This window comes from Shewanella vaxholmensis (assembly GCF_031932135.1).
GTDB lineage: Bacteria > Pseudomonadota > Gammaproteobacteria > Enterobacterales > Shewanellaceae > Shewanella > Shewanella hafniensis.
The window spans coordinates 57,672-104,018 of sequence record NZ_JAUOEV010000020.1; the positions used below are offsets into that span (position 1 = coordinate 57,672).

Sequence of the window (46,347 nt, forward strand, 5' to 3'; positions counted from 1 at the left end):
GCTAAAATAAAAATGCCAGTCAGCGCAACTAACTGGCATTTTAGCTGTGACCAGTGACATCACTTACCCAATAACATTAACGCAATAGACCCATCACTAAGCCAGTATTTTGGTTAGCTGAAGAAAGTACTGTTGTACCCGCCTGAACTAATAATTGGTTGCGCGTCATATTGGCAGATTCAACCGCGAAATCGGCATCCATAATACGGCCGGCAGCGGCTTTGGTATTTTCAGTTACGCTGGCAAGGTTAGCCGCAGTATGGCCAAGACGGTTAATGTTGGCGCCTAAGGTTGAACGTTTAGTGCCAACTGCAGAAATAAAATCATCCACTAACTTAATTGCATCATTCGGGGTGCCTTCTAAATCGCCAGCTTTAAGAGCCGTAATGTCTGCCGTAAGCGCTGTAAGTTTAACGTTCAGAATTTCATCTTTACCTGCACCTATCTGGAAAGTTACATCTGTAAGCTTGGTAAAAAGGTCATTACCTGCATAAGTCGTTTTGGTAGCAATACGCTCGATCTCATCATTTAGCTCTTTAAACTCATCATTCAATGCTTTCAAATCATCAGTTGAGTTAACACCGTTTGATGCTTGAGTAGCCAATTCTTTCTGGCGATTGGCAATGGTCGTTAATTCTTCTAACGCACCATCAGCGGTTTGCAGCATAGAGGTCGCATCAGAAATATTGCGTGATGCTGTTTCCATACCTTTTACGTTAGCGCTCATGCGGTTTGCAATTTGCAACCCCGCAGCATCATCAGATGCGCTATTGATACGTAAACCCGTAGACAAACGCTCCATAGCATTAGTCAATAAGTTATTGCTTTTGTTAACAGCACCTTGAGCAACAATTGAAGCGTAATTAGTATGAACACCTAACATATCAGTTCTCCTGAAAAATAACGGTTATCTTGGCGATGCCTGAATCTCAGCATCGATCCATAACTAATTAAGGCGACAGCAACAGCACACAACTAAAACTTATTTAAAAATAGATGGGATCACCTCTATAAAAACAGACTGAAATGGCATGCTCAAAACGCCATAAAAAATGCCAGCAAGCTAAGCTCACTGGCATTAAAACTAACACTGACTAATTTAATAAAATTAGCGCAGTAACCCCATGACTAAACCTGTATTTTGGTTAGCTGAAGACAGTACTGTTGTACCCGCTTGAACTAATAATTGGTTACGGGTCATATTGGCAGATTCAACCGCGAAATCGGCATCCATAATACGGCCTGCAGCGGCTTTGGTATTTTCAGTTACGCTGGCAAGGTTAGCCGCAGTATGGCCAAGACGGTTAATGTTGGCGCCTAGTGTAGAACGTTCTGTACCCACTTTGGCTAAGAAAGTATCAACAGCGGTAATTGCAGCAGTAGCACCAGTGGTTAAGTCACCTGTTACAGTTGTTGAAATAGCGCCTAACTTCACATTCAGTGTTTCTGCTATTCCAGCACCAATCTGGAAGTCAACACCTTTAATAAGTACGCCATCAGTCGCATCTTTAAACAGGTTATTACCCGCATAGGTTGTGTTTTCAACAATGCGTGTAATTTCATCGTTTAACTGTACAAATTCATCATTCAGCGCAGTTAAATCATCAGCAGAATTCACACCGTTCGCCGCTTGAGTGGCCAATTCTTTTTGGCGGTTAGCAATGGTCGTTAATTCTTCTAATGCACCATCGGCGGTTTGCAGCATAGAGGTTGCATCAGAAATATTGCGTGAAGCCGTTTCCATGCCTTTTACGTTAGCACTCATGCGGTTAGCAATTTGCAAACCCGCAGCATCATCAGATGCGCTATTGATACGTAAACCCGTCGACAAACGCTCCATGGCGTTAGTTAGTAAGTTATTGCTTTTGTTAACAGCACCTTGTGCAACGATTGAAGCGTAATTAGTGTGAACACCTAACATATCAGTTCTCCTGAAAAATAACGGTTATCTTGGCGATGCCTGAATCTCAGCATCGCTCCATAACTAACTAAGGCGACAGCAACAGCACACAACTAAAATCGATTTTAAAATGAGTGCATTAGCACTGTAAAAATCAGACTGAAATGGCATGCACCAAACACCATAAAAAATGCCAGTAAGCTAAGCTCACTGGCATTAAAACTAAACTGACTGGCTTAACTGTAATTAGCGCAGTAGACCCATGACTAAGCCTGTATTTTGGTTAGCTGAAGACAGTACCGTTGTACCCGCCTGAACTAATAATTGGTTGCGCGTCATATTAGCTGATTCAACCGCGAAATCGGCATCCATAATACGGCCGGCAGCGGCTTTGGTATTTTCAGTTACGCTGGCAAGGTTAGCCGCAGTATGGCCAAGACGGTTAATGTTGGCACCTAAGGTTGAACGGGCAGTACCAACTTTAGATAAGAAAGTATCTACAGCACCAATAGCGGTATTTGCTGCAGTAGTTAAGTCACCGGTAACAGTTTTATCAATCGCGGCTAATTTAACATCCATTGTTTCTGATGTCCCAGCACCAATTTGAAATTTAACTCCAGTACCCTTTACTAGCACACCATCTGTAGCTTCAAATAGTTTATTACCCGCATACGTTGTATTGTCAATAATACGGGTGATTTCTGAGTTCAACTCTTTAAACTCATCATTCAATGCTTTCAAATCATCAGTTGAGTTAACACCGTTAGATGCTTGAGTAGCCAATTCTTTCTGGCGATTAGCAATGGTCGTTAATTCTTCTAACGCACCATCAGCGGTTTGCAGCATAGAGGTTGCATCAGAAATATTGCGTGAAGCCGTTTCCATGCCTTTTACGTTAGCACTCATGCGGTTAGCAATTTGCAAACCCGCAGCATCATCAGATGCGCTATTGATACGTAAACCCGTCGACAAACGCTCCATGGCGTTAGTTAGTAGGTTATTGCTTTTGTTAACAGCACCTTGTGCAACAATTGAAGCGTAATTAGTATGAACACCTAACATATGTAGTTCTCCAGAAAATAACGAGCATTTGGGGTAGACCTGAACTCAGGGATAACTAACTAAGGCGACAGTAAAAACAAATAACTAAAACCTATGTTCAAAAACACCTGCATTTACAATAAAAATCAGGATTAGATGAAATACACCAAACACCATAAAAAATGCCAGCAAGCTGGCATTAAAACTAACACTGACTAGCGGACTAATTAATTGTAATTAGCGCAGTAGACCCATCACTAAACCCGTATTTTGGTTAGCTGAAGACAGAACCGTTGTACCCGCTTGAACTAATAATTGGTTGCGCGTCATATTGGCAGATTCAACCGCAAAATCGGCATCCATAATACGACCTGCTGCGGCTTTAGTGTTTTCAGTCACACTGGCGAGGTTAGCCGCAGTATGGCCAAGACGATTAATGTTGGCACCTAAGGTAGAGCGGGCCGTGCCCACTTCTTTAATATAAGTATCAACGGCTGTTATTGCCGTTGTCGCATTCGCCCCTGAAGTTAAATCACCACCAACATCCGTAGGTTTTGCAATTAAAACATCTAAGGTTTCAGTAGTACCAGCACCAATTTGGAATTTAACACCAGTTCCAGTACTTAATGTGGCGAATAAATCATTACCCGCATAGGTAGTCTTGCCCATGATACGAGTTGACTCTTTAATCAACGCTTGAAACTCATCATCCAATGCTTTCAAATCAGCTGTCGAGTTCACACCGTTGGCGGCTTGGGTTGCCAATTCTTTCTGGCGGTTGGCAATAGTCGTCAACTCTTCTAACGCGCCATCAGCAGTTTGTAGCATAGAGGTCGCATCAGAAATATTACGTGAAGCTGTTTCCATACCTTTCACGTTAGCGCTCATGCGGTTAGCAATTTGCAGACCCGCTGCATCATCAGATGCGCTATTGATACGTAAACCAGTAGACAAACGCTCCATAGCATTAGTCAATAGGTTATTACTTTTGTTAACAGCACCTTGTGCAACAATTGAAGCGTAATTAGTATGAACACCTAACATATGTAGTTCTCCAGAAAATAACGAGCATTTGGGGTAGACCTGAACTCAGGGATAACTAACTAAGGCGACAGCAACAGCACACAACTAAAATCGATATTTAAAAATAGAGCGCATTGGTACTGTAAAAATCAGACTTAAATGGCATGCGCCAAACACCATAAAAAATGCCAGCAAGCTAAGCTCACTGGCATTGAAAAGAAAACTAACTGGCTTAACTAGAATTAGCGCAGTAACCCCATGACTAAACCCGTATTTTGGTTAGCAGAAGACAGAACCGTTGTACCCGCTTGAACTAATAATTGGTTGCGCGTCATATTGGCAGATTCAACCGCAAAATCGGCATCCATAATACGGCCAGCAGCGGCTTTAGTATTTTCAGTCACGCTAGCTAAGTTAGCTGAGGTATGACCAAGACGGTTAATGTTAGCACCTAAGGTAGAACGGGCAGTACCTACTGCCTTAATATACGCATCAACATCGGTTATTGCTTGAGTTGATTTAGCCGTATCTTTTAAATCGCCAGCAACTGCAGTAGGCTTAGCACTGGTTACAGTTAACGTTTCTGTAGTGCCTGCACCAATTTGAAACTGGACTCCCCCCTCCAACTTAGTAAATAAATCATTACCTGCATAAGTTGTATTGGTCATGATACGAGCCGACTCTTTAATCAACTCTTGGAATTCAGCATCAAGTGCTAACCTATCAGCATCAGAGTTCACACCGTTCGCCGCTTGGGTCGCCAATTCTTTCTGACGGTTGGCAATAATAGTTAATTCTTCTAATGCACCGTCAGCAGTTTGCAGCATAGACGTCGCATCAGAAATATTGCGTGAAGCTGTTTCCATACCTTTCACGTTAGCGCTCATGCGGTTAGCAATTTGCAGACCCGCTGCATCATCAGATGCGCTGTTGATACGTAAACCCGTCGACAAACGCTCCATAGCATTAGTTAATAGGTTATTACTTTTATTTACAGCACCCTGCGCAACGATTGAAGCGTAATTAGTATGAACACCTAACATAGTAGTTCTCCAGAAAATAACGATTTTTTTGGTTAGGCCTGAATCCAGGCATAACTCATTAAAGCGACATAAATAACGCATCACTAAAACGCTATCGGTTATTTTTATGATCTAAATTAGGTGAGGTTCAAAAACTAGATTAACAGTGCACTAACCTGCTCACGGTTAGTATTTCCCTGCGCCATCAGTGAAGTCACTTGATAGGCAAAAGGATGAGGTTGCATAAATTTATGCAAATGCTGTAATTCAATTGTAGGCTGACTCGAGGCAGTTAATTGCTTTACCTTCACCAACAGTAAGCGGTGTGATGCTTTGATGTCATCAATTTGTACTGTGACTTTTTTTTCAACTTTTAACACTTTTGCTAACGTCATTTTCAGCTTTTCAACTTCGGAAAAATTCCATTCACGGGGATCCTGCCAACTAAACTTCTCTTCTAGTTGTATATTTCTCGGCTCTCCCGCAGGCAATCTTTGCCCTTCGCCAACCATTAAAATCCCACCACTGAGCCTCATCCAAGTCTCATGCGGTGCTGTAAACACAGTGTCATTGGTCGATAAGCGGTCAATACTGATCCCAATCGAAGCTAAAACAGGCTCTATAATATCTTGAAGTTCTGTTCGGTTTTTATTCGCCGGTAAGAACAAATGCAATGTTTGCTTTTCAGTAAAAAGCGTAATCCGCTCATCGCGGTTCTTAGGTGAAGTGAGATCGACTCGTCGGAACCTAAAAAAATGTAATGCCGCAGGCTGGGATGCTGAAATCAAATTCAAGTGATGATCGAGTAAACGCTTTCCTTGGTAATAAGGCTTAATTTCGATTAATTGCCTACGACATTCTTCTGCTTTATGTAATGCGTCTTCAACAACCGAACTTTTACTGAACAAGCACGTTTGCAACTGTTTGTTTAGCTGACCTAGGATACTTTTAGCCGAGCTCAAGCTCTGCAGCACCACTTGTGATGCACTAATATTATGTTGCTCTTGAGTCACTTTGGCCCAACGTCCATAAGCTTCCAATCTATGTTTAGGTATGGGCCTCGCTTTCGGTGCGCTGCGGGGTGCACCTGATATCGGAGCAACATAATGGGACGTTACCGTCTGACTTTGACGTAACTGACTAAGTGACTCACCTATCCCTTTGATCATTTAACTCATTACCTACATATGATTGAAAAGGGACAGTTGGCTTATCTGTACAAAAGTTTGCTGGGTAATTTTTAATGCGGTTAATTTGACATTGAACTCGGCAGTGGCAGCGGCATAATCGAGCTCCTGCGTTTCACCTATCACTTGTTTACTAAACAACACCATTTCTTCATGGGAGCTTTTAACTAAAGCGAGATTATTTTGCTTGCCACCGAAATCGGTAATCGCCGCACCTATGCTATCTAAGGTTTCGTTTAACGCTGTTTGTATTCCGCTAGCAGCCGCACTGAAAGCGGCATCGCTTGGTGATAAGCTTGGGTCCTTTAGTACGTTAATATAGTCCATTGTTTGATTTAAAATATCTTGGCCAGCATTGGAGAATAAAACCTTTTCGGCGGTGACATTAGCTGTAGTCCATGACGAGTTAGAGGTTTGCACCGTTCTCTCGCTAGCATCGCCTTGATAGACATATCGCCCAGTTGCATCCTTCACTACCGCAGCTTTCTCAATCGCGTTACCCGAAAACAGGTAATTACCCGACTCATCGGTAGCATTAATATTGTCCACTAATCCCTTTAAGAGTTCTTCCATTTCAGAAGCATAGGATGCTCTATCCTCTTTCGAGAGATTCGAGCTATTAGTAGCGATACTGATTTCCTTCATCCGCTGCTGTGTCTCAACCATGCTAGATAAATAAGTTTCGGCGCGGCTCATGCTGGTACTTAAGGAATCAATATTTTTAACGTATTGCTGCACTAACGCGAGATCGCGCTGATTATCCATCACCCGAACGACACCAATTGGATCATCTGAAGGCGACAGTATTGAAACACCTTTAGAGAGCATTTGATTCAAACGTGCCACATCATACGTAGTGTTCTGCAAACTGTTTAAATTGTTAGTGTATAAATTTTGCATTGTTACACGCATGAATAAAGTCCTTAAAAGCTACTGAGCATGGTTTGAAACAGTTGATCTGCGGTGGAAATCACCTTCGCATTTGCCATATATGACTGCTGATAGATGATCAAATTGATCCCTTCTTCGTCGGGATTCACACCACTGGTACTCGCCCATTGGGACTGCGCATCTTTCTGTAAATCAACACTGGTTTTAGCAAATGAAATCGCTTGGCGAGAAGCTGAACCTAACTGGCCGACCTTGCTAGAGAAGGATTCCGCTAAGCTTGTATTACTGCCAAGACTAGTAAAACTCAGCTCTTTATTCGCTAGCTGCACTAAGGCTTTTAAATTTGTGTTATCGCCTTGGGTACCATCTTTACCAAAGGCAAGTTTATCAGGCGTAAAGCCAGCCGTTAGAGATAAGCTTCCCCCTGGGTTATTGGCTTGATAAGTAAATAAATCCTGTGAAGGTGTCGCACCATTTAAGTCAGTGCCTGAAGCAAGAATAGAATTAAACTCGGTCGCTAACATTACCGCTAATTCATCTATGTACTCTTGCGAGTCCGCGAGCTGAACATCACGGTAAGTAAGCAAGGCACCTAAACTGCCACCAGCGGTTTCATCAACATTAAACTGGCTGGAACCAAACTGGATAGTCACCAGATCATTTTTAGGATTGGCAGGATCGGGAGCGCTCGCTAATTTAGCCGCCGTATTCCCAGTCAATAATGGCTCACCTCGGGCCAGCGAGATATTGACCATGCCTTGGCTATCTTCAACAACCCGAATATCTAAAATCGCCGCTAAGTCATCAATCGCAGCATCTCGACTATCTTGCAGTGCTGGCGGAATCGTTCCTGTCACACTCGCCGCCTGAATGTCACGGTTGAAACTGGCGATAATATTAAGTTGTGAGTTGATCTCTTTAACGGATGAACCAAGCTGTCCATTGATCTGATTACGTTGCGAATCAATATTGTCGTTGATTGCATTCACTCTTTGGGCAACGGCCTTAGCCTCATTAAGTACACCTTGTCGGTAGGCGATGAGATTAGGCTGTTCCATTGATGAATTTAGGGCGGCAAATAATTGATCTAGGCCCTTGGAAACATTGTTCCCTTCGGCACCAAATACTTGTTCAGCCTGACGCAAATAGCTGCTTTGTACTTTAGAAAAGCCAACTGCACTCGTGGTTTGCCATAACTGCGCGACTTCGTACTGATCAGAGATCCGCCTTACACCATCCACAAAAACGCCTGCGCCGGAACCATAAGCACCGCCGCCAACCGAACTTAACATCACCTGCTGACGTGAATAGCCTGCAACCATAGAATTAGTAACGTTATTTGAAGTTGCATTCAATGCCGCCATGCTTGCCAATAAGCCAGACTTACCAATGTTCAACATGCTCATTTAAAATCCTTCACAACGGGCCGCATAATAAGTGCAGGCTGCATCGCTGTTGTTGTCATCTGTTGAGGATCAAAGGCGACCGGATCTTTCTCGGACTGAAATGAACGTGATAGCTGCTTAGTCATCACTTCAGCTAAACCCATACCATTAACTTGGCTTAAACGACTCGCCAATTCCGCATCATGTAAATCTTGATAAATTCCATTATTGCTTTTGGAGGTTAAAGGACTATCTTCATCGGCCATAGCGTCAGTGGCTGAGCGCATTTGTTTAAGTACCGTTTGCAGGAACTGCGCCTCAAACTGCTGGCTGACTAATTTCAGTGCACCTTGCTCGCCATTCGCCTTGATCAAATCATCGGCATTGAGCTTATTTAAATAACCGCCCGTATTTTCAACTTTCATTAGATCACCACCAAATCAGCTTCTAAGGAACCAGCTTCTGACAAGGCTTCAAGAATTGCCATCAAGTCCATTGGGGTCGCACCTAAACTATTAACCGCACGGACAATCTCTTCTATTGATGTTCCCTCAGGCCAAACGAACATACGTTTGTTACCTTGCTCAACCAATACCTGACTATCATTTGTCACCACGGTTTCGCCAGCGGCATTACCAAGATAAGCCCCATTGGGTTGACTCACGTTTTCACGTTCAACAATAGTGACGGTCAGATTGCCATGACTCACCGCAGCCTTACGGACAACAACATCGCCCCCTAATACCACAGTGCCAGTTCGACTATTGAACACAATTCGAGGTGAACGTCGGCCTTGGTCAATCTTAAGCTCTTCAAGCATTGACATGAAAGTCACACGCTCTCGATTCGATTTAGGCGCATGTACCAAGACCTTGGCATGATCCTGCGCACGCGCAATATCAGGGCCAAATAGTTCATTAACAGCCCGTTCAATATTGCGGGCAGTTTTAAAGTTGGGATCCTTAAGATTTAAAATGATGTCTTCATTATCACTAAAGTTACTTTTGATGGATGCCTCAAGTAAGGCGCCATTGGGAATGGTGCCAACGGTAGGTACATTGACTGTCACAGAGGAGCCATTTCGACCCGCAGCAGAAATCCCACCAACAACCAAGTTGCCCTGTGCTACCGCGTAAACTTCACCATCGACAGCTCTAAGCGGTGTCATTAACAAGGTTCCGCCCTGCAGACTCTTTGCATCACCGAGGGACGAAACCGTCACATCTAAAGATTGGCCCGGGCTGGCTAAGGACGTAATCGTCGCATGCACAGCAACGGCGGCGACGTTCTTTAATTTGGGATCGGTTTTATCATCAATTTGCACGCCAAACTGTTTGAGCATGTTGACGACGGACTGGCTGGTAAATTTGACTTGAGAGCGGTCGCCAGTCCCATTTAAGCCGACGACTAAACCATAACCGACGAGTTGGTTATCACGTAGACCTTGTACATCAACAACATCCATCAAGTAGCGGCTTTGCTCTTCTGCTTGCAGCGTACCTGTAGCCAAAAGTAACAATAATAAACAACGTAGCATCAAAACATCCTTGGCTAAAGCGGGAACCATGGGCTATTGAAATAGCGAGAAGCCCATCCCATAGCATTACTGTCGGCAATTGCGCCTTGTCCACCATAAATAATTCGAGCATCGGCAATGCGTTGCGATGATATTGTATTGTTATTACCTATATCATCGGTACGTATAATGCCAAGCAGACGTAAATACTCGTCTCCCTGATTTAAGCGCAACCATTTTTCACCGCGGATCAACAAGGTACCATTAGGTAAAACCTTAGAGACGGTTACAGTGATCGAACCAGATAGCTGATTTTGTTGAGTACTGGAGCCAGCGCCATTAAACCCCCTTGAAAAAGAGGTTTTACCGTCGGCATTAGCACTTTTTTCACCGATATTTCCCGTCAGCCCCATACCCATATCTTGTTCTTTGTTGGTCTTGGTATCCGCTTTCTTACTCGAATAGGTTTTTTCATCTAATGCGACGGTTAAAATATCGCCCTCACGGAAAGCACGTTTATCCTTAAAAAGTGTCAACATGAAACCGGGACGATAAAGACTGCCATCCTTTGCATCTGGCAGGCTGTAGTCAATCTCAGGCGGTGCCCACTCTTTAGTTCCAGGTTTCGTTTCCTGATCTGGAATATGCGACATACAACCCGACAGCAGTGCAAACCATAAAAACCATAACCAACGCATGACTGCCTCTCTAAACCGATTGATTGAGGAACTTGAGCATATCGTCAGAAGCTGACACAACCTTGGCATTCATCTCATAAGCTCTCTGCGTGGAAATCATTTCGACCATTTCTTCCACCACGTTGACGTTTGCGCCCTCTAGCGCACCCTGTCTTAAAGCACCTAAAGCTTGATCGCCCGCCACACCTTCAACCGCCACACCCGATGCAGCCGTTTCACGGTAAAGGTTGTCACCACGAGCTTCTAACCCTGCTGGATTAGTAAAGTTAACGAGCGTGATTTGACCTAAATCTTGAGGTTCGGCTTCACCCGCCATTTGTGCTGTAACTACACCGTCGTTGGCAATAGTAACGGTTAGCGCATCTTCGGGGATCACTATGTTCGGCACTAAAGGTAAACCTTGTGACGTGACCATCATGCCTTCACTGCTGCGATAAAACTGACCGTCACGGGTATAAGCAAGATCGCCATTTGGCTCTTCTACTTGGAAAAAACCATGACCTTCGATCGCTAAATCCAACTGCTGACTGGTATTTTGCATATCCCCAGTAGTGAATATTTTTTGAGTACCAACGACTCTCGTTCCTGCACCTAATTGCAGACCCGATGGCAGATTATTCAGTGCATCAACCTGTCCACCTGGCTGACGTTGAACCTGATAAAACAGATCATTAAACGCAACACGGTCACGCTTAAAACCTGTGGTATTCACGTTTGCCAAGTTGTTGGCAATCGCAGTCATTTTCGTATCTTGTGCTGTTAGGCCGGTTTTACTTACCCATAACGCTGATTGCATACCAATAATCCTTAAACATTGCCCAGCAGACGATTACCAGCCTCGGCCAGCTTTTCTGCACTTTTCATTAACTTAACTTGAATCTCAAATTGACGACTCAAATCCATAGATGCAATAAGCTCTGACACGGCCTGCACGTTACTCGACTCAAGGAAGCCACTATCCACTAACACACCTTCATCTTGTGGCACTGCTTGGCCATCACGACGATAGAGCAACCCATCTTGCCCCTTTTGCATTAAGGCAAAGTCAGGATTCACTAGCTTTAATCGGCCCACTTCCTCAATGATCCCGCCTTCAGAGGGTAAAACACTGACTGTGCCGTCTTCACCCACAAAGACATCTTTATGCTCAGGCAACGCTATCGGCCCATCAACGCCTAATACAGGTCGGCCATCGATAGTCAGTTGCCCCTCGGCATTGGTCTCAATTGCACCTGAACGGGTGTATGCTTCAACACCGTCAACAGCCACACTGAACAAGCCACGATCGCGGATCGCTAAATCCAATGAACGGCCCGTAGGATTGATCACCCCACTTTGCTGGCTAAAACCACTACTCTCAGTCTGTGCCATGACCCTTGTGTTCAAACTATTACCTTGAATAGCTAAAGGCACGGCATTAACGCGCTCAAGGTCGGCTTTAAATCCTGCAGTTTCAGCGTTAGCCAAGTTATTCGCGCGAATACTTTGCGCCTCAAGAATACGAACTGCACCACTGGCGGCGGTATAAAGCATCTTCTCCATGTCAGTGTCTCTTCTTAAATGGCATTAAGTAATGCTTGCTGCATAGTCGAGTTCACATCGAGAACTTTGGCGTTGGACTGATAGTTACGCTGTGCCGACATGAGGTTAACCATTTCAGCAGTGGTATCCACATTCGAGCCCTCTAAATACCCACCCGTTACCGTACCCATGGTGCCTGTCGAGGGTGAGCCAATAATGGCTTGCCCCGCGGTATTCGTAGCCACCCAAGCATTGTTACTCACGGCTGACAAACCATTGGGATTACTGAAGTTTGCGAGGACGACCTGCCCCTGTAGTTGATCTTGGCCGTTGGTATAAGTGCCATACAACATGCCATTGTCATCTAGACGCACACCTTTTAATTCACCCGAGGTGTAACCGTCTTGAGATAAGCTGGAGTTGTTGTATTTGGCTGCATATTGAGTGCTTTTATCGAAGTTGATATCAAATTTGAGCGGTGATGCTCCGTTGCTCAATGTAAGGTCGAAGGTATCTTTTGTCGTGGTCGGATCTAAAATCCCTTTCGAATCGAATTTTAATGTTGTTTGGTCTGGCAGCAGAGTCCCATCGAGAGTGTAATTAACCGTCCACTCATTAGGTGCTGTTTTCACATAATATTGCGTAACAACATGCTCAGTTCCTAGAGAATCGTAAACACTCGTGGTTCCAATGGAGTGATAGCTATCGATATTTTTAGGATCAAATGGAACCGCTGGTACGGCTGGAGGAATAACATCAACTCGTGCATCAAGATTTGAAACCATGCTGACATTCGTTGTGGCTTTCGCCGCCAAAGATGCGGTTTGTACCTGTAAATCACCTGCATTACCGGTTTGTAATCTTCCTGTCGCATTGACAGAATACCCCTGTAAACGGCTCCCCACAGGATCGGTAATAAATCCTTCGCTATCCTTATGGAACATCCCGGCTCTGGCATACATAGCACCGCCGTCGTTTCCCTTGAGCACAAAAAAGCCTTCGCCTTGGATCCCCATATCAAGCTGGCGACCGGTATAAGTTAAGCTGCCACCTTTAGAGAAGTTTTGGCTCGTTGACATCACGCCAACGCCACCCGCCTGACCACCATTATAAATAGATGCGAATTCACTACGGCCACCACGAAAACCACTCGTAGAAGCGTTAGCAATATTGTTACTGATGGTATTGAGGTCTTGGGTTGTCGCCTGTAAACCACTTAAAGCTATGTTAAATGACATCTTAATATCCTATAAAAATAATTTACGAAACTTCAGAAATATTGAGCACAGAAACGACACCGACACCATGGCCCATTTCAGCCATCATCATGCCGGATGCACTAGAGAAATGGACTCTCTCAATCGGTGCCTTAATATACGTTGGCGCGACTAAACTATTTTCACCTAGTGTCGCCTTAGCTTTGATTTCATATTGGCCAGCAGACAATCCCAACTCAGCAGGATCGATAGAGAAGCGAACGTCACCAACATCCTGAGCACCGAGTTGAATGGTGCTAACGACTTGACCTTGCGCATCGATAATTTCAAGGTCTAAGCCTTCAGCGGCATTTTCTAAATACACTTTGCCTTCAACTGCTTCACCATCGAGTTGAAACTCAGAGGCTGGCACCATGGCATTCTTACCAATTAAAGATGCCGACTGCACTATGCCCAAATTTTCCATCATGACCATTTGGTTTGACTGATTTTTCCGCATGCCCTCTAAGCTTTCGACCTGCGAAAACTGCGCTAATTGAGAGATATACTCAGCACTGTTAAGCGGTTTGGTGGGATCTTGGTTCTTGATTTGCGCGATCATTAAGGTCATGAATTCATTTTTTAATGATGCAGCATCATTCCCAGGTGCCGCTAATGCACCAGCAGGATTCTGAACTGAGTTGTTACCAGAGCGGGCCAATTCCATTGTTATTTATTCCCTAGCTGCAATAAACCTTGCTGCATAGAGCGCGCACGATTCATGATTTCAACACTGGTTTCAAATGAACGACTTGCCGCCATCATGTCGGCCATTTCTTCAATCGTGTTCACGTTGGAGTAGGCGACATATCCTTGTTCATTGGCAAAGGGATGATTAGGCTCATAGCGCATATCTAATGGTGCATCCGCCTGCACTATATCGCTCACCTCAATCGAGGCACCGATTGCGCCTTGTTGAGTAGAATCATAAATAGTCGCAAATACAGGCTTTAAGGCTCGATATGCCGACTCAGGGTTTTCAGCGGCTGTACCTGCGTTAGCAAGATTACTCGCAACCGTATTCAAACGTATGGTTTGGGCATTCATGCCAGCACCAGCAATTTGATAAATATCACCAAATGACATATAGGCTCCTAACGACCTTCAATGGCAGACTTTAAACCTGCTATTTTCATGTTTAAAAATGTCAAACTCGTTTGATAATCCATCGCATTCTGTGAATATCTCGCCTGTTCCTTACCGAGTTCAACGGTATTATCATCGGCAGAATTTTGGTAAGGCATGCGATAAGCGAGGTTATACTGTTGATTCATCTGCATACCCGCTTCAACTTGCTTCATAGCAGCTTTGAAATCCAAGTCTCTCGCTTTGTACCCTGGAGTTTCGGCATTGATTAAATTGCTCGCTAATACCTTGCTTCTCTCCACTCTAAAATCGAGTGTTTGAGGATGTATTCCTAATGCTTTATCAAGGTTGATAGCCATCTCAACTCCTAGTACTGTATGCCTAATTAATATAGATGGCCGAGAAGCTTACAATTAGCATGCCAATATAATTTTCAATATAAAACAGTTGGTTAAATGAAATCGCTATTGATATACGGAAAGTTCTTTTCCCTCACTTTCTTACTGAGCATAGGGTTACTTCCGCTCAATGTGCACGCGAAAGGGAAGATCACGGCGACAGAACAAATATCTCAGCAAATGACAAACTCCGTAGCCGCAGAGATAGCTAAGTGGCAACAATCGCAAGAGATAAAAAAAGTCAGCAAAAAAATCACACTGCACATTCCTTCCAGCACAGCCAAGCTAAAAACGTGTAGCACAGCGCTCCAAGTCGAGGCTGCTAAAGGGCTCCCATTCGGTCGAATCCAACGAAAAATAAGCTGTACCTCTGAAGGCTGGTCACTCTATGTTCGGGCCAAGGTTGCTCTCAGCGCCTACATTCCTGTTGCCAACAAAACGCTTAAGAGAGATGAGGTTGTCACATCAGAAAATCTACAATGGCAAATGTTGCCCTTAACTGCGTCAGATCAAGACATTATTACTGATGAAAAACACATTTTAGGGCAAGCGGTGGCCAGAAAAATAAGAAAAAACAAACCCATAAGAGCAAGCAATTTAAGTGCACCAGAACTCGTGAGCATAGGAGATGAAGTGATTATTGAAGCAGTCAGTGCCACCTTTTATGCCAATATGATTGGGATTGCTATGGATGCGGGTAAACAAGGTGATGCCATTAGAGTGAGGAATAGTAGTTCAGGGAAAATCATTACCGCCTACCCCATAGCTAAGGGGAGAGTTGAAACCCGTTTTTAACATTCAGGTCACCTGAGGATAAATTTAAAAATTTATTTTAGATTTATCCTATTTAGGTCGCCTATATCTAATATCTAGCCATTTATGACGATGAACATCTATGGAAATTAATAAAATTAGCAGTGCCTTGAGCACTGAGTTCAGCACGAGTAAGAGCGCTAATACGCCCAGAAAGCCCGTTGAATCAGAAAATCTATCAACGCCAACACGACAAGATATTAGTCACGACTGGCAATTGTTAGAACAAACCCAGAAAGAGTTACATACCATCTCCGACGTTGACACAGATAAAGTTGCTGCTATACGTCAGGCTTTAAGTAATGGAAGCTTTGAGCTGAGCTTAGATAAAATTGCAGATAAGATATTGATACAGCATGGATAATAGTCAAGTAAATAAGCGCGAACTTGTTCAAAGTTTAATTCGCGATATTCGTCAAGATCTTGAGGGATATAGTCAATTAAAATCAATGCTTAAGCACCAACGTGAATTAATGCAACGCAGGGATAATGATGCGCTCTTAGCCCATAACGAGCGTCAAACTGCACTGTGTAACAAGTTGGCTTTGAGAGCCAAACAGCGAAGCGAAAATCTAGCGACACTAGGTTTTAATAGTGACAATAGTGGCATGAGACGCTTAATCACGGCGCTACCTGATCACCTAAGACCGCAAATAAAAATGTCATGGGACAACTTGCAGCTGTTAGTTAAAGATAGCCAAACAGCCAATGAAACCAACGGCAGATTGCTCGTAATACAGCAAGAAACGATTAACCGTATCCTGAATCAAGATGGCCAACACCATGAAATTGATTACGGTGCCAAACGCTAGTCAAACTGAATTATTGAGAGTTACCAAAGCCCTCGCTAATGGGACATAGTTTAAAAGGTGGCTCTCAGCTGTAATGACACAGCGCTTATTGGCCTTTATTCTTGTAATAGAAACCCGCCATATCATCAACAACAGCCTGTTCACGGCGCGCCACTTGTGCTTGCTCTTGTATATGTGTTTGTTTTTCAAGCCACTTCAAACCTTGCTGACGCCCTAATTGCTTACGCCATAGGCGATCAATACGCAGCTGTTCCTGTTGTAGAAAGACCTCCTTTTGAGCTAACTTCACCCGCATAGGCTCTAACACTTGCGCCATACTTGCGGAATTTTGCCAGAGCAAAACATTTGAGCCCTCTTTCGCACCACGATAAGTCAATATCATTTGGGCTAAGGCTTGATGTTGTTGTTGATTTAGTTGGACGCTTAGGCTGGAATCATCGCGTTTTTGCCCTAGCTGCGCTAATTTCTTTTCAGCTTGAACACGTAACTTAGAGAGATGACGCTGGCTCATATCCCATAACTCCCATCAACTGTTCCAATTGCACTAAACTTTCAGCCAGATTGACTTTACTGTGTGTGGTCTGGCGTAAAAATCGTGCCATTTCTGGATACACTCGCACAGCAAGATCCATTTCAGGATCTTGGCCAGCTTGGTACCCACCTAAAGGTAATAAGTCTCTGACCTCATTGTAACGACTCAAAAGATGTCTAAAGATCTGACTCTGTTCAATACTGCTAGAGGTCGCTATGTGCATGGCTAAGCGGCTCACTGACGCATTAAGATCAATCGCAGGGAAATGTCCTTGCTCGGCCAATTTACGACTTAGCACTATATGGCCATCTAAAATAGCTCTCGCTGCATCTGCAACAGGATCCTGCTGATCATCACCCTCGGCCAATACGGTATAAAACGCGGTTAGCGTTCCCGTCGGATGTTCACCATTGCCCGCCATTTCCACCAGTCTAGGTAACTGTGCAAATGCCGATGGCGGATAGCCTTTGGTTGCTGGAGGCTCACCTAAACTCAAGGCGATTTCACGCTGTGCCTGAGCATAACGAGTCAATGAGTCGACTAATAGCAACACTTGCTTACCTTGATCTCTAAAAGCACAGGCAATGGAGTGGGATAACCGCATTGCACGTAATCGCATGAGCGGTGTGGTATCGGCAGGTGCTGCAATAATCACAGCCCGTTTACGCCCTTCTTCACCGAGTGTTTCTTCAATAAACTCCCTGACCTCACGGCCACGCTCCCCAATTAAGCCAACCACCACGACATCTGCTTCAGTAAAACGAGTCATCATGCCTAATAACACACTCTTACCCACACCCGAGCCCGCAAAGAGCCCGAGTCGCTGGCCTCTACCGATGGGCAACAAACTATTGATGGCGCGAATACCGACATCTAGCGACTGCCGAATAGGCTGGCGCAGCAAAGGATTGTAACTCGTGTGAGATTGCGGGACTTGTGAAACACCGATTAAATCGCCCAGTAAGTCGAGTGGCTGTCCAAGTCCATCAAGCACCCTGCCAAGCAAACCATCACCAATAGCAATTGTTTGCTCATCCGTAATAGGCAGCACTCTGGCACCTGGCATCAAGCCCTGTGTAGGCTCAATCGGCATAAGGCACAATACGTCCCGATGAAAGCCAACGACTTCAGCCTCAATTAAACGACCATTTCGCCCTTCAATCTGGCAACGATCCCCCATGCCAAGCTGACAGCCAACAGCCTCAAGCAATAGACCATTGACTCGAATGAGACGTCCATAAACCCTTGCAACTGGAACCTGAGGCCAATCGTCATGAAATACATCAGACTCCAATCTCAGCCTCATTCAACTTGGTTTCAACCTGCTTCATGCAAGCATCGAGTCGTGTCTCGACTGAAGCATCTGCATCGGATTTATCACTCACAATTCGACAACTGCCCGCAGAAATACTGCTATCTGCGATGAGGTTCCAGCCACGGATTTTATCTTCCGAGAGCTCTTTTAATTTCACAACCGCACTTGGTTCTAAATGAATTTTGACATCCGCTTGATCATCGGGCAACGCGCTCAAAGTTTCTTCAACAAGCTTGAGAATCTGTTGCGGCTGCAGTGTTAATTCGCAGCGGATCACTTGTTGTGACACTCGGCGCACTAAATCCAAGATCAAATTCTGCTGCTCACGCACCTGCTTTGCATGGCCGTCTTCAAGTAACTCTCTCAAGGCACCAAGTGGCACAAGTAAACTGTTGAGCTGCTCATCGATGGATGATCTACCCGCTGACTGCCCATCTAACTTGCCTTGATGAAAACCAGCAGCATGTCCAGCAATACGACCCTCTTCAAGACCAGCCTCATAACCCGCACTCTTACCTTGGATGACACCTTCGTCATAACCCTCGTCAAATGCTTGTTGATAACTTTGAAAATCACCGCCCGCATCTGAGTTCGATTCAACCGCGTCGTGCAACGCAGGAAAACGATAACGACGTGCGAGATTGGTATTTAGGCGCCAACGAGAATGCTTGTTTTCCATTAGACAACAACCTGTTCTTCAAATAACTGCAATTCAATTTCGCCTTCTTGCATCAATTGCTTTGCCAGTTCCATGATTTCTTTACGCGCACCACTGGCTCGGCTTACAGGCACACCACCTAAGGCTTCAATTTGCGTTTCAATAGCCGACGACATACGTTTTGGTAGCGCATTGAGCAAGGAATCTTTTAGCTCAAAATCAATCCCTTTCAATGCCAAAGACAAGGTTTCGGAAGGTACTTGCCCTAAGAGGGTCTGCAATGTTTCTTGCTTTTGTCGCCCAAGAATAATGAAATCAAACATATTATCGGTTACATCAATCGCCATCTGCTTATCATGGAGCTTAATCATTTCCATCAGCTGCTCTCTATCGCCTTCGAAGCGATTGAGTATATCTGCCACCTGTTTGACACCCGCCACTTGCGTGTGACTTTTCTCCATTGCCATCAACATGCAGCGCTCAACCAGCTCCCGCAGTTCTTCAACAACGTTGCGGTCTAATTCGCCAAGTTGCGCGATACGAACGAGCACCTCATCTTGGCTATCACTGGGCAACATTTTCAGAATTTTAGCGGCACTTTCCGGTGGTAATAATCCCAATAATACCGCTTGTAACTGACAATGCTCATGGGTAATTTCACGGGCAAGTAATTGAGGGTCAACCCATTCGAGGCGCTTAACGAGCACTTTAATCTCATCGCCATAAATACTATCGATGAGACTTTTAGAGACCCTGTCTCCCAACGCGATATCGAGAGTCTTCTGCAAATAGGAGCGCGATGCTCTGGCGATCCCCGACTGTTCTTTGTAACGTTGAAAGAATCGACTTAATACTGCTTCGGCTTCTTGCTGGGTAATACTGGATAACCGCGCCATTTTATGGCTTAAGTGTTGCACATCGTTACGATCCAAATGCGCCATCACCATGGCAGCACCTTCTTCTCCCATACTCAGCAATAACATGGCCGCTTGGGCATAATTGTCCATCTTGATTTCGATTGAATTATTCACCGTCTTTATCGCCTATCCAATGAGCTATCACTTCTGCAACACGCGCGGGTTCTTTATTTGCGAGCAAGGCCAAATGCTCCATTTTAACGGTCAAAGGTGAGCCAGGTTCGGGTAAACCTTGACTACCTAGCCACTCGGCACTCGGTAACTGATGTGGCTGATTTGATGTAGCATCGGCAACAGGTCCATCTAACGCGCCAGCAGGAGCAGCACTTAATGCTACAGGCTCAATCCTAGGAGCCGTTATTTGCGCTGTACGAGTCAAGTGCTTAACCAGCGGCCTTAATACGAACAAAATCAGTCCGAAACCGAGAATGCCGCCAATGATGTAGCGTAAATAAGCTTGGTAATTTTCTGATTGCCACCAAGGTGACGGCGTAAATTCCGCTGTAACAGTTGGGGTAAACTCAAAGGCATTAATGGTAAAACTATCACCTCTCGCCGCCGAGAAACCGATAGCATCCTTGACCATATTGCCAAACTTAACGAGTTGAGCCTCATCATTGAATGCGCCTTGGCTTGTCGCACTGTTAATAAGCACTGAGACAGAGAGATTTTCGAGCTGCATTTGTTGATAACGGACGTGACGCACAGAGCGACCCACGTCATATTGACGACTTTCTTCCTGTTTCAAATTACGGGTTTTGTCATCCGTTGCCGCTTTGCCTGCCTGGGGTGGCTTATTACTTAGTGCTCCTGGAATACCCGCAGCAATACTATTACTTGAATCATCAACACTGGTCCGCTCTTGAGTCACAACATTTTGCGGATCGAGTGATTCCTTGGTTTCTTCAACTTGGTTAAAGTTTACTTTTGCCGTTACCCGTACTTGGAAGTTTTCTTGCCCAAGCACAGGCTCGAGCATAGAGGAGGCATTGGCCACTAGACTATTTTCAAGTTCACGCGTGTACTGTAATTGCTTATTCCTAGACTGGCTAAGATCTTGATTACCTGAAATGTTCTCACTTAAATATCGGCCATCTTGATCGACAACCTTGATATTACTTGCCGTGAGTCCAGTGACACTCCCTGCAACTAAATTAACAATCGCCTCAACCTGTGACTCAGAGAGTCGAGTATTGGGATCTAACTGCAACATCACAGAAGCGGTAGGCAGTTCAGGCTCCTGACGGATAAACAGAGTTTGTTTAGGTATCGCCAAATGAACTCTTGCAGCACGAACTAACTTTAACGACATTATGGTTCGAGCCAATTCACCTTCTAAGCTATTGCGATATTTGGCTTGCTCCATAAATTGGCTCGTACCTAGGGCGGTATTATCAAGAGCCTCCATGCCAGAAGGCACCTTAGCTTTAACGCCTTTGGCGGCCAAGATCATACGAGCATTACCCACTTGCTCTTCTGCAACGAGTACAGCACCAGAATTCGCATCGAGGCGATAATCAATGCCTTCTGCATCTAAAACATTTAAAACCTGAGAAGTATCAACATTTTCTTGGCTACCGTATAAAGGTCGGTAACCCGCCGTTGCCGTCCATAACATCAGCACTATGACACTAGCAACAACCACAGCGAGTAAAGCTAATGCTATGACCTGACGATCACCACGGTTAAAACGATGCCATTTTTGGGTCATGCCAGCAATGAATCCTGACGAAGATTCTGTCCCGGTAATATCCTGACCTGATTGAACAAAAGTGGTAGACATTCACACAATTCCTTAAATAGGCATCTTCATTACATCGTCAAATGCTTGCACAAGACGATTACGAATTTGGAGCATAGTCGCAAAGGACAAACTGGCCTTTTGCGAAGCAACCATGGCACCGACGAGGTCATCACTCTTGCCACTATCGACTGCAGCCATCGCCATAGAGGATTGATTCTGATCTTGGTTGACGGCAGAAACTTTGCTTTTAATTAACTCAGTGAATGAGCCATAAGCCATACCATTGTCGGCTGGATTTGAAGTGATGTTGATAGCACCTTTAGCCACTTCACGATGAATATTTAAGGTTTCCATCAACATACTTGAGCTACCAATCGCTCCATTAGACATATTTCATTCCTATTTACTTTTTTGATTGCTCTACGCTGCTTGATCTAATAACGTTTCGATATCAATCCCTGCTTCTCGCATTTGTACGAGACGATATCTTAAGGCTCTAGTCGTCATCCCTAGCGCCTGAGCACTTAACGTGCGTTGTCCATTAAAACGTTTAAGTACATCAATAATATATTGAAATTCTGCCTGTTGTTTTGAAGCTTTAAGCCCTTCCGTCGCGCCCAAAGGCTCTAACTCGAGCGTTTCTTCTTGAATGTTTAATCCAAGTTCAGCAACTTGAATTGCCTGACCTCTGCGCATCACTAATGCACGCTGAATACAATTTTCGAGCTCTCTAACATTTCCCGGCCAATCATAGGTCACAAGCACTTGCCTTGCGTGCTCACTGAAATAGCAGCGACTTGCGTTATCAGACTGACCATATAAACCTAAAAAATGCTCAGCTAAAGGGAGGATGTCAGCCTTACGTTCTCTTAAAGGCGCGATTTTTAAAGGCAACACATCTAAGCGGTAGAACAGATCTTCCCTAAAATGACCAAACTCAACGGCCTGTCTTAAGTCGCGATTGGTAGAAGCAATGATCCTGATATCCAGTGGAATAACATGCTGCCCACCGAGCCTTTCAACTTCACGCTCCTGTAACACCCGAAGTAATTTTGCCTGTAACGGCAAGGGCATTTCACCAATTTCATCGAGTAATAAAGTGCCGCCATTTGCCTGCTCAAATTTGCCTGCTTTATCGCAAATAGCGCCAGTAAAGGCGCCTTTAACATGACCAAATAAGACAGATTCAAGAATACTTTCAGGGATGGCGGCGCAGTTAATCGCAACGAAAGGCTTATGAGAACGAGAAGAATGGCGATGAATATAACGAGCAAGCGGCTCCTTGCCGGTACCACTTTCACCCAATAATAAAACACTGGCCTCAGTAGTTGCAGCCCTATGGGCCAACATCAATAATTGCCGACTAACAGCAGCCGATACAACCAAACTAGAATCAGGTAACTCTAAACGGCGTAAACGTTGAATTGAGGCTAGCAGTTGCTCGGTTTCTACAGGAATTAATAGATAATCTTGTACACCAGCACGCATTGCCGCCGCGGCCAACTCACCTTGTTCTGGCGCTAATAACGCGACAATATTACGGCAAGGAAAACGGGCAAGATAAGACTTTACATCACACGGGCGACAATCTGATAAGTTAACGACTGTGAGCCAAGGCGATTGCATTGCATCATTCCACAAATAAAAATCTTCCTGTGCTATCGAGCATGCAAGTTCAGCAGATATGTTTAATCCTTCAATCCGTATACTTAGGCCACCCACTCGCCAACTCCCTCTCGTTTACAGTACATTAAATAACACCTTTATTTAGACCGATTAAGTATCTGTGCATGAATGTATATAAAAGCTATTACCGCTAATGCGCTATCATCTCGGTAGAATGAGAGACTAATTACTAAGCCTCTTAAACAAATCAAGAAAAGACGAAACACAGGCTGAGGAAGAAAAACTTCCGCAGCAGATATAAAAGCACGGACAAGACTCGTCACTCGATAACTAACATTCGCAACCCATAAAGGAATACCACTGTTTTAAATCAGGCAGAGATGTGTTCTTGCGCAATTATCAATAGAAAATGTGACCACCAGCAACATTTAATGCGCCATGTTCAAAAAACAAGCTTCCATCAATTAAAATTGCAGTAAAACACTTGGAAATATAAATATTACCTGTAAAAAAGTGATACATATAACTTAGGACTGACTTATACCAAATATATTTGTAAAATAACATATCATAATGATAAAAATACAACGCCGTTAGTTTTCATTATGATGAGAAACTTGGGAACTACGCCTTTTGGTTAAATAAAGTTCAGACCGAGAATTACAAAAAAACAATAAAATCAAAAACAAAAACAAAAACCCATACAAATCCATCATTAATGGTAAACATGTAAGCGCTAGAATAAATACAGTCACGCCAGAATATCGACAAACGTCAAAATAACACCTACCCGACTATTTATTGACGCTGAAATATAAGACTAAAAAGCATTAATATCTTCTTACAGAATCTCAAAATAAACATTTTGTTTACAAACTCCGTTAACCTAGAATTCTATTCACATATATTTCAGCTTTTCTTATAATTATTATTGAATACTTTAGCCTTATTACCTTATCATCCTCGTCGTTTAAAACAGCTTTCAACCTTATGCTCATGTGATAGGACGCTTAACTGTTTTAAGAAATTCATTAATCCTTAACGATAAAGAAATAAAAAATTAGGCTCTCTGTTTGTGTATGTTTTTCATACACCAACTGAATCGCGGAGGTCGCCAAGCAGTATTCTAGCGGGAAAAATACGTTTAATAGGAAGTAAAATGAAGACGACAGCGAAAGCTAGGCTTATAAAATCAAATTCTGATGAAATAATTAGACCTATTATGCTGGTTCAAGAAAAGCTAGCAAGAACGCGATTATTACAACAACTAGAACAGCTACATCGTCCACTTATTGATGCTATCAATAATATCTTATCTCCATTGTTAAGGCAGGGGCATCCTGCTGTTTCTGGCTCAACACTAACTGAACCTAGAACACCCGTCATTCCAGAACATTGCTATGCATGGTTTGTATTAAAACATCAACAAAATACCTTAGGCTATTGGAGAATTGATCGCTGCACCCTAGATCAATTAGCGAGTAATTATTACGGCAATACCTCGACACCATTAAGTTCACCGTTAAGAAATCCAAGCCAGTCTGAATTTAGATTAGCCAAAAAGTTACTTCTTTCTGTAGTGGATGAACTACCCAACAGCACAATAGATACCAACACTCTTGAAGTTGAGTTGATAAAAGGTCATATGCCGCTAACAGTATCAGCGGTATGGTCGTTCAATTTTACTAATGGCTCACTCACTCCCCCGATGCTCTTTTGTTTGACTGAACATTTACTGGGACATCTAGCCGAGCAACCTAAAAAGTCAGAAATATCAGCGGACTTGCCGGAAAAACTAGCCGTCTGGCTAAAAAGTCTTCCCATAAAAATGCAACTGACATTAGGGCAACATAGCATCCCAGTCCAATCACTCAGTCAGCTAAAAACTGGAGATATTTTACCCATTAATTTATATCCAAAAACGTTGTTATCAATCGGAAACACGACTCTATTCCATGCCTCTGTGCATAGTCATGAAGGACAAATGGTAGCGAAATTGACTCAAGATGTTTATCAAAATGAGGAGCAGGACATTGGCTGAACAATCTATTTTATCGGATGATGATTTTCTATTAGAGGACGATATTTTCTCTGAAAGCGCATTTTCAAAACCAGATAACCGTAAGGTGAAAAAAAATAATAACTTTTTCCAACAACTTCCCGTACAGGTCACCCTTGAACTCGCCAGCGCTGAGATGTCTTTGGGTGAGTTAAATCGGATGGGTGAAGGTGATGTTATTGCACTCGACCGTATGGTGGGTGAGCCGCTGGATATTAGGGTCAATGGAGCCTTACTCGGAAGAGGTGAAGTTGTAGAAGTGGCGGGCAGATATGGCGTGCGCTTGCTGGAAATAGAGAGCATTAGTCTCGATGGGACAAGTAACGAATGATAGTTCGGGTATTGCTACTGTCTATTTTATTACTTGCTCCTCAAGCCCTCGCATCGGAAGGACTCACTTTATTCACTCTAGATAGTGCTCAAGACAGTCAAGCAGTTAACATTAAGCTCGAAATTTTAGCACTCATGACGGCTATTAGTTTTCTGCCCATCATGCTGATGATGCTAACAAGCTTTACCCGCATTATCATTGTGTTAGCCATTCTTCGGCAAGCACTTGGACTACAGCAAAGCCCTCCTAATCGCGTACTTGTGGGGATAGCGTTAATACTCACTATCTTTATTATGCGACCAGTAGGGGACAAGATTTATAAAGAAGCTTACTTGCCCTATGACCAAGGTAAGATCGAATTGATGGAAGCTGTCTCTATTGCAAAAGTCCCACTAACTCGATTTATGCTGGCGCAGACAAGAGAAACTGATCTTGAACAAATGCTGAAAATAGCTAACGAACCCACACACATGAAAACGGCTGAGGAAGTCCCCTTTTTTGTCCTTATGCCCGCATTTGTACTGAGTGAACTCAAAACAGCTTTCCAAATTGGCTTCTTACTTTTCTTACCTTTCTTAGTTATCGACTTGGTTGTCGCAAGTGTCCTTATGTCTATGGGGATGATGATGTTGTCACCTTTAATTATCTCCCTCCCATTTAAATTGATGGTTTTTGTATTAGTCGATGGATGGTCTATGACAGTAAGCACCTTAACCGCAAGTTTTGGGTAGTTAGATGGACATCAATGAACTGACCTCCCTATTTGCGGACTCGATGTTTCTCGTCATCATTATGGTCTCTGTGCTGGTGACGCCGGGACTCATTCTAGGCTTAATCGTTGCCGTATTTCAGGCTGCTACACAGGTCAATGAACAAACCTTAAGTTTTCTGCCAAGGCTTATCATTACCTTACTTATGGTACTGTTTTCAGGCCATTGGCTCATACAACAGCTAAGCGATTTATTTGATAGGCTGTTTATGAATATCCCTCATATTATCGGTTGATATGCTTTCACTCACCTCAACCGAACTCAGCATGTTAATCGGTAGCCTTTGGTGGCCATTCTGCCGGATCATGGGCGCATTTATGATAATGCCCTTACTGGGCAATTCTTATGTGCCTGCAACGGTGAGAATTTTCCTTGCCTTAAGTATTGCAGCGCTTATTGCACCTATGCTCCCACCCGTTCCCCCTGTCGATGCGCTCTCTCTTGGATCATTGTTTTTAGCCGTTGAGCAATTACTCATTGGATTCATGCTCGCACTGTTTTTAACGATTTTAATCCATGTGATGACCATGCTTGGCACTATTATGTCGATGCAGATGGGTCTAGCTATGGCTGTGATGAACGATCCAGCTAATGGCGACACCAACCCCATTCTCAGTGAATGGCTACAAATCTTTGGTACCTTGATTTTTCTGGCTCTTGACGGTCATTTAGTCGGGCTCAACATCATTGTTGATAGCTTTCGTTTATGGCCAATTGGAAATGGGATTTTTGACTTACCGCTAATGGGATTGATTAGTCGAATGGGCTGGCTGTTTGCTGCATCACTGATGCTCGCCATACCTGCAGTACTCGCCATGTTAATGGTTAACATCACTTTTGGTGTATTAAGCCGCTCCGCGCCGTCATTAAATATCTTCTCGCTCGGGTTTCCCATGACCTTGTTGATGGGCTTGATTTGCGTCTTCCTTTCGTTAAGCGGCATTCCAACTCGTTACAGTGACCTGTGCCTAGACGCATTAACTGCCATGTACCAATTTATCGGGGGGATCTCATGAGCAAAACGCCCCAACAAGATAAAACTGAAGAAGCTACACCGCAGAAAAAGCGTAAAGCGAGAGAAGAAGGCCAAGTACCGCGTTCCAAAGATCTTGCCTCCGCAGCACTGGTCGTGGGTTGCTCTGCCATGCTGACCACTAATGCGGATTGGTTTGCCACTAGGGTCAGTAGTTTAGCTAAATACAATATGCTGCTGACTCGGGCAGATTTAGATCAACCCGACATCATGATGCGCCATCTCGGCGCCAGTTTAGTGGAAATGCTAAGTATCTTAGGTCCACTATTCATCATGGTTGCTCTATTAGCCGCAGTTGCAGGAGCCTTGCCTGGCGGGCCGATATTTAATTTTGGAAATGCTAATTTTAAGTACAGTCGCATCAATCCTCTTGCCGGTGTCGGAAGAATTTTTTCCGCTCAATCGCTTGTTGAGTTACTCAAGTCATGCTTAAAGATTGTGTTACTGATCGGAATTATGTTGGTTTTCTTAAATGGTCACTTACAAGAACTGCTTAGCTATAATCAACGTCCCATAGATGAAGCAGTTCGCGATGGTATCAATCTCCTGTCGCAAGGTATGTTTTATCTCGGTACTGGGCTGCTCGTGATCGCCTTTATTGATGTGCCTTACCAATATTGGCATCACGGCAAAGAATTACGCATGTCACGCCAAGAGGTAAAAGACGAGCATACCCAGCAAGAAGGTAAGCCCGAGATCAAAGCCAAAATTCGCCAAATACAGCAAAGAATGGCTCGCTCCCGTGCAGATACCACGATTCCAAAAGCGGATGTTCTCTTGGTTAATCCCACTCACTACGCAGTGGCATTAAAATACAATCCTGACTTAGCGGATGCGCCTTACGTCATCACTAAAGGCACCGAAGAACTCGCCCTCTATATGCGAGAACTCGCTAAAAAACATGATATTGAAATTATTGATATCCCACCGCTCACGCGGGCTATCTACCATTCAACGCAAGTCGATCAACAGATACCCAGTGCCCTTTTTATCGCTATAGCGCACGTATTAAGTTATGTCATGCAAATAAAAGCATCTCGTAAGGGCTTACAGCAGAAACCTGAGCCTTTACCCCATTTTTTTATTCCCCCTAATTTACGTCACGATTAAAGGATTGCTTAACCTATGAATTGGCTTTCTCGCACCTTTTCAGGAAATTACAGCTATATCGGCATTCCAGTCATGCTGCTCGCTATTCTGGCGATGGTGATTTTACCGCTACCTGCATGGCTACTGGACATTTTGTTTACCTTTAACATCGTCCTTGCTGTCATGGTGCTATTGGTGAGTGTTTCTATCAGACGACCGCTAGAGTTTTCTGTATTCCCAACCTTATTACTCCTTGCGACCTTAATGCGCTTGACCTTAAACGTTGCATCGACGCGCGTGGTACTCATTGAAGGTCATGAAGGAGGTGATGCTGCGGGTAAAGTGATCCAAGCCTTCGGTGAAGTCGTTATTGGCGGAAACTATGTCGTCGGTGCTGTTATCTTCTTAATTTTAATGATTATTAACTTTGTTGTAATCACTAAGGGTGGCGAACGGATCTCTGAAGTATCAGCGCGATTTACCTTAGACGCCCTACCCGGTAAACAGATGGCAATCGATGCCGATCTTAATGCTGGCACACTCACACATGAACAAGCGAGCCTACGTCGCCAAGATGTCGCCAGAGAAGCAGACTTTTATGGCTCCATGGACGGTGCCTCAAAGTTTGTGAGAGGAGATGCCATCGCAGGACTCTTGATCTTAGCCATCAACATTATTGGCGGGATCAGCATAGGCATCTTTATGCATGACCTGAGTGCAGCAGAAGCCTTTAAAACCTATGCACTATTAACCATTGGTGATGGCCTAGTCGCCCAAATTCCTTCATTACTGTTAGCCACAGCTGCAGCCATTATCGTAACTAGGGTCTCAGACGCAGAAGAAATGCCGACCCAATTAAGTCGGCAATTACTGGCAAACCCGAGAACCTTAGCTACTGCTGCCATTGTGATGGCGATTCTCGGCATCACCCCAGGCATGCCAGCACTGGTGTTTTTATCTTTTGCGATACTGCTAGGCTTTGCGGCGTGGAAACAAAACCAGAATAAGGCTTCCTTTACTGAAGAGAAAACCGAAGAGCTCATAGAAACCAGCCTGGCAGAGCCATCTGCTCCAAGCTGGGAATCACTGCCTTTTACCGACATTATTGAAGTGCGATTAGGCTATAGATTGGTTCATTTAGTCGAAAAAACCAAAGGCGCAGAATTGCAAAAGCGCCTTACAGGGATCAGACGCACCCTTTCAGAACAAATCGGATTTTTGCTATCGGAAGTCAGAGTGCGCGACAATTTAGCCTTGGCACCCCATGCATACCAAATTAACTTTATGGGTACACAAGTGGCCATTGCCGAACTAGAACCGGACCTGCTGCTCGCAATAAAAAGTGGTCCTGTTTACGGTAAAGTTGATGGGATTTTAACCAAGGAACCCGCATACCAAATGGATGCCATTTGGATTGCACCAGAGTTAAAGGCCAAAGCACTTAACTTAGGTTATTCAGTCGTCGATAATGCGACAATCATTGCCACTCATGTCAGTAAGTTATTGCGCGAATCACTGCCTGAATTATTGCAACATGATGATATTATGCAATTAACTGACAGGCTAAGTAAGCAAGCCCCCAAACTTGCCGAATCACTCAGCACCAGTTTAACCCCCATACAGTTACTCAAAGTTTTCCGCTTGTTACTCAAAGAGCAAGTGCCACTAAAAGACATACGCACCATAGCAACGACCTTGCTGGAATGCAGCGAGCAAACCAAAGATCCCGTCCTACTCGCCGCCGATGTGCGCTGCGCTTTGCGCAACAGTATTTTGCATCAAATCGCAGGCAGCAGCCCGCAGTTGAATGTACTCACGCTGACCGCAGAATTAGAACAGACTTTAATGACAGCGTTAAATCAATCGCAGCAACAGGGCCGAGTTGCGTTGGATAGCTTCCCTATCGAACCCAATCTACTGGCGCAGCTACAACAAAGAATGCCTCAATTGCTCGCGGAGACAAAAGAGAAAGGCTATAACCCTATCCTACTTGTTTCACCGCAACTCAGGCCTTTCCTCGCGCGTTACGCATTAGCATTCGCCCGTGGACTTCATGTTTTATCCTATAATGAAGTCCCTGAAACAAAAGAACTTATGATTGCGGGACAACTCGGGTAATCATTACTCACAGTAGCTTAGCAAGACCCGCTGAGAGAGGTGCAACACACCTCTCTCTAACTTAACTGCATCGCTCATCACAACAAACTAAGCCTCTCAGCAAACCACAACTGCATACCTCCTATAGAATATTGATAACTCACAGCTCCAATCTCATTTCCAATCAAAGCAATATCCTTCTACTCCTTAAGAGATATTTCGCTCAATTAACTGTGACATCATCAGCAAATCCTGAGTATTTTAGTCGGGTTTAGTTGCCACGCATTAAAGCTGCAAATAATATGAATGTAAATTTATTGCTGCTTTGGAGCTATTTATGTCTGCTACTTCTACCCCAGAAGATGCACAAGCCACTGGCCATAGAGTGGATTCTCAACCTCGCCATGATGCACAACTTGGTCAAGGTTTTCCGCTTAGTGAGAGCACTCAGGATAACCACTGGCTAGAACGAAAAATAGGTGAACTAGTGGCAGAAGATTTTCGCCGCGCCCATGTGTTCAGCCAATTTGGTATCGATTTCTGTTGTGGCGGCGGTAAACCGCTGTCGATCGCCTGCGAGCGTGCAGACATAGATCCCGCAAAAGTGGTTGCTGCGCTGAATGCGGTAACACTGACTGGCAGCAAAGAAGATGAATTGAATCAATTACCCTTAGATCAACTTATTGAATATATAGAATCAACGCACCATCAATACGTGCGCGAAAAAGCACCGTTATTGGTCGAATACTCCGAGAAGATGGTCCGCGCCCACGGTGAGCACCATGCCGAAATGTTTCCCTTTGCGGGTTGGATACGTGCTTTAGTTGAAGATTTGATGCCGCATTTAATGAAAGAAGAGAAAATACTGTTTCCGGCGATACGCGGTTTGAGTCAAGCAGAGCACATTGAAACTTGCTTTGGCCATATTGGTAATCCCATCAATGCGATGCAGCACGAACATGAAGAAGTCGGTTTGATCTTGCAAAAATTACACGAGCTCACGAACGACTTCACGCCACCGGAACATGCTTGCACTACGTGGCGTGTGTGTTATGCCACGCTAGCGGAATTTGAGGCTGATTTACATCAGCATATTCACTTAGAAAACAATATTCTATTTCCTAAGGCATTAGGTCTCGCTCAATAATCGATTGGCTGTTTCTGCTGTGATGTCCCTTAAATTTCGGATCATCCGCAGAATTTTGAGGCTGGACCTAGGTCTGGCCTTTCAATTGTTGGCGTGCTACAACAAGTTATGTGTCGCTGACGGATAAGCTGCCATGACATTTCAATCATTTGCACTCGATGATATTGCCAATTTGCACGAATCGGCCCAAGTAGAGTTTAAACTCGCCGGTGGCCGCGACGGCCTAGGTCAATTACCCGAAGATATTTGGGCGACTTATAGCTCCTTTGCTAACACCTTGGGTGGCGAGATCATCCTAGGCGTACGCGAAGAACGTGGCCATTTCAGCATTGAAGGTATTCCCAATCCGCTTCCTGTTTTACAAGAGTTTTGGGAAATCCTCGATAATCCTAGCCGCACTAGCCATAATATTTTGGCGATATCAGATGTGCAGATTATTGAAATTATGAATAAAATGCTGATTCGTATCCGCGTACCACTGGCACCAGAGCAGCTCAAACCTATCTATGTCGGCGGCGATCCTTACACAGGGAGTTATTTTAGGGTGGGAGATGCCGACATGCATGCAAGCCGTCTGCAGGTCAATCTACTGTTACGCCGCGCCCATCTTTGCATGAAGCAACTCAAGGCGCGTTAATCCGACATGTTATTACGTCAAAATCCAGCTAACAAATAACCGCCCATAGCCGCAATTGCTGCGCCCGTAACACGCATTAAGTTGCGTTGCCCAGTCATCCGCTGCATTCCAAGGCCTATCATAACGCCGCCTAAATGGATCACTGCAGTGCCAAATAAAAAACCTAGGGCATACAAGACTGGGCTTGCCAATTCAGGCATTTCTGCGCCGTGGGCATGTCCGTGGAAAATCGCAAATACGCCCACAAAGGCCATGGCAAATAACAATGGGATTTGCCGATCAAAAGCGATGGCAAGACCGAGTAACAATACCGAGAGGGCAATGCCGATTTCAACGAAGGGAACGGCAATGGCGTATAAGCCTAAAATCCCGCCCACTAACATAAAGGTGACAAACGCTAAGGGGACAGTCCAAATTGCGCGGCCACCGAGCTGGGTGCTCAACATGCCTACGCTCAACATAGCCAGCAAGTGATCAAATCCCAATACCGGATGATTAAAACCCGACATGAAACCGCCACCCGAGTGAATTTCGTGGGCAGAAGCCGGTGCAATCCAACATAAAGTGAGCAGTAATAACAACCCAATACGCGCCATAACACAGCCTTAGTCAGTGACTTCAGTAATATTAGGCTTCACTCTAGTGCAAATTTTGGGAACAAACCTTGATCTCAATCACTCTGGATTAGCAAAGAGGCAGATTCAACGCTGCCCACAGAGTTAGTTTGCGTCGATAGCCAGCACTTTGATTAACGCATCGAGAGTATTAATTTCTAAATGGGGTAACAAGGCCGCAATAGGTAAGGAATCGACTCGGCCAAAACTCGGATTCAACCACACAGACTGGCATCCTGCCAACCGCGCCCCGCGCACATCGGCATTCATACTATCGCCAACATGCAGTAAATGTTGCGGTGCAATATTTAGTCGCGAGCAGGCCAATTCAAACATGTCTTTAGCGGGTTTCATATGCACGCCATTGCCTGGATGCAACACAAACTCGAAGGCATCGCCTAAACCAATTCGCTCGGCATCCACATTGCCATTGGTGATGCCAATTAATCTAAAATGCTGCGATAGGCGTTTGAGTAACAAGAGCACTTCGTCAGATACTTGAAAATGACTGCGATGAAAATAAAAACACGCTAATCCTTGCTCGGCGCCGCGTTCGGCTTCAGTCGCCGAATACCCTAGCTGTATTAGCCCTTGGCGAAGCGTTGCCAAACGGGCAGCGCTGGTATCATGGGCGAGCTCGCGATTTTGCTGAAGCAGTTGCAGCTTTAGCCTGCGCCAATCATGGGTTTTCCACGCCTGCGACAATGGATAAGTCTGCAACAGAAACGTCGCCAGCTCAGCTTCGGCATTTAAAATATGCGGTAAATTGTCGTACAGGGTATCGTCGAGATCGAAACTGATCGCTTGAATATTTTGAGGTCTAAGATAGCAACGCATTATTTATCCTGTATTTTTTTCGCTCTAGGATGGGCGTTATCATACACCTTAGCTAAGTGTTGGAAATCCAAACTGGTATAAATTTGCGTGGTCGCTAGGTTTGCATGGCCCAATAATTCTTGTACCGCCCGTAGATCGGCGCTCGCTTCTAACATGTGAGTAGCAAAGGAATGGCGTAGTTTATGTGGATGCACGCGCACCGATAATGCCTGCTCTTGACCCCATTTCGCCATCCGCGCCTGAATACTACGATGGGAGAGTCGCTTGCCCTTTTCGGTCACAAATAAGGCGTTATCTTCACAGGGGATCTGCTTTCGGCAATTGAGCCAATTCAGCAAAGCAGCAATCGCCAAACGACCTACAGGGACGATACGTTCCTTATTGCCTTTACCTAAGACTCGCACTTCTTTCAAATCGTATTGCACACTGGATAAATTGAGCGCGGCGAGTTCTGCTAAACGTAAGCCACTGGAATAAAACAATTCCATCATGGCTTTATCCCGCAGGCTTAGGGGATCTGTACCTTCAATGTCGAGCAAGTGACTGATGGCATCGACATCGATATTCTTCGGCAGCGGTTTGGCTTGTTTGGGAGCACTTAAGCCTTTGGCGGGATTAAGCTCAATCACGCCTTCGCGCAGCAAAAATTCACCCCATTGTTTTACCGCAGATAAACACAGAGAAAGCGATCGCGGGCTTAAGCCTTTGCGGTGCAATTTAGACAATACTTGCTGCCAATGCTCGCGGCTCACATTGAGTAGATGCACGCCTTCGGGCAAGAGATCGCTTCCGCGATTAAGCTCGTAAAGGTAATTACGTACTGTATGGGCCGACAACTGCCGCTCGGTACTCAGATAGCGTTCAAAGGTTTGTAACCATTGAGTATTAAGCGCCGACACTTCGGCTGTTTGCGTACTCATATCGGTTTCCTCATGGGTTTTGCTAAGCCTTGAGTGAGCATAATCGCTCGACAGCCGTTACAGCTTAGCGAGCATGTGTGCCAGCAAACGCCGCAGTTGTTCCAGCAGCATGTTATCCATATCGGGATGAAAATGGGTGGCATCTTGGCTGGCAATAGCAAAAATGACTGGGTTGTCTTCCGACAATTTCGTCAGTGCCACTGACCCCACTTCGCTACCAAATAGGCGTTTAGCCTCTTGCTGCGTGAGCCGACCAAAGTAGTGACCTTTATGCAGCCTTTGATCCCATATTGCCTTCATATCAGTATCGAGCACACTGATTAAACGCACATGGCTGAAATTAAACTGTAATTTCAAACTGTCGGCCAACACTTCTTTAAGTGACACTAAATCGGCACAATTCAGTAGCTGGAAGGATAACTCAGTATTGAATTGGTAAATTTTCTCGTTGCGCGCCGCCATGGTTAACAGGCTAGTAATTTCTTCTTCCAACTGGCTCACTCGCTGGCGTAGCATTTCTTGACGACGTTCCACCAAAGAGATGGCGCCGCGTTCCATGTGAGGCAAGCGCATTGCCAGCAGCAGCTCGGGATAGCGATTAAAAAAGTCAGGATTATCCAGCAGATATTCGCGAATAATCAACTCATCGAAAGGCACATCCGTCTGCGGCATCAAGGGCTCTGTCATAACTGAATTTGTCCATCGTAAACGTGCTGCGCAGGGCCCGTCATCCACAAAGGTTTACCCTCGCCTTCCCAGTTGATGGTTAAGGTGCCGCCGGGTAAATCCACCCGCACTTGCTGGCCGAGCTTTCCTTGCACTTGGCCTACAACTACAGCTGCACATGCGCCTGTGCCACAGGCCAAGGTTTCGGCCGCGCCGCGCTCATACACCCGTAGCTTAATGTGACCTGAGTCCACGACCTGCATAAACCCCACATTCACGCCGCGTGGAAAACGCTCATGCTTAGTGAGCATAGCACCAATTTCAGCGACAGAAGCGCTCGCCACATCTTCAACGTCGAGCACGCAATGGGGATTACCCATAGAAGCCGCGCCACACAAAAAGGTTTGCATCGGTGTTTGCAGTAAATAGGTTTTTTCAGGTTTCTTAGCTTTGAAGGGGATCTGGCTCGGTTCGAGGATCGGCACGCCCATATTCACGGTAACAGTACCATCGCGTTCTAAGCGCAGAGTCATCTTACCAGACGAAGTACTAACACGGATTTTGCTCTTGTTAGTCAGGCCTTTATTACGCACAAAACGGGCAAAACAGCGGGCGCCATTGCCGCATTGTTCTACTTCAGAGCCATCGGCATTGAAGATGCGATAATGAAAATCTAAATCGGGATCATAGGGCGGCTCAACCAAGAGTAGTTGGTCGAAACCTATGCCAAAGTTACGGTCGGCTAAACGGCGGATCTGCTCAGGCGAAAAGAACACGTTCTGCGTGACCCCATCGACCACCATAAAATCGTTGCCCAGTCCGTGCATCTTAGTGAATTGGATCAAGATACTTATCCTTTAAGCCGAGGCGCCGCTCATAAAGTATGAAACCAAGCGCCTGAATCAATATAATTTTTCTAGTTTACGGCAGGAGTTGCTCACCTTGCCAGAGCTGAGACAATTTTTCTCGCTCACGCACTAAGAAAGCCTGCTCACCATCGACCATCACTTCAGCCGCACGAGGACGAGTGTTGTAGTTAGAGGCCATAGCAAAACCATAGGCACCACTCGAACGCACCGCCAGTAAATCACCCGCTGCTAACGCGAGCTGGCGATTTTTACCTAAAAAGTCTCCGGTTTCGCACACTGGGCCAACAATATCAAACTCATAGGCCTCTGAGTCCCTTGGCACGACTGGGATAATATTTTGCCATGCACTGTAGAGTGCGGGACGAATCAAGTCATTCATCGCGCCATCGACAATCGCAAAACGCTTGTCGCTGTTTTCTTTAAGATACAGCACCTGAGTAACAAAAATCCCCGCATTGGCGGCAATCGCACGGCCCGGCTCGAAGATAAGCTTCAGTTGACGGTCGCCCAAACGCGCTAATATGGCGGCGGCATACACATCCGGATGCGGCGGCGTTTCGGCATCATAGGTCACCCCTAAACCGCCACCCACATCGAAATGTTCAATAATGATACCTTGCTCCGCCAGACGGTCGATCAGGGCGAGCATACGATCCATAGCATCGAGGAATGGTTTGATTTCAGTTAGTTGTGAGCCGATATGGCAATCGACACCTTTCACTTTTACATGTGGCAACGCATGGGCACGGGCGAAAACGATTTCAGCCTCATCCATAGCGATACCGAATTTGTTTTCTTTAAGGCCAGTCGAAATATAGGGATGGGTGCCCGCATCCACATCGGGATTAATCCGCAGGGACACAGGCGCGACTTTACCTAAACGCCCTGCGACCAGATTTAACTGCTCAAGCTCGGCACTCGATTCGACATTAAAGCAATAAATGCCCAGATTAAGTGCCTGTTCCATTTCAGCCGCTGTTTTACCCACGCCAGAGAACACCACTTTGACGGGATCGCCGCCCGCTTCTATCACTCTGGCTAACTCACCGCCCGACACAATATCAAAACCACTGCCTAAACGTGCAAGCACATTCAGTACGGCCAAGTTCGCATTGGCTTTAACCGCGTAACAAATCAAATGTGGATGATCTGCCACGGCATTATTAAAGGCATGCCAATGGCGCTCTAGCGTGGCGCGGGAATAGATATACAGCGGTGTGCCATAGGTTTGAGCTAAATCGGCAACCTGGCAGCCTTCGGCATGCAGGGCATTTTGTTGGTAGAGAAAGTGATCCAATGTCTGATTCCTTACTGCGCTTTATCGCTGCGATAGTGATGGTCGTTTTAGCTATAGCGATTGTTATTGTTGTGTTTTTTGTGCTTCGATGGCTCTAATCTCGGTTTTAATCTCTTCCACTTCAGGCACAATTTTAGCTTCATCAACCTTTTTAGGTTGATTTACCTCTGTGGCGGGCGAACGATAGAGGGGGCCTTTTTGGCCGCATGCCGTAATGAATAGGCTACCAAGCAATAACAATAAAAACAGTCTCATTTTTCTCAACATCTGTGCATCTGGTGACTAATGGCCTTATAATCGCACCCATCTTGACGAAAGCAAAGGACAGAAATGCATGGCCATGACAGATACAGAATTTCACCAGCTCGCCGATGACATGTTCCAAGCCATAGAAAATGCGATTGAAACTGCGATTGATGAGCAAGATGCCGATGTTGATATCGATGCCAGTGGCAACGTATTGCAATTAGAATTTGTTGATGGCTCTAAGATAGTGATCAACAAGCAAGAACCTTTGCATGAGATTTGGGTAGCCACACGTTTTGGTGGATATCATTTTGGTTTTGTTGAAGGTAAATGGATGGACGGACGTAATGGCGGCGAGTTTATGCCATTCGTGCAAGAGTCTATCGAGCGCCAAGGCGGAATTAAGCTTAGCTTTTAATCTAAGCCAGTCGTAGTGCAAGCCATAATAGTGCAAAACAATAATGGGAGCCTTAGCTCCCATTATTTATGTTCAAAACCCAGCTTAAAACTCAGTGTCTTGGTCACTCATATCGATGCCAAACGGCGCCACAGTTAACTCCCCCGCCACTCTTACTAGATGGAAAAACTGCGGAATATTGAATCGCGCCCGTGAAGCATAATGCTCATCGAACACATAGTGATGACTGACTTTATTCACTAATTCGACCATGTTTGAGCCCGCCTGCACATAGTGACTTAGCTGATTTTCCTCATCGAGAATAAATACATCCAAATTATCGACCCTTTGACGTAGGAAATATTGAATCGCCCCTTTCGCCGCATAGTTCTGCACCACTTTAGGCATACTCGAAAAGGGATCGTCACCCAATTCAGGCCGTGGCAGCAACACAAGATGACTGCGGGATAACTGCTGATAAAAAGACTTAGCATCACTCAAATCCTGATAGGCCATGCCTAAAGGATTAAAAAAGATCCCATAGCGGGTATGCCTTATCTGCAGCGGCTGTACTAAGGTGCTGGATTGCTGCACTTTTTGGCACAAACGCATGGTTTGTTTTAATAGATTTTTCACTGCTAATTTAAGCTGTGGGCGTAACTTCTGTGAACAGCTGATCACATCCATGTCCACGGGTAAGCTGGCCCGCCTGAGTCCCGGCGTCACAAAAGCTAAGGCTTGCAATACCGCGGTATCGCCTTCGAAGCGATGACACTGCCATTCACCCCAACTATTCAAGCAAATCGCATCTAACGCACCAAGCATATTGGCTTTTTTACGCCCGAGTGAGAACACGTTCGCATTCATCACATCGACCATCATTTCCTGTCCTTGCCATTCAATCGTGGGATCGCAATCCAGATTAAGCACGAAAATCAGCTTACGAAAATGCCATGGCTGGCATAAGTCACGTTTAGATACCCGCCAGTCGTGGTCGATAAAATTCAGTAACCGCTTAGAAGCTTCGGTAAGCCGTTTCGACTTTGCCTTACTCTGACCATATTCATGCCATTGCGTATCAGGGGTAGAAATTCCGTTTAAACATGCCCAGATCATTAAGGCGGATGGCGTTTTACCCTTACATATCGCCGACTCACCCAACAGATTTAGTGGCTGCGGCCCTTGGCGATAAAGATAATATTTCCGCTCGCGAGAGCTTGATACCATAGTCACTTCGGACTCGGCGACCGAGACACTCCACAGTAAATTCAGCTTAGCGATTTGGTCTTCATCTTGGCTAAAATAAGTGTGTAATTTACGAGTCAGCATGCCCAGCTCTTCAATCCGCAAGCCTTCATTAAGTTCATGGGTCGATGCAAAGCGCAGCAAAGTTTGGTAGCTCGCCAACAAAAGCTCATTCAACTGCTCGTTAAACCAATTGAGCTGACCACTGTGCCAATGTTCGCAATCGTCTAGGGTGCTGATCAAACTATCGGGCCATTGCCAATCCTGCACCAATTTTTGCAGTTTAGGATAACGCCAATCTTTGCCCTCTTGGGTTCGGCTCAAGTGCACGCCACATTTGAGATAAAAGCTGCGCCGTGCAATCTCAAGTCGACGGGTATCATTCTGCTTAAGCAAATAGGTTTCGATAATCTCGTAGATAGAGTAATAAGCATCATTCGATGTCGAAAAATCGCCAGCTAAAGTTTTCTGCCAGAGGCGATCACAAAGCACAGTTGAATGTGGATAATCGCTGGCATAAGCCTCAAGCAGCAATACTTTAATCAGCGCCTTATGGGGCTTTTCTAAGCCTTTATAGAGCTGCCATAGCGAAGCGCCAAAGTACTCACTCGCAGGTAATTCATGTACATCGCCTAAAAACAAGAGTGCGGGATTAAGTTTAGCGTCTGGCCACCATGCAATCGTTTTACCCGCCAGACGAATTTGACTGCGATAAAATTCTTCCAGTAATAACCAGTGCTGAGTACTACCACTGTGCTCATGGGCCATGGCAGACTGGTAACCACGCTGCGTTTGATCACCACAAAACTGTTGCGGATGAACTAAGTAAAAGTTCACCTCAAACTGAAACTCGGCAAACCAAGCCGTCAATCTATCGGTTTTAATCCTGATCAGCGCTAACTCTTCAGGGCTTAAATCGGCTCTATGCACTAACCAAACATCGACATCACTCTTGGTATTTTGGCCAAAACTGCCAGTACTGCCCATGGCATATACGCCATCAAAGGCATTGATGTCCGCTTCTTGGATAATAAAAGGCAGCGAGAAAACATCACAGGCTTGGGACTCTATCTCACCTTGTTGATACTCGTTAATACCACAAGGTGTATTGGCGGCATGATAGCCAGGATACTGAACGCTGTTCTGGTGAATTAAAAAGGGGATCAAATGGAATAAGTATTTTTGCAGCGGCGATAGTAAAGCCAAGGCGCGCGCAATGCGGACCTTGTTAAGTCTTTCAGCTATATCAGGAAACTGTATTTGCCGATCCATTCAAAAACACAACACTTAAGCACTTATGAGAAGTGTGCTCATGTTAACACTTTTGCAAACACGAGCAACCATATGTGAAGCGCGTCACACTTTTACACTATTGAGAACATCGCTGACTTCAAAGAATCGATACGGCTTCCTTACATAAACGATTTGCCAATGTTAGCATTGGCGCAACTAAGATCTTTGATGGAAACTAGGCATGTCTGAGAACCGCATCCGTATCGCAACCCGCAAGAGTCCGCTGGCCATGTGGCAAGCTGAATTTGTTAAAGCCGAATTAGAACGCATCCACCCAGGTATTGTGGTGGAATTGCTGCCAATGAGTACCAAAGGCGACGTTATCTTAGACACGCCGCTAGCCAAAGTGGGCGGTAAAGGTTTGTTCGTCAAAGAGCTTGAAGTCGCTATGTTAGACGATCTTGCCGATATCGCAGTGCACTCAATGAAAGACGTGCCCGTCGACTTCCCTGAAGGCTTGGGCCTTGAAGTCATTTGCGAGCGCGAAGATCCCCGCGATGCCTTTGTATCGAATTTATATAAATCGATCAGCGAATTACCATTAGGCGCAACTGTGGGCACCTCGAGCCTACGTCGTCAATGTCAGATACGTGCATCACGTCCCGACCTCATCATCAAAGATTTACGCGGTAACGTTGGAACTCGTTTAGCTAAGCTGGATAACGGCGAATACGACGCCATTATTCTTGCCGCTGCTGGCTTAATCCGTCTGAAATTGTCTGAGCGTATTGCCAGCTTTATTTCTGCCGAAGAATCCTTACCCGCCAACGGGCAAGGCGCTGTGGGGATTGAATGTCGCACCAACGACGAACGTGTTAAAGCATTACTGGCGCCATTAGAGCATTTAGAAACTCGCTACCGTGTTCTGGCCGAGCGCGCGATGAACACTCGCCTTGAAGGTGGATGCCAAGTGCCGATTGGCGCATTTGCTGAAATCGATGGTGACGAGATGACGCTACGCGGCCTAGTCGGTAACCCCGATGGCAGTGAAATCATCGAAGGCGTGATCACAGGTCCAAAAACCGAAGCCACGCAATTAGGGGTTGCCCTTGCTGAAGAGTTACTCAGCAAAGGTGCCAAAAGCATTCTCGACGCCGTTTACGCTAAAGCCTAAGTCAATGAAAGTCTTACTGACGCGCCCCGAGGGGCGCAATCAGTCCATGGTCGATGCCTTGAATGAACGAGGCATTGCTCACTGGGTCACACCTCTGCTGTGTGTCGAAGCAACGCCCGCTATCGCAACGAATACCCCGCATCCTTTGGCACACGCCGATATGATTATCTGCATCAGCGCCAATGCTGTGACTTTTGCAGATAACGCCTTAACTTCTGCGAATCCAAACACCAAAGCTTGGCCTCCAGCTCAGTACTTCGCGGTAGGGCATGCGACTTGGGAAGCATTAAACCAGCTCGGTATTTCTGCCCTCGAAGCCCCTGATGATTGCCAGCAGACCGAAGGGCTACTCACGCTCGCGCCGCTGCAAGAGATTAAAGGTAAGCAGATTACTATTATACGTGGTGTCGGTGGCCGCGAAGCCTTAGCCGAACAACTGGCTGAGCGCGGTGCACATTTGCGCTATTGGGAAGTGTATCAACGAGCTTGCCCGCCACTCGATGGTCAACAGTTAGCTCTGCAATGGCAAGCCTTCGGGATAGACACGATTGTGGTGACCAGCGGTGAAGTACTGGATAACCTGATTAATTTAGTGCCAAAAGAGTTATTTGCATGGCTGCGCTCATGTCATATCATAGTCCCAAGTAACCGAGTAGAAGCTCAAGCTCACGCCTTTGGTATAACCCAAGTCACCAATGCCAATGCCGCCAACAGCAAAGCCGTGCTAAACGCCCTTAAACTCTAAGCGCTATTTAGCCCGATTTTACTCGAATTTCGGCAGTAGCATGTTTTCAAGGACTGTTAAATGGATAACAACAAGCACGACGCAAAGAGCCCAGAATCAGAGGCTACCGCTATTATTGTGTCACCGGAAACGACCGATGACATATCCGCAACATCGGCGTCATCCACAGAATCCCAAACAGCCAAAGCCACAACTTCAACTGCACCAAGCCAAACGCCAGCCTCCAATAGAAGCTCGTGGGCAATTCGCTTTGGAGTGTTATTAGCGCTAGGTTTAACCGCTTGCACTCTTGGTGGCGGTTTTATGCTGTACCAACAGATGCAACAGCAACTGCTGGCGCAGGATGCGAAAAATATCGCCCTGCAGGACCAATTACAGCAAGCACTATTGCAGCCAAATCAACGTATTGGCCAGCTTGAACAGCAGCAACTGAATGATGCTAAGACTTACCAAGAATTAACAAAATTAGCAGAAGACCAAAATCAGCTGCAGGACAGGGTCAATAAACTTGCCCAGCGCAGCCCAACACATTGGATGGCCTCTGAAGCCGAATATCTGGTGAATATGGCAGGCCGTAAACTTTGGTTAGAGAAAGATCCCCGCACCGCCACCGATCTATTAAAGTCGGCGGATGAAACCATCGCCGCCATGAACAATCCGGCGTTACTGCCTATTCGTAAGGCATTAGCAAAAGACATCGCCGCCACGGCCAGCATTAAAACCACAGATATTGATGGCAATGTATTGGCGCTCGATGCCTTAATTGAACAACTCGATAAACTGCCACTGAATCGCACCGACGCAGAAACCGATGCGCCAGAAGATACAACGATTACTGGCGATTTGAATGATTGGCAGAGCAATCTGGGTAAAACGTGGAAAGCGTTAACCCAAGACTTTATTACCATACGCCACAAAACCGCCGATGCGCCCGCTTTACTCGCACCGGAACAGCAATGGTATCTGGTGGAAAACATTCGCCATAAACTGCTGCAATCGCAACTTGCGTTATATCGCTATGACAGAGCGGCTTATCACCAATCATTGATGATGGCGCGCAAGTGGATCCAAACCTATTTTGATACGCAAGATCACAAGACAGCTGAGGCCATCGCCGAAATCGATAAATTAGCAACCTTAGAACTTGATCCTATTACCCTGAAATCCTTTGCAGCTAAACCTCTGTTATTACAGCTGACGAGTTATGGCGAGCTGACCTCATCAGAGGATGCGCCGCTATGATCAAGATATTAATTTACTTAGGAATTGTGCTAATAGGGCTCTGCATCAGCCCTTGGCTGGTTGGCAATACAGGTTATGTCTATATTGCTGCGGGTGACTACCAGATTGAGACCAGCTTAGTCTTTGGGATCATCGCCTTAATTGTATTTTATGCGGTGTTCCAAGTACTCGAATGGCTAGTGATTAGCGCCATCAATCTGATGCTGCGCAGTCGTTTTATTCCCCATCACTGGCGCCGCCGCTCGGCTAAAAAACATACCTTAATGGGTGCACTGGCTCTGGCTGAAGAAGATTGGCCAGCAGCGGAACGCGCCATGATAAAAGGTGCTGACAACGGTGAGCTCCCAGCACTTAATTTACTTGCAGCGGCCCGTGCCGCTCAGTATCAACAAAAAATAGCCGAGCGAGATCAATATCTTGATCGCGCTGCAGCGCAACCTCTTGCCGCGAATGCCGTCGCAACCACTCGCACTCGATACCTTTTAAAACAAGGGGAATTAGCCCTAGCCCGCACCGAGCTGGATAAACTAGCACCGACGAGCAAGAGTAAAGCGCCAGTACTCAAACTCGCCCTTGAGTTATACCGAACCCAAGAGGATTGGGATGCGCTCAAGCTATTAATACCTATTTTGAAGAAGCGTCAGATCCTCGATGATGCTCAGCTGAATGAGCTCAATATCGCAACAAATTGCGCGTTACTCAAAGCCGCAGCCATCAAAGGTGAAGAAGCCTTAGAGCAATGCTGGCAGTGGTTATCCCGCAGTGAACGCAATCAGTCTGAGTTTCTGGCGATTTATGCCATGGGTTTATGCCGCTTTAATCACAAAGACCAAGCACTGAAACTAATTGCGAAAAAGTTACGAACCGCTCCCGAGTCAGCACTTTTACATGCAATTCCTGAAATCGCGACAGCCCAAGACACAGAGATCCGTAAACAGTTACTCAAACATGAAGTCACCCATGAGAATAATGCGGACTACCAGATGTGCTTAGCTAAGCTTTATCAGCAAACGCGGGATATGAAAGAAGCCAAAAGCTGTTGGCAGAATGTGTGCCGACTCGAACCAACAAAAGCCTCTTGGTTGGCGCTTGCAAGGATTCAAGAACAGTTAGGCGAGCAAGGTAACGCCAATCAAAGCTATCGCCAGGCGGTTAACCTATAGTTCAGCGACACCAATAAAGATAACGCCGTGATTTGCACAGTGATGTAAATCGCGGCAGTTGTTATTCAAGAAAGTTCTTGCCTGATTTTGGCTCAAAAATGTGGTTCGCAAGCTCAGATTGCATCCTTTTCATAAAAAATTAACCTTCCAATCCCAATTAATTTGTTATAAATATACTTAAGTACAGAGTTGCAAAATACTAAATGCAGCCCTTTTTTTAAATATATCTACTACATCTAGTTACAAATCTGAATCCTGTCTTTTTTACTGCCAACATACCGCAAACCCCAGTCAGAGCAAGCAATACAGACGTGTCAAAAAATTGACTTGAGTTACTTTGTTAGCTAAAATTCGACCACTTGTATCACAATCCAGCACATATGTTGGATTTGTGCGTCTGTGGAATTAACACACTTTGGCTGTTGGGAGCTAATTATGGGATCGGTAATTACATCAAAGAAAGGTTTGCTTAAGTTAGTAAAAGGGCAAATCAATGTCGAAGTTGATGGTTCAAATCAACCCGCTAAGGATGGCGAACAACTCCCAAAAGGTGCTGTGCTCCATATTGACGAAAACGCGACCTATGAGATCACCTTCGACGATGGCACTAAGCTATCGAACGAAGTTGCCCCCAACGAACCCGCAGTAGCCACCAACGCCACTGACGCGGCCGCCTTAGATGAAATCCAAGCATTACAAGATCTTATTGCATCCGGTGAAGACCCAACTCAGAATCTTCCAGAAACCGCAGCAGGGAACACTCCAGGCCGTGACGGTAACTCTGGCTATGTCACTCTCGCTCGCAGTGGTAGCGAAGTCTTAGCCACATCAGGATATTCAACTACAGGTCAAGCACTAACAGGCACTACGCCCAATGATCCACAACTGACCATTGCTGCAGATTCCCCATCGGCACTCGCCAATGACAGCAATACGACCGATGAAGATACCGTTGCCACAGGTAACGTACTCGATAATGACAGTGATGTAGACTCAAGCTTAAGTGTTGTGAGTTTCGAAGTCGGCGGTACCACTTACGCAGCAGGTACCGAAGTCACGCTCGAAGGCGGCACTTTAGTCTTGAACGCCGATGGTTCTTACACCTTCACGCCGAATGAAAACTGGAATGGCCAAGTACCTGTTATTACTTACACCACCAACACGGGCTCAACTGCAACGCTAACCATTAATATCA

The 46,347-nt window shown here is 45.3% G+C and carries 50 protein-coding genes; 18 read left to right on the top strand and 32 right to left on the bottom strand.

The features are described 5' to 3' along the window. Nucleotides 1-76: 76 nt before the first annotated feature. The 17 genes from Q4Q46_RS16305 to flgB form a co-directional block, all read right to left on the bottom strand. Nucleotides 77-883: a flagellin N-terminal helical domain-containing protein gene (locus Q4Q46_RS16305; protein WP_261272820.1), complete on the bottom strand. Its 807-nt coding sequence runs from the start codon at nucleotides 881-883 to the stop codon at nucleotides 77-79. A 225-nt stretch (nucleotides 884-1,108) separates the two neighbouring features. Then, on the bottom strand, nucleotides 1,109-1,921 hold the full coding sequence (locus Q4Q46_RS16310) for a flagellin N-terminal helical domain-containing protein (protein ID WP_261272821.1): 813 nt from the start codon (nucleotides 1,919-1,921) through the stop codon (nucleotides 1,109-1,111). Between the two features lie 225 nt (nucleotides 1,922-2,146). Next, on the bottom strand, nucleotides 2,147-2,962 hold the full coding sequence (locus Q4Q46_RS16315) for a flagellin N-terminal helical domain-containing protein (RefSeq protein WP_261272822.1): 816 nt from the start codon (nucleotides 2,960-2,962) through the stop codon (nucleotides 2,147-2,149). A 216-nt stretch (nucleotides 2,963-3,178) separates the two neighbouring features. Continuing rightward, a complete protein-coding gene (locus Q4Q46_RS16320; RefSeq protein ID WP_261272823.1) occupies nucleotides 3,179-3,985 on the bottom strand; it encodes a flagellin N-terminal helical domain-containing protein in 807 nt (268 codons plus the stop codon). Between the two features lie 221 nt (nucleotides 3,986-4,206). Continuing rightward, on the bottom strand, nucleotides 4,207-5,007 hold the full coding sequence (locus tag Q4Q46_RS16325; protein ID WP_248068746.1) for a flagellin N-terminal helical domain-containing protein: 801 nt from the start codon (nucleotides 5,005-5,007) through the stop codon (nucleotides 4,207-4,209). Between the two features lie 134 nt (nucleotides 5,008-5,141). Beyond that, nucleotides 5,142-6,155 carry a hypothetical protein gene (locus Q4Q46_RS16330; RefSeq protein ID WP_311906488.1) on the bottom strand — a complete coding sequence of 338 codons (1,014 nt, stop codon included), beginning with the start codon at nucleotides 6,153-6,155 and terminating at the stop codon, nucleotides 5,142-5,144. 12 nt (nucleotides 6,156-6,167) lie between these two features. Then, nucleotides 6,168-7,085, bottom strand: coding sequence for a flagellar hook-associated protein FlgL (flgL, locus tag Q4Q46_RS16335; RefSeq protein ID WP_311906489.1), 918 nt, complete (start codon nucleotides 7,083-7,085; stop codon nucleotides 6,168-6,170). Between the two features lie 11 nt (nucleotides 7,086-7,096). Further along, nucleotides 7,097-8,470 carry a flagellar hook-associated protein FlgK gene (gene flgK / locus Q4Q46_RS16340; protein ID WP_311906490.1) on the bottom strand — a complete coding sequence of 458 codons (1,374 nt, stop codon included), beginning with the start codon at nucleotides 8,468-8,470 and terminating at the stop codon, nucleotides 7,097-7,099. Next, a complete protein-coding gene (locus tag Q4Q46_RS16345; RefSeq protein ID WP_226058353.1) occupies nucleotides 8,467-8,874 on the bottom strand; it encodes a rod-binding protein in 408 nt (135 codons plus the stop codon). Before Q4Q46_RS16345 ends, flgK begins: the two co-directional genes overlap by 4 nt. Then, nucleotides 8,874-9,986 carry a flagellar basal body P-ring protein FlgI gene (locus Q4Q46_RS16350; RefSeq protein WP_006083391.1) on the bottom strand — a complete coding sequence of 371 codons (1,113 nt, stop codon included), beginning with the start codon at nucleotides 9,984-9,986 and terminating at the stop codon, nucleotides 8,874-8,876. The genes Q4Q46_RS16345 and Q4Q46_RS16350 overlap by 1 nt, the downstream gene beginning before the upstream one ends. 14 nt (nucleotides 9,987-10,000) lie before the next feature. After that, nucleotides 10,001-10,663 (bottom strand): flagellar basal body L-ring protein FlgH, encoded by a 663-nt coding sequence (gene flgH / locus Q4Q46_RS16355; RefSeq protein WP_311906492.1) that lies wholly within the window; start codon nucleotides 10,661-10,663, stop codon nucleotides 10,001-10,003. Nucleotides 10,664-10,673: 10 nt separating this feature from the next. After that, the gene (gene flgG / locus Q4Q46_RS16360; protein WP_259565447.1) at nucleotides 10,674-11,459 is read right to left on the bottom strand and encodes a flagellar basal-body rod protein FlgG; all 786 of its coding nucleotides are present in this window, start codon (nucleotides 11,457-11,459) and stop codon (nucleotides 10,674-10,676) included. A gap of 11 nt (nucleotides 11,460-11,470) precedes the next feature. Then, complete coding sequence (locus tag Q4Q46_RS16365) at nucleotides 11,471-12,205, bottom strand: flagellar basal body rod protein FlgF (RefSeq protein WP_311906493.1); 735 nt, start codon at nucleotides 12,203-12,205, stop codon at nucleotides 11,471-11,473. Nucleotides 12,206-12,219: 14 nt separating this feature from the next. Beyond that, complete coding sequence (flgE, locus tag Q4Q46_RS16370; protein WP_311906494.1) at nucleotides 12,220-13,422, bottom strand: flagellar hook protein FlgE; 1,203 nt, start codon at nucleotides 13,420-13,422, stop codon at nucleotides 12,220-12,222. A gap of 22 nt (nucleotides 13,423-13,444) precedes the next feature. Beyond that, nucleotides 13,445-14,107: a flagellar hook assembly protein FlgD gene (locus Q4Q46_RS16375; protein WP_011848030.1), complete on the bottom strand. Its 663-nt coding sequence runs from the start codon at nucleotides 14,105-14,107 to the stop codon at nucleotides 13,445-13,447. Nucleotides 14,108-14,109: 2 nt separating this feature from the next. Beyond that, on the bottom strand, nucleotides 14,110-14,526 hold the full coding sequence (flgC, locus tag Q4Q46_RS16380) for a flagellar basal body rod protein FlgC (protein ID WP_006083397.1): 417 nt from the start codon (nucleotides 14,524-14,526) through the stop codon (nucleotides 14,110-14,112). Between the two features lie 8 nt (nucleotides 14,527-14,534). Then, on the bottom strand, nucleotides 14,535-14,885 hold the full coding sequence (gene flgB, locus Q4Q46_RS16385; protein WP_006083398.1) for a flagellar basal body rod protein FlgB: 351 nt from the start codon (nucleotides 14,883-14,885) through the stop codon (nucleotides 14,535-14,537). A 96-nt stretch (nucleotides 14,886-14,981) separates the two neighbouring features. Between flgB and flgA the strand changes: the two genes are divergently transcribed. The 3 genes from flgA to Q4Q46_RS16400 all read left to right on the top strand — a co-directional run bounded on the left by flgA (nucleotide 14,982) and on the right by Q4Q46_RS16400 (nucleotide 16,549). Further along, the gene (gene flgA / locus Q4Q46_RS16390; RefSeq protein ID WP_311906495.1) at nucleotides 14,982-15,719 is read left to right on the top strand and encodes a flagellar basal body P-ring formation chaperone FlgA; all 738 of its coding nucleotides are present in this window, start codon (nucleotides 14,982-14,984) and stop codon (nucleotides 15,717-15,719) included. Between the two features lie 100 nt (nucleotides 15,720-15,819). Then, on the top strand, nucleotides 15,820-16,101 hold the full coding sequence (gene flgM, locus Q4Q46_RS16395) for a flagellar biosynthesis anti-sigma factor FlgM (protein WP_113940828.1): 282 nt from the start codon (nucleotides 15,820-15,822) through the stop codon (nucleotides 16,099-16,101). Further along, complete coding sequence (locus Q4Q46_RS16400; RefSeq protein WP_028761850.1) at nucleotides 16,094-16,549, top strand: flagellar protein FlgN; 456 nt, start codon at nucleotides 16,094-16,096, stop codon at nucleotides 16,547-16,549. The genes flgM and Q4Q46_RS16400 overlap by 8 nt, the downstream gene beginning before the upstream one ends. An 85-nt stretch (nucleotides 16,550-16,634) precedes the next feature. Here the strand turns inward: Q4Q46_RS16400 and Q4Q46_RS16405 are convergent, their stop codons facing one another. From Q4Q46_RS16405 to Q4Q46_RS16435, 7 genes are read right to left on the bottom strand one after another with little or no spacing between them, the layout of a single operon-like run. Then, nucleotides 16,635-17,060, bottom strand: a complete 426-nt coding sequence (locus Q4Q46_RS16405; protein WP_311906496.1) for a hypothetical protein — start codon at nucleotides 17,058-17,060, stop codon at nucleotides 16,635-16,637. Continuing rightward, nucleotides 17,038-18,387: a FliI/YscN family ATPase gene (locus Q4Q46_RS16410; RefSeq protein ID WP_311906497.1), complete on the bottom strand. Its 1,350-nt coding sequence runs from the start codon at nucleotides 18,385-18,387 to the stop codon at nucleotides 17,038-17,040. Before Q4Q46_RS16410 ends, Q4Q46_RS16405 begins: the two co-directional genes overlap by 23 nt. Continuing rightward, complete coding sequence (fliH, locus tag Q4Q46_RS16415) at nucleotides 18,365-19,075, bottom strand: flagellar assembly protein FliH (protein WP_259507212.1); 711 nt, start codon at nucleotides 19,073-19,075, stop codon at nucleotides 18,365-18,367. The genes Q4Q46_RS16410 and fliH overlap by 23 nt, the downstream gene beginning before the upstream one ends. Beyond that, complete coding sequence (locus Q4Q46_RS16420; protein ID WP_011848037.1) at nucleotides 19,075-20,061, bottom strand: flagellar motor switch protein FliG; 987 nt, start codon at nucleotides 20,059-20,061, stop codon at nucleotides 19,075-19,077. Before Q4Q46_RS16420 ends, fliH begins: the two co-directional genes overlap by 1 nt. A gap of 16 nt (nucleotides 20,062-20,077) precedes the next feature. Next, a complete protein-coding gene (fliF, locus tag Q4Q46_RS16425; protein WP_311906498.1) occupies nucleotides 20,078-21,754 on the bottom strand; it encodes a flagellar basal-body MS-ring/collar protein FliF in 1,677 nt (558 codons plus the stop codon). A gap of 12 nt (nucleotides 21,755-21,766) precedes the next feature. Beyond that, nucleotides 21,767-22,105, bottom strand: a complete 339-nt coding sequence (gene fliE, locus Q4Q46_RS16430; RefSeq protein WP_261272829.1) for a flagellar hook-basal body complex protein FliE — start codon at nucleotides 22,103-22,105, stop codon at nucleotides 21,767-21,769. A gap of 30 nt (nucleotides 22,106-22,135) precedes the next feature. Next, a complete protein-coding gene (locus tag Q4Q46_RS16435; protein WP_263208934.1) occupies nucleotides 22,136-23,437 on the bottom strand; it encodes a sigma-54 dependent transcriptional regulator in 1,302 nt (433 codons plus the stop codon). A 1,063-nt stretch (nucleotides 23,438-24,500) separates the two neighbouring features. On the opposite strand from Q4Q46_RS16435, the gene Q4Q46_RS16440 reads away from it, so the two are divergent. The 9 genes from Q4Q46_RS16440 to Q4Q46_RS16480 all read left to right on the top strand — a co-directional run bounded on the left by Q4Q46_RS16440 (nucleotide 24,501) and on the right by Q4Q46_RS16480 (nucleotide 32,504). After that, the gene (locus tag Q4Q46_RS16440) at nucleotides 24,501-25,382 is read left to right on the top strand and encodes a FliM/FliN family flagellar motor switch protein (protein WP_311906500.1); all 882 of its coding nucleotides are present in this window, start codon (nucleotides 24,501-24,503) and stop codon (nucleotides 25,380-25,382) included. Further along, on the top strand, nucleotides 25,375-25,731 hold the full coding sequence (locus Q4Q46_RS16445) for a FliM/FliN family flagellar motor switch protein (protein WP_006083410.1): 357 nt from the start codon (nucleotides 25,375-25,377) through the stop codon (nucleotides 25,729-25,731). Before Q4Q46_RS16440 ends, Q4Q46_RS16445 begins: the two co-directional genes overlap by 8 nt. Beyond that, complete coding sequence (fliP, locus tag Q4Q46_RS16450; RefSeq protein WP_261272832.1) at nucleotides 25,728-26,462, top strand: flagellar type III secretion system pore protein FliP; 735 nt, start codon at nucleotides 25,728-25,730, stop codon at nucleotides 26,460-26,462. Before Q4Q46_RS16445 ends, fliP begins: the two co-directional genes overlap by 4 nt. Nucleotides 26,463-26,466: 4 nt before the next feature. Then, nucleotides 26,467-26,736: a flagellar biosynthetic protein FliQ gene (locus Q4Q46_RS16455; protein ID WP_006083412.1), complete on the top strand. Its 270-nt coding sequence runs from the start codon at nucleotides 26,467-26,469 to the stop codon at nucleotides 26,734-26,736. A 1-nt stretch (nucleotide 26,737) separates the two neighbouring features. Beyond that, nucleotides 26,738-27,517, top strand: a complete 780-nt coding sequence (fliR, locus tag Q4Q46_RS16460) for a flagellar biosynthetic protein FliR (protein WP_311906502.1) — start codon at nucleotides 26,738-26,740, stop codon at nucleotides 27,515-27,517. Beyond that, nucleotides 27,514-28,644 carry a flagellar biosynthesis protein FlhB gene (gene flhB / locus Q4Q46_RS16465; RefSeq protein WP_311906503.1) on the top strand — a complete coding sequence of 377 codons (1,131 nt, stop codon included), beginning with the start codon at nucleotides 27,514-27,516 and terminating at the stop codon, nucleotides 28,642-28,644. Before fliR ends, flhB begins: the two co-directional genes overlap by 4 nt. A gap of 15 nt (nucleotides 28,645-28,659) precedes the next feature. Next, nucleotides 28,660-30,741 (top strand): flagellar biosynthesis protein FlhA, encoded by a 2,082-nt coding sequence (gene flhA, locus Q4Q46_RS16470; RefSeq protein ID WP_311906504.1) that lies wholly within the window; start codon nucleotides 28,660-28,662, stop codon nucleotides 30,739-30,741. A gap of 316 nt (nucleotides 30,742-31,057) precedes the next feature. Further along, nucleotides 31,058-31,867: an iron-sulfur cluster repair di-iron protein gene (gene ric, locus Q4Q46_RS16475; RefSeq protein WP_311906505.1), complete on the top strand. Its 810-nt coding sequence runs from the start codon at nucleotides 31,058-31,060 to the stop codon at nucleotides 31,865-31,867. A gap of 133 nt (nucleotides 31,868-32,000) precedes the next feature. Beyond that, entirely contained in the window at nucleotides 32,001-32,504 is a 504-nt protein-coding gene (locus Q4Q46_RS16480) for an AlbA family DNA-binding domain-containing protein (RefSeq protein WP_311891914.1), read from the top strand. A gap of 17 nt (nucleotides 32,505-32,521) precedes the next feature. Here the strand turns inward: Q4Q46_RS16480 and Q4Q46_RS16485 are convergent, their stop codons facing one another. The 7 genes from Q4Q46_RS16485 to lptM form a co-directional block, all read right to left on the bottom strand. Further along, the gene (locus tag Q4Q46_RS16485) at nucleotides 32,522-33,100 is read right to left on the bottom strand and encodes a HupE/UreJ family protein (protein WP_311906506.1); all 579 of its coding nucleotides are present in this window, start codon (nucleotides 33,098-33,100) and stop codon (nucleotides 32,522-32,524) included. Nucleotides 33,101-33,223: 123 nt separating this feature from the next. Further along, nucleotides 33,224-33,955, bottom strand: a complete 732-nt coding sequence (locus Q4Q46_RS16490; RefSeq protein ID WP_311906507.1) for an HAD-IA family hydrolase — start codon at nucleotides 33,953-33,955, stop codon at nucleotides 33,224-33,226. Further along, nucleotides 33,955-34,875 carry a tyrosine recombinase XerC gene (gene xerC / locus Q4Q46_RS16495; RefSeq protein ID WP_311906508.1) on the bottom strand — a complete coding sequence of 307 codons (921 nt, stop codon included), beginning with the start codon at nucleotides 34,873-34,875 and terminating at the stop codon, nucleotides 33,955-33,957. Before xerC ends, Q4Q46_RS16490 begins: the two co-directional genes overlap by 1 nt. 57 nt (nucleotides 34,876-34,932) lie before the next feature. Next, nucleotides 34,933-35,562: a DUF484 family protein gene (locus tag Q4Q46_RS16500; protein WP_011848049.1), complete on the bottom strand. Its 630-nt coding sequence runs from the start codon at nucleotides 35,560-35,562 to the stop codon at nucleotides 34,933-34,935. Continuing rightward, entirely contained in the window at nucleotides 35,559-36,386 is an 828-nt protein-coding gene (dapF, locus tag Q4Q46_RS16505) for a diaminopimelate epimerase (protein ID WP_107402801.1), read from the bottom strand. Before dapF ends, Q4Q46_RS16500 begins: the two co-directional genes overlap by 4 nt. Nucleotides 36,387-36,462: 76 nt before the next feature. Next, the gene (lysA, locus tag Q4Q46_RS16510; protein ID WP_311906509.1) at nucleotides 36,463-37,707 is read right to left on the bottom strand and encodes a diaminopimelate decarboxylase; all 1,245 of its coding nucleotides are present in this window, start codon (nucleotides 37,705-37,707) and stop codon (nucleotides 36,463-36,465) included. Nucleotides 37,708-37,770: 63 nt separating this feature from the next. Then, nucleotides 37,771-37,962, bottom strand: coding sequence for an LPS translocon maturation chaperone LptM (gene lptM / locus Q4Q46_RS16515; RefSeq protein ID WP_220591311.1), 192 nt, complete (start codon nucleotides 37,960-37,962; stop codon nucleotides 37,771-37,773). Between the two features lie 79 nt (nucleotides 37,963-38,041). On the opposite strand from lptM, the gene cyaY reads away from it, so the two are divergent. Continuing rightward, on the top strand, nucleotides 38,042-38,371 hold the full coding sequence (gene cyaY / locus Q4Q46_RS16520) for an iron donor protein CyaY (protein ID WP_311891909.1): 330 nt from the start codon (nucleotides 38,042-38,044) through the stop codon (nucleotides 38,369-38,371). Between the two features lie 84 nt (nucleotides 38,372-38,455). On the opposite strand, the gene Q4Q46_RS16525 is transcribed toward cyaY, so the two are convergent. Next, on the bottom strand, nucleotides 38,456-40,867 hold the full coding sequence (locus Q4Q46_RS16525; RefSeq protein WP_311906510.1) for a class I adenylate cyclase: 2,412 nt from the start codon (nucleotides 40,865-40,867) through the stop codon (nucleotides 38,456-38,458). 202 nt (nucleotides 40,868-41,069) lie between these two features. On the opposite strand from Q4Q46_RS16525, the gene hemC reads away from it, so the two are divergent. From hemC to Q4Q46_RS16550, 5 genes are all read left to right on the top strand, one after another. Next, nucleotides 41,070-42,002 carry a hydroxymethylbilane synthase gene (gene hemC / locus Q4Q46_RS16530; protein ID WP_261272840.1) on the top strand — a complete coding sequence of 311 codons (933 nt, stop codon included), beginning with the start codon at nucleotides 41,070-41,072 and terminating at the stop codon, nucleotides 42,000-42,002. Between the two features lie 4 nt (nucleotides 42,003-42,006). After that, complete coding sequence (locus Q4Q46_RS16535) at nucleotides 42,007-42,747, top strand: uroporphyrinogen-III synthase (RefSeq protein WP_311906511.1); 741 nt, start codon at nucleotides 42,007-42,009, stop codon at nucleotides 42,745-42,747. A 60-nt stretch (nucleotides 42,748-42,807) separates the two neighbouring features. Further along, nucleotides 42,808-43,989 (top strand): uroporphyrinogen-III C-methyltransferase, encoded by a 1,182-nt coding sequence (locus tag Q4Q46_RS16540; protein WP_311891907.1) that lies wholly within the window; start codon nucleotides 42,808-42,810, stop codon nucleotides 43,987-43,989. Continuing rightward, a complete protein-coding gene (locus Q4Q46_RS16545) occupies nucleotides 43,986-45,152 on the top strand; it encodes a heme biosynthesis HemY N-terminal domain-containing protein (protein WP_311891906.1) in 1,167 nt (388 codons plus the stop codon). Before Q4Q46_RS16540 ends, Q4Q46_RS16545 begins: the two co-directional genes overlap by 4 nt. 435 nt (nucleotides 45,153-45,587) lie before the next feature. Then, on the top strand, nucleotides 45,588-46,347 hold a 760-nt coding region (locus tag Q4Q46_RS16550; RefSeq protein ID WP_311906512.1), incomplete at its 3' end, for a retention module-containing protein.

Coding starts and splice junctions, on each gene's coding strand:
- Q4Q46_RS16345 (WP_226058353.1), bottom strand. CDS start 8,874: ATGAAAGTTGAAAATACGGGCGGTTATTTAAATAAGCTCAATGCCGAT.
- Q4Q46_RS16545 (WP_311891906.1), top strand. CDS start 43,986: ATGATCAAGATATTAATTTACTTAGGAATTGTGCTAATAGGGCTCTGC.
- Q4Q46_RS16310 (WP_261272821.1), bottom strand. CDS start 1,921: ATGTTAGGTGTTCACACTAATTACGCTTCAATCGTTGCACAAGGTGCT.
- flgA (WP_311906495.1), top strand. CDS start 14,982: ATGAAATCGCTATTGATATACGGAAAGTTCTTTTCCCTCACTTTCTTA.
- Q4Q46_RS16455 (WP_006083412.1), top strand. CDS start 26,467: ATGGACATCAATGAACTGACCTCCCTATTTGCGGACTCGATGTTTCTC.
- flgH (WP_311906492.1), bottom strand. CDS start 10,663: ATGCGTTGGTTATGGTTTTTATGGTTTGCACTGCTGTCGGGTTGTATG.
- flgB (WP_006083398.1), bottom strand. CDS start 14,885: ATGGCTATCAACCTTGATAAAGCATTAGGAATACATCCTCAAACACTC.
- xerC (WP_311906508.1), bottom strand. CDS start 34,875: ATGAGTACGCAAACAGCCGAAGTGTCGGCGCTTAATACTCAATGGTTA.
- Q4Q46_RS16540 (WP_311891907.1), top strand. CDS start 42,808: ATGGATAACAACAAGCACGACGCAAAGAGCCCAGAATCAGAGGCTACC.
- Q4Q46_RS16375 (WP_011848030.1), bottom strand. CDS start 14,107: ATGGAATTGGCCCGCTCTGGTAACAACTCAGTTCAGAATCCTGCTGGT.
- Q4Q46_RS16330 (WP_311906488.1), bottom strand. CDS start 6,155: ATGATCAAAGGGATAGGTGAGTCACTTAGTCAGTTACGTCAAAGTCAG.
- Q4Q46_RS16400 (WP_028761850.1), top strand. CDS start 16,094: ATGGATAATAGTCAAGTAAATAAGCGCGAACTTGTTCAAAGTTTAATT.
- Q4Q46_RS16525 (WP_311906510.1), bottom strand. CDS start 40,867: ATGGATCGGCAAATACAGTTTCCTGATATAGCTGAAAGACTTAACAAG.
- flhA (WP_311906504.1), top strand. CDS start 28,660: ATGAATTGGCTTTCTCGCACCTTTTCAGGAAATTACAGCTATATCGGC.
- Q4Q46_RS16490 (WP_311906507.1), bottom strand. CDS start 33,955: ATGCGTTGCTATCTTAGACCTCAAAATATTCAAGCGATCAGTTTCGAT.
- Q4Q46_RS16500 (WP_011848049.1), bottom strand. CDS start 35,562: ATGACAGAGCCCTTGATGCCGCAGACGGATGTGCCTTTCGATGAGTTG.
- Q4Q46_RS16320 (WP_261272823.1), bottom strand. CDS start 3,985: ATGTTAGGTGTTCATACTAATTACGCTTCAATTGTTGCACAAGGTGCT.
- Q4Q46_RS16315 (WP_261272822.1), bottom strand. CDS start 2,962: ATGTTAGGTGTTCATACTAATTACGCTTCAATTGTTGCACAAGGTGCT.
- Q4Q46_RS16480 (WP_311891914.1), top strand. CDS start 32,001: ATGACATTTCAATCATTTGCACTCGATGATATTGCCAATTTGCACGAA.
- fliP (WP_261272832.1), top strand. CDS start 25,728: ATGATAGTTCGGGTATTGCTACTGTCTATTTTATTACTTGCTCCTCAA.
- flhB (WP_311906503.1), top strand. CDS start 27,514: ATGAGCAAAACGCCCCAACAAGATAAAACTGAAGAAGCTACACCGCAG.
- flgM (WP_113940828.1), top strand. CDS start 15,820: ATGGAAATTAATAAAATTAGCAGTGCCTTGAGCACTGAGTTCAGCACG.
- hemC (WP_261272840.1), top strand. CDS start 41,070: ATGTCTGAGAACCGCATCCGTATCGCAACCCGCAAGAGTCCGCTGGCC.
- fliH (WP_259507212.1), bottom strand. CDS start 19,075: ATGGAAAACAAGCATTCTCGTTGGCGCCTAAATACCAATCTCGCACGT.
- flgC (WP_006083397.1), bottom strand. CDS start 14,526: ATGTCATTTGGTGATATTTATCAAATTGCTGGTGCTGGCATGAATGCC.
- cyaY (WP_311891909.1), top strand. CDS start 38,042: ATGGCCATGACAGATACAGAATTTCACCAGCTCGCCGATGACATGTTC.
- Q4Q46_RS16410 (WP_311906497.1), bottom strand. CDS start 18,387: ATGAGGCTGAGATTGGAGTCTGATGTATTTCATGACGATTGGCCTCAG.
- Q4Q46_RS16535 (WP_311906511.1), top strand. CDS start 42,007: ATGAAAGTCTTACTGACGCGCCCCGAGGGGCGCAATCAGTCCATGGTC.
- Q4Q46_RS16365 (WP_311906493.1), bottom strand. CDS start 12,205: ATGGAGAAGATGCTTTATACCGCCGCCAGTGGTGCAGTTCGTATTCTT.
- lptM (WP_220591311.1), bottom strand. CDS start 37,962: ATGAGACTGTTTTTATTGTTATTGCTTGGTAGCCTATTCATTACGGCA.
- flgE (WP_311906494.1), bottom strand. CDS start 13,422: ATGTCATTTAACATAGCTTTAAGTGGTTTACAGGCGACAACCCAAGAC.
- ric (WP_311906505.1), top strand. CDS start 31,058: ATGTCTGCTACTTCTACCCCAGAAGATGCACAAGCCACTGGCCATAGA.
- Q4Q46_RS16325 (WP_248068746.1), bottom strand. CDS start 5,007: ATGTTAGGTGTTCATACTAATTACGCTTCAATCGTTGCGCAGGGTGCT.
- Q4Q46_RS16485 (WP_311906506.1), bottom strand. CDS start 33,100: ATGGCGCGTATTGGGTTGTTATTACTGCTCACTTTATGTTGGATTGCA.
- flgG (WP_259565447.1), bottom strand. CDS start 11,459: ATGCAATCAGCGTTATGGGTAAGTAAAACCGGCCTAACAGCACAAGAT.
- Q4Q46_RS16405 (WP_311906496.1), bottom strand. CDS start 17,060: ATGAGCCAGCGTCATCTCTCTAAGTTACGTGTTCAAGCTGAAAAGAAA.
- Q4Q46_RS16350 (WP_006083391.1), bottom strand. CDS start 9,986: ATGCTACGTTGTTTATTATTGTTACTTTTGGCTACAGGTACGCTGCAA.
- Q4Q46_RS16420 (WP_011848037.1), bottom strand. CDS start 20,061: ATGGACAATTATGCCCAAGCGGCCATGTTATTGCTGAGTATGGGAGAA.
- fliE (WP_261272829.1), bottom strand. CDS start 22,105: ATGTCTAATGGAGCGATTGGTAGCTCAAGTATGTTGATGGAAACCTTA.
- Q4Q46_RS16305 (WP_261272820.1), bottom strand. CDS start 883: ATGTTAGGTGTTCATACTAATTACGCTTCAATTGTTGCTCAAGGTGCT.
- flgK (WP_311906490.1), bottom strand. CDS start 8,470: ATGAGCATGTTGAACATTGGTAAGTCTGGCTTATTGGCAAGCATGGCG.
- Q4Q46_RS16440 (WP_311906500.1), top strand. CDS start 24,501: ATGAAGACGACAGCGAAAGCTAGGCTTATAAAATCAAATTCTGATGAA.
- flgL (WP_311906489.1), bottom strand. CDS start 7,085: ATGCGTGTAACAATGCAAAATTTATACACTAACAATTTAAACAGTTTG.
- fliR (WP_311906502.1), top strand. CDS start 26,738: ATGCTTTCACTCACCTCAACCGAACTCAGCATGTTAATCGGTAGCCTT.
- fliF (WP_311906498.1), bottom strand. CDS start 21,754: ATGTCTACCACTTTTGTTCAATCAGGTCAGGATATTACCGGGACAGAA.